The organism is Dyella japonica DSM 16301, from assembly GCF_001010355.1.
GTDB lineage: Bacteria > Pseudomonadota > Gammaproteobacteria > Xanthomonadales > Rhodanobacteraceae > Dyella > Dyella japonica.
This window is the reverse complement of record NZ_JPLA01000036.1, coordinates 1-57,120: the sequence shown is the minus strand read 5'-3', so window position 1 is coordinate 57,120 and position 57,120 is coordinate 1. Positions and strand designations below refer to the sequence as shown.

At 65.6% G+C, this 57,120-nt stretch carries 50 protein-coding genes; 28 read left to right on the top strand and 22 right to left on the bottom strand.

Features of this window, described 5'->3' with window-relative positions:
• The first annotated feature begins 46 nt into the window (after positions 1–46).
• From Y882_RS13295 to Y882_RS13265, 7 genes are all read left to right on the top strand, one after another.
• On the top strand, positions 47–1,291 hold the full coding sequence (locus tag Y882_RS13295; protein ID WP_046972417.1) for an aminotransferase class I/II-fold pyridoxal phosphate-dependent enzyme: 1,245 nt from the start codon (positions 47–49) through the stop codon (positions 1,289–1,291).
• A gap of 6 nt (positions 1,292–1,297) precedes the next feature.
• Positions 1,298–1,894, top strand: coding sequence for an SGNH/GDSL hydrolase family protein (locus Y882_RS13290; RefSeq protein ID WP_046972416.1), 597 nt, complete (start codon positions 1,298–1,300; stop codon positions 1,892–1,894).
• Between the two features lie 249 nt (positions 1,895–2,143).
• A complete protein-coding gene (locus Y882_RS13285) occupies positions 2,144–3,001 on the top strand; it encodes a UDP-2,3-diacylglucosamine diphosphatase (protein ID WP_046972415.1) in 858 nt (285 codons plus the stop codon).
• Between the two features lie 179 nt (positions 3,002–3,180).
• Positions 3,181–4,104: a Grx4 family monothiol glutaredoxin gene (gene grxD, locus Y882_RS13280; RefSeq protein WP_046972414.1), complete on the top strand. Its 924-nt coding sequence runs from the start codon at positions 3,181–3,183 to the stop codon at positions 4,102–4,104.
• 155 nt (positions 4,105–4,259) lie between these two features.
• Positions 4,260–4,925 (top strand): response regulator, encoded by a 666-nt coding sequence (locus Y882_RS13275; RefSeq protein ID WP_046972413.1) that lies wholly within the window; start codon positions 4,260–4,262, stop codon positions 4,923–4,925.
• 103 nt (positions 4,926–5,028) lie between these two features.
• Positions 5,029–6,465: a sensor histidine kinase gene (locus Y882_RS13270; RefSeq protein ID WP_052949993.1), complete on the top strand. Its 1,437-nt coding sequence runs from the start codon at positions 5,029–5,031 to the stop codon at positions 6,463–6,465.
• A 111-nt stretch (positions 6,466–6,576) separates the two neighbouring features.
• The gene (locus tag Y882_RS13265; protein WP_046972412.1) at positions 6,577–7,944 is read left to right on the top strand and encodes a glutamate--cysteine ligase; all 1,368 of its coding nucleotides are present in this window, start codon (positions 6,577–6,579) and stop codon (positions 7,942–7,944) included.
• A gap of 66 nt (positions 7,945–8,010) precedes the next feature.
• Here the strand turns inward: Y882_RS13265 and Y882_RS13260 are convergent, their stop codons facing one another.
• A complete protein-coding gene (locus Y882_RS13260; RefSeq protein ID WP_046972411.1) occupies positions 8,011–8,427 on the bottom strand; it encodes a hypothetical protein in 417 nt (138 codons plus the stop codon).
• A gap of 205 nt (positions 8,428–8,632) precedes the next feature.
• On the opposite strand from Y882_RS13260, the gene Y882_RS13255 reads away from it, so the two are divergent.
• Both Y882_RS13255 and Y882_RS13250 read left to right on the top strand, forming a co-directional pair.
• Positions 8,633–9,748, top strand: coding sequence for a sensor histidine kinase (locus Y882_RS13255; protein ID WP_046972410.1), 1,116 nt, complete (start codon positions 8,633–8,635; stop codon positions 9,746–9,748).
• Positions 9,745–10,533 (top strand): LytR/AlgR family response regulator transcription factor, encoded by a 789-nt coding sequence (locus tag Y882_RS13250; RefSeq protein ID WP_046972409.1) that lies wholly within the window; start codon positions 9,745–9,747, stop codon positions 10,531–10,533. The genes Y882_RS13255 and Y882_RS13250 overlap by 4 nt, the downstream gene beginning before the upstream one ends.
• Here Y882_RS13250 and Y882_RS13245 read toward each other — a convergent pair.
• Both Y882_RS13245 and Y882_RS13240 read right to left on the bottom strand, forming a co-directional pair.
• Complete coding sequence (locus Y882_RS13245) at positions 10,530–11,201, bottom strand: hypothetical protein (RefSeq protein WP_046972408.1); 672 nt, start codon at positions 11,199–11,201, stop codon at positions 10,530–10,532. The genes Y882_RS13250 and Y882_RS13245 overlap by 4 nt on opposite strands.
• 136 nt (positions 11,202–11,337) lie before the next feature.
• The gene (locus Y882_RS13240; RefSeq protein ID WP_046972407.1) at positions 11,338–12,198 is read right to left on the bottom strand and encodes a hypothetical protein; all 861 of its coding nucleotides are present in this window, start codon (positions 12,196–12,198) and stop codon (positions 11,338–11,340) included.
• Positions 12,199–12,394: 196 nt separating this feature from the next.
• On the opposite strand from Y882_RS13240, the gene Y882_RS13235 reads away from it, so the two are divergent.
• Together Y882_RS13235 and Y882_RS13230 are read left to right on the top strand one after the other, a co-directional pair.
• Positions 12,395–13,399 (top strand): TolB-like translocation protein, encoded by a 1,005-nt coding sequence (locus tag Y882_RS13235; RefSeq protein ID WP_046972406.1) that lies wholly within the window; start codon positions 12,395–12,397, stop codon positions 13,397–13,399.
• A 412-nt stretch (positions 13,400–13,811) separates the two neighbouring features.
• Positions 13,812–14,966, top strand: a complete 1,155-nt coding sequence (locus tag Y882_RS13230; protein WP_211259178.1) for a hypothetical protein — start codon at positions 13,812–13,814, stop codon at positions 14,964–14,966.
• Positions 14,967–15,368: 402 nt separating this feature from the next.
• Here the strand turns inward: Y882_RS13230 and dcp are convergent, their stop codons facing one another.
• The 3 genes from dcp to bioD form a co-directional block, all read right to left on the bottom strand.
• Positions 15,369–17,573, bottom strand: a complete 2,205-nt coding sequence (dcp, locus tag Y882_RS13225; RefSeq protein WP_046972404.1) for a peptidyl-dipeptidase Dcp — start codon at positions 17,571–17,573, stop codon at positions 15,369–15,371.
• 135 nt (positions 17,574–17,708) lie between these two features.
• Entirely contained in the window at positions 17,709–18,059 is a 351-nt protein-coding gene (locus tag Y882_RS13220) for a hypothetical protein (protein ID WP_046972403.1), read from the bottom strand.
• Between the two features lie 51 nt (positions 18,060–18,110).
• Positions 18,111–18,782, bottom strand: coding sequence for a dethiobiotin synthase (gene bioD / locus Y882_RS13215; protein WP_046972421.1), 672 nt, complete (start codon positions 18,780–18,782; stop codon positions 18,111–18,113).
• A 122-nt stretch (positions 18,783–18,904) separates the two neighbouring features.
• On the opposite strand from bioD, the gene Y882_RS13210 reads away from it, so the two are divergent.
• Positions 18,905–19,399 (top strand): GAF domain-containing protein, encoded by a 495-nt coding sequence (locus Y882_RS13210; RefSeq protein ID WP_046972402.1) that lies wholly within the window; start codon positions 18,905–18,907, stop codon positions 19,397–19,399.
• Positions 19,400–19,438: 39 nt separating this feature from the next.
• Here the strand turns inward: Y882_RS13210 and yihA are convergent, their stop codons facing one another.
• Positions 19,439–20,074 (bottom strand): ribosome biogenesis GTP-binding protein YihA/YsxC, encoded by a 636-nt coding sequence (gene yihA, locus Y882_RS13205; RefSeq protein ID WP_046972401.1) that lies wholly within the window; start codon positions 20,072–20,074, stop codon positions 19,439–19,441.
• A gap of 110 nt (positions 20,075–20,184) precedes the next feature.
• Between yihA and Y882_RS13200 the strand changes: the two genes are divergently transcribed.
• The 5 genes from Y882_RS13200 to Y882_RS19360 all read left to right on the top strand — a co-directional run bounded on the left by Y882_RS13200 (position 20,185) and on the right by Y882_RS19360 (position 23,989).
• The gene (locus Y882_RS13200) at positions 20,185–20,970 is read left to right on the top strand and encodes a c-type cytochrome (RefSeq protein ID WP_046972400.1); all 786 of its coding nucleotides are present in this window, start codon (positions 20,185–20,187) and stop codon (positions 20,968–20,970) included.
• A gap of 69 nt (positions 20,971–21,039) precedes the next feature.
• Positions 21,040–21,903 carry a thiol:disulfide interchange protein DsbA/DsbL gene (locus tag Y882_RS13195; RefSeq protein ID WP_046972399.1) on the top strand — a complete coding sequence of 288 codons (864 nt, stop codon included), beginning with the start codon at positions 21,040–21,042 and terminating at the stop codon, positions 21,901–21,903.
• Between the two features lie 48 nt (positions 21,904–21,951).
• Positions 21,952–22,608 (top strand): thiol:disulfide interchange protein DsbA/DsbL, encoded by a 657-nt coding sequence (locus Y882_RS13190; RefSeq protein WP_046972398.1) that lies wholly within the window; start codon positions 21,952–21,954, stop codon positions 22,606–22,608.
• Positions 22,609–22,733: 125 nt separating this feature from the next.
• Complete coding sequence (locus tag Y882_RS13185) at positions 22,734–23,543, top strand: endonuclease/exonuclease/phosphatase family protein (RefSeq protein WP_046972397.1); 810 nt, start codon at positions 22,734–22,736, stop codon at positions 23,541–23,543.
• A complete protein-coding gene (locus Y882_RS19360) occupies positions 23,540–23,989 on the top strand; it encodes a hypothetical protein (RefSeq protein ID WP_082121108.1) in 450 nt (149 codons plus the stop codon). The genes Y882_RS13185 and Y882_RS19360 overlap by 4 nt, the downstream gene beginning before the upstream one ends.
• Here the strand turns inward: Y882_RS19360 and Y882_RS13180 are convergent.
• Positions 23,888–25,507: a glycoside hydrolase family 17 protein gene (locus Y882_RS13180; protein ID WP_046972396.1), complete on the bottom strand. Its 1,620-nt coding sequence runs from the start codon at positions 25,505–25,507 to the stop codon at positions 23,888–23,890. The two genes, Y882_RS19360 and Y882_RS13180, sit on opposite strands and share 102 nt — an antisense overlap.
• Before the next feature lie 216 nt (positions 25,508–25,723).
• On the opposite strand from Y882_RS13180, the gene Y882_RS13175 reads away from it, so the two are divergent.
• From Y882_RS13175 to Y882_RS13160, 4 genes are all read left to right on the top strand, one after another.
• Positions 25,724–27,796 carry a transglycosylase SLT domain-containing protein gene (locus tag Y882_RS13175; protein WP_046972395.1) on the top strand — a complete coding sequence of 691 codons (2,073 nt, stop codon included), beginning with the start codon at positions 25,724–25,726 and terminating at the stop codon, positions 27,794–27,796.
• A 20-nt stretch (positions 27,797–27,816) separates the two neighbouring features.
• Positions 27,817–28,755: a complex I NDUFA9 subunit family protein gene (locus Y882_RS13170; RefSeq protein WP_046972394.1), complete on the top strand. Its 939-nt coding sequence runs from the start codon at positions 27,817–27,819 to the stop codon at positions 28,753–28,755.
• Positions 28,756–28,917: 162 nt separating this feature from the next.
• Entirely contained in the window at positions 28,918–30,147 is a 1,230-nt protein-coding gene (locus tag Y882_RS13165; protein WP_046972393.1) for a multifunctional CCA addition/repair protein, read from the top strand.
• 168 nt (positions 30,148–30,315) lie between these two features.
• Positions 30,316–32,307 carry an LTA synthase family protein gene (locus tag Y882_RS13160; RefSeq protein WP_046972392.1) on the top strand — a complete coding sequence of 664 codons (1,992 nt, stop codon included), beginning with the start codon at positions 30,316–30,318 and terminating at the stop codon, positions 32,305–32,307.
• Positions 32,308–32,363: 56 nt separating this feature from the next.
• On the opposite strand, the gene Y882_RS13155 is transcribed toward Y882_RS13160, so the two are convergent.
• Both Y882_RS13155 and Y882_RS13150 read right to left on the bottom strand, forming a co-directional pair.
• Entirely contained in the window at positions 32,364–33,557 is a 1,194-nt protein-coding gene (locus Y882_RS13155) for a class I SAM-dependent methyltransferase (protein WP_046972391.1), read from the bottom strand.
• A gap of 128 nt (positions 33,558–33,685) precedes the next feature.
• Positions 33,686–35,884 carry a TonB-dependent receptor gene (locus Y882_RS13150; RefSeq protein ID WP_046972390.1) on the bottom strand — a complete coding sequence of 733 codons (2,199 nt, stop codon included), beginning with the start codon at positions 35,882–35,884 and terminating at the stop codon, positions 33,686–33,688.
• A 209-nt stretch (positions 35,885–36,093) separates the two neighbouring features.
• Here Y882_RS13150 and Y882_RS13145 point away from each other — a divergent pair, with 209 nt between their 5' ends.
• Together Y882_RS13145 and Y882_RS13140 are read left to right on the top strand one after the other, a co-directional pair.
• A complete protein-coding gene (locus Y882_RS13145; RefSeq protein WP_046972389.1) occupies positions 36,094–36,738 on the top strand; it encodes a hypothetical protein in 645 nt (214 codons plus the stop codon).
• A gap of 58 nt (positions 36,739–36,796) precedes the next feature.
• Entirely contained in the window at positions 36,797–37,543 is a 747-nt protein-coding gene (locus Y882_RS13140) for a pteridine reductase (protein ID WP_046972388.1), read from the top strand.
• 57 nt (positions 37,544–37,600) lie between these two features.
• Here Y882_RS13140 and Y882_RS13135 read toward each other — a convergent pair whose 3' ends face one another.
• The 5 genes from Y882_RS13135 to tsaD form a co-directional block, all read right to left on the bottom strand.
• Positions 37,601–38,458 carry a DUF6159 family protein gene (locus Y882_RS13135; RefSeq protein ID WP_046972387.1) on the bottom strand — a complete coding sequence of 286 codons (858 nt, stop codon included), beginning with the start codon at positions 38,456–38,458 and terminating at the stop codon, positions 37,601–37,603.
• 109 nt (positions 38,459–38,567) lie between these two features.
• Positions 38,568–38,879: a hypothetical protein gene (locus Y882_RS13130; protein ID WP_046972386.1), complete on the bottom strand. Its 312-nt coding sequence runs from the start codon at positions 38,877–38,879 to the stop codon at positions 38,568–38,570.
• 217 nt (positions 38,880–39,096) lie between these two features.
• Complete coding sequence (gene folK / locus Y882_RS13125) at positions 39,097–39,579, bottom strand: 2-amino-4-hydroxy-6-hydroxymethyldihydropteridine diphosphokinase (protein ID WP_046972385.1); 483 nt, start codon at positions 39,577–39,579, stop codon at positions 39,097–39,099.
• Between the two features lie 12 nt (positions 39,580–39,591).
• Positions 39,592–39,951: a dihydroneopterin aldolase gene (gene folB, locus Y882_RS13120; protein WP_046972384.1), complete on the bottom strand. Its 360-nt coding sequence runs from the start codon at positions 39,949–39,951 to the stop codon at positions 39,592–39,594.
• Between the two features lie 117 nt (positions 39,952–40,068).
• Positions 40,069–41,094: a tRNA (adenosine(37)-N6)-threonylcarbamoyltransferase complex transferase subunit TsaD gene (gene tsaD, locus Y882_RS13115; RefSeq protein WP_046972383.1), complete on the bottom strand. Its 1,026-nt coding sequence runs from the start codon at positions 41,092–41,094 to the stop codon at positions 40,069–40,071.
• Between the two features lie 123 nt (positions 41,095–41,217).
• On the opposite strand from tsaD, the gene rpsU reads away from it, so the two are divergent.
• The 3 genes from rpsU (at position 41,218) to Y882_RS19355 (ending at position 42,395) form a co-directional block, all read left to right on the top strand.
• Positions 41,218–41,433, top strand: coding sequence for a 30S ribosomal protein S21 (rpsU, locus tag Y882_RS13110; protein WP_014404075.1), 216 nt, complete (start codon positions 41,218–41,220; stop codon positions 41,431–41,433).
• 170 nt (positions 41,434–41,603) lie between these two features.
• Complete coding sequence (locus Y882_RS13105) at positions 41,604–42,050, top strand: GatB/YqeY domain-containing protein (RefSeq protein ID WP_046972382.1); 447 nt, start codon at positions 41,604–41,606, stop codon at positions 42,048–42,050.
• 174 nt (positions 42,051–42,224) lie between these two features.
• A complete protein-coding gene (locus tag Y882_RS19355; RefSeq protein WP_046972381.1) occupies positions 42,225–42,395 on the top strand; it encodes a DUF1328 family protein in 171 nt (56 codons plus the stop codon).
• 14 nt (positions 42,396–42,409) lie between these two features.
• Here the strand turns inward: Y882_RS19355 and Y882_RS13095 are convergent, their stop codons facing one another.
• Positions 42,410–43,048 carry a GNAT family N-acetyltransferase gene (locus Y882_RS13095; RefSeq protein WP_046972380.1) on the bottom strand — a complete coding sequence of 213 codons (639 nt, stop codon included), beginning with the start codon at positions 43,046–43,048 and terminating at the stop codon, positions 42,410–42,412.
• Positions 43,049–43,196: 148 nt separating this feature from the next.
• Here Y882_RS13095 and dnaG point away from each other — a divergent pair, with 148 nt between their 5' ends.
• On the top strand, positions 43,197–44,927 hold the full coding sequence (dnaG, locus tag Y882_RS13090) for a DNA primase (RefSeq protein WP_046972379.1): 1,731 nt from the start codon (positions 43,197–43,199) through the stop codon (positions 44,925–44,927).
• A 193-nt stretch (positions 44,928–45,120) separates the two neighbouring features.
• On the top strand, positions 45,121–45,747 hold the full coding sequence (locus Y882_RS13085; RefSeq protein WP_046972420.1) for a DedA family protein: 627 nt from the start codon (positions 45,121–45,123) through the stop codon (positions 45,745–45,747).
• Between the two features lie 39 nt (positions 45,748–45,786).
• On the opposite strand, the gene Y882_RS13080 is transcribed toward Y882_RS13085, so the two are convergent.
• The 6 genes from Y882_RS13080 to Y882_RS13055 form a co-directional block, all read right to left on the bottom strand.
• Positions 45,787–47,292, bottom strand: coding sequence for an efflux transporter outer membrane subunit (locus Y882_RS13080; protein ID WP_046972378.1), 1,506 nt, complete (start codon positions 47,290–47,292; stop codon positions 45,787–45,789).
• 2 nt (positions 47,293–47,294) lie between these two features.
• Positions 47,295–50,396 carry an efflux RND transporter permease subunit gene (locus Y882_RS13075; protein WP_046972377.1) on the bottom strand — a complete coding sequence of 1,034 codons (3,102 nt, stop codon included), beginning with the start codon at positions 50,394–50,396 and terminating at the stop codon, positions 47,295–47,297.
• Positions 50,389–51,498, bottom strand: coding sequence for an efflux RND transporter periplasmic adaptor subunit (locus Y882_RS13070; RefSeq protein WP_046972376.1), 1,110 nt, complete (start codon positions 51,496–51,498; stop codon positions 50,389–50,391). The genes Y882_RS13075 and Y882_RS13070 overlap by 8 nt, the downstream gene beginning before the upstream one ends.
• 286 nt (positions 51,499–51,784) lie before the next feature.
• A complete protein-coding gene (locus tag Y882_RS13065; RefSeq protein WP_046972375.1) occupies positions 51,785–53,434 on the bottom strand; it encodes a Na/Pi cotransporter family protein in 1,650 nt (549 codons plus the stop codon).
• Positions 53,435–53,640: 206 nt separating this feature from the next.
• Positions 53,641–56,310 (bottom strand): magnesium-translocating P-type ATPase, encoded by a 2,670-nt coding sequence (mgtA, locus tag Y882_RS13060; protein ID WP_046972374.1) that lies wholly within the window; start codon positions 56,308–56,310, stop codon positions 53,641–53,643.
• Between the two features lie 167 nt (positions 56,311–56,477).
• The gene (locus Y882_RS13055; RefSeq protein WP_046972373.1) at positions 56,478–56,717 is read right to left on the bottom strand and encodes a hypothetical protein; all 240 of its coding nucleotides are present in this window, start codon (positions 56,715–56,717) and stop codon (positions 56,478–56,480) included.
• Positions 56,718–57,120 lie beyond the last annotated feature (403 nt).

Sequence of the window (57,120 nt, the reverse complement as noted above, 5' to 3'; positions counted from 1 at the left end):
GCCAGATTCTTGCGCCGCAACAACACCAAGACGAAGGACGCTTGCGTTGGCCTCGATCAAACCCAGTGCGCACCTGGCGGACGTGCGCTATGAAATCCGTGGCGCACTCACCCGGCGATCGCGTGAGCTGGAAGCGGCTGGCCTGCCGATCATCAAGCTCAATATCGGCAATCCCGGCCGCTACGGCTTCGAAACGCCAGCCCACTTGCGTGAGGCGATCGCCCGACATCTGCACGATAGCGAAGCCTACGGACACGAGCAGGGTCTGGAAGAGGCACGCGAGGCCATCGCCGCCCAGCAGCGCCATCGGGGCGCGCGTGGCGTGGAAGTGGAGCGCATCTTCGTCGGCAACGGCGTAAGCGAACTGATCGACCTGAGCCTGCGCGCCCTGCTGGCGCCCGGCGACGAAGTGCTGCTGCCCAGCCCGGATTACCCGCTGTGGAGCGCCGCCACCATCCTCAACGACGGCAAGCCGCGCTATTACCGCTGCCTGGCGGAGAACGGCCACCTGCCCGATCCGGCGGAAGTCGAAGCGCTGATCACGCCGCGCACCCGCGCCCTGGTGCTGATCAATCCGAACAATCCCACCGGCGCCGTGTATCCGCGCGAGCTGCTCGAACGCATGGTCGAGATCGCCGCCAGGCATCGCCTGCTGCTGCTGTGCGACGAGATCTACGACGAAATCCTGTACGACGGCACGGTCTTCCAGCCGCTGGCCGAAGTGGCCGGCGACGTACCCTGTGTCAGCTTCGGCGGACTCAGCAAAGTCCATCGCGCCTGCGGTTACCGCGTGGGTTGGATGAGCCTGTCGGGCGATCCTGCCCGCACGGCGGACTATCGCGATGCCCTGCAGCTGCTCGCCGCGCTGCGCCTGTGCGCCAACGTGACCGCGCAGTGGGCGGTGCGTCCGGCGCTGGAAACCGCGCCGACCATCAACGCGCTCACCGCGCCGGGTGGCCGCCTGCACGAAGCGCGCCGCGCCGTGCTGGAGGGCGTTGCCGCCAGCCAGTACCTCGACCTGGTGTCGCCCGCCGGCGCGCTGTACGCCTTTCCGCGTGTCCGCGCCGATCGTCTGTTCGATTTCGACGACAACGCGTTCGCGCTGCGCCTGCTGGAAGAAGAATCGGTGCTGGTGGTGCCGGGCAGCAGCTTCAACGTGCCGCACAGCCGCCACCTGCGCCTGACCCTGCTGCCGCAACCGGAACAGTTGCGCGAGGTGTTCGTGCGCATCGAGCGTGTACTGGCCGGCATGGCTGCCACCCAGAAGCCGCGCACCGCCGCGATCGCCTGACGCGGTATGCGTTATCTCGCCCTGGGTGATTCCTACTCGATCGGCGAAGGCGTGCCCGAAGCGGGCCGCTGGCCGGTGCAGCTGGCCGTGCGTCTGCGTCGCGAAGGCGTGGCGCTGGACGATCCCGCCATCATCGCCACCACCGGCTGGACCACGGACGAGCTGTCTGCCGCGATGGACGCGGCGAGCTTCACGCCACCCTACGAGCTGGTCAGTCTGCTGATCGGCGTAAACAACCAGTACCGCGGACGCAGCGCCGACGAGTACCGCGACGAAATCCGCCGACTGCTCGAGCGCGCGGTGGCACTTGCGGGCGATCGCAGCGGGCGCGTGCTGGTGCTGTCGATTCCCGACTGGGGCGTCACGCCGTTCGCGCACGGCAGCGGCCGCGACGTGCTGCGCATCGCGAGCGAATTGGATAGCTACAACGCCATCGCCCGCGAGGAAGCCGAGCGTCGCGGTGCGCAGTTCGTGGATATCACCGGCATCTCGCGCCAGCATCCGGCCTTGCTTGCCGATGATGGATTGCATCCGTCCGCGGCGCAGTATGCGTTGTGGACCGAGGCGGCCGTGCCCGCCGCGGTTGCCATGTTGTCCGCCTAAACGATTGAGCATGACCTGTGGGAGCGCACCCTGTGCGCGACCGGTGACGCGGCTGGGATCGGTGTTGGCGCAGCGCCACATCGCACAATCGGGCACCGAGGCGATCCTTCGCTCCGCGGTCGCGCACAGGGTGCGCTCCCACAGGTTGGGTTGGCTCACGGGCGGAAACCCCACTGCAACCTCACCGCCATCGTGCGGTGACGTAAGCGCGGCACTCTGAGATCCCGGTAACCACCGGGAGAGACTGCCATGGCGACCTTCCACTGCCGCAGCGCCTTCATCTCCGACGTGCACTTGGGCACGCCTGACTGCAAGGCCAGTTATCTGCTCGACTTCCTGCGCAAACTGCGTTGCGAAAAGCTGTACCTGGTCGGCGACATCATCGACATGGAAGCGCTGGCACGCCGCACCTGGTGGCATGTCGACCACGGCGCGGTCATCGCCGAGGTACTCGACCTGGCCCGCCGCGGCGTCGAGGTGGTCTACATCCCCGGCAATCACGACGCACCCATGCGCGGCCTGGCCGGCCAGCAGTTCGGCGGCGTGAAGATCGAGCTGGATGCCGTGCATGAAGGCGCCGACGGCCGCCGCTACCACGTCAGCCATGGCGACGAATTCGATCCGGAGCAAGTCGGGCGCACATGGATGGTGCACCTGGGGGAAGTGATGCATCGCTTCATCTGCTGGACCAATCGCCGGGTCCACGCGATGCGCCGCCGCCTGGAACTGCCCTACCTGCCGCTGTCGATCATCGTGAAATCGCATATCGGCAAGGCGCTGGCCTATATCCGTGCCTATGAGGAGCGCGTGGCCAGCGACGCCCGCGAACGCGGCTTCGACGGCCATATCTGCGGCCACATCCATTTCGGCCATGTGCGCGAGATGGACGGCGTGCTGTATTTGAACGATGGCGACTGGGTGGAGCACTGCACGGTGCTGGTGGAAGATCACACCGGCGCCATGGAGCTGATCCACTGGAGCGAGCAGTACGCCCCGCTGGGCCGCGCCAGCCGCGAACTGGTGCTGCCCTCGCCCGCTGCCGCCCTGGCCCTGGCGCCGCTGACCCGGGCGAAGCTGGATCTGGCGGCGTTGCGGCCGGCGGCTTGAGAGCAGGAGTGAGGGGAGAGGAGTGAGAAGTGAGAGGGGCACCCGCAAGATCTCGACGCCCGCTCTCTCTCACTTCTCACTCCTCTTAACTCACTCCTCGCTCCCCCTTGCATCCCCAAAATCCGCCGGCATATCCACAGGCGCTACAATTCGCCTTCTTTGCCGGAGCCACCGCCCCCATGTCCCTCGACAGCGCCACCCGCGAACGTATTGAATCCCTGCTGCAGAACCACCGCGTGGTGCTGTTCATGAAGGGCACCCGCCAGCAGCCGATGTGCGGCTTCTCGTCGGCGGCCACCAACACGCTCAACGAGCTGTTGCCGGACTACCACACGGTCAACGTGCTGGAAGACCCGGAAATCCGCGAAGGCATCAAGGCTTACGGCGACTGGCCGACGATTCCCCAGCTGTACGTGGGCGGCGAGCTGGTCGGCGGCGCCGACATCATTCGCCAGATGTACGCCAGCGGCGAGCTGCACCAGCTGTTCGGCGCCACCGCGCCGGATCGCACCCCGCCTGAGATCACCATCACCGACAAGGCGGCTGAAGCCATCCGTCAAGGCACCGCCAATGCCCAGGGCCTGGCCCTGCATCTGGAGATCGGTCCGGACCATAGCGCCGGCTTCCAGCTGGCGCCGGGCAGCGAGCACGACATCGTGGTCTCGGCCAACGGCATCGAAGTGCACTTTGACCCGGGCAGCGCCCAGCGCGCCAAGGGCATCGTGATCGACTGGGTGTCCACCGTGCAGGGCGAAGGCCTGAGCCTGAAGTTCCCGGGCGCGCAGGAGATCGGCACGCTCACCGTGCAGCAGCTGAAGGAACGCCTGGCCGCTGGCGACATCACCCTGGTGGACGTGCGTCCGGCCCACGGCCGTGCGGCGGCCGCGCCGCTGCCGCAGGCCCGCATCCTGGAAGAGGAAGGCTACGACGCCCTGGCCAACCTGCCCAAGGACGCCCCGATCGCCTTCATCTGCCACCACGGCGTATCCAGCCGCGGCGTGGCCGAGCGCTTTGCCGCGCACGGCTTCAGCAAGGTCTACAACGTCGAAGGCGGCATGGACGCCTGGGCGCAGCAGATCGATCCCACGGTGCCGCGCTACTGATCGGCTAACCCCGGACGTCGCCGTTCACACCAAAGCGCCTGCCCCCGGCAGGCGCTTTTTTGTTGGTTTGGCCTTCAGCCAGCCGAAGGTCAAGACGACGGCGAACTGAAAGGCGTGCCTGTTAGCATATTGCGACCATCTCACTTTCGTGCCCTATGCGCATTCTGCTCGTCGAAGATGATTCCCTCGTATCCGACGCCATTTCCCGTGGCCTGATCGGGTCTGGTTATGTAGTCGACGCAGTGGGCGACGCCGAATCGGTGACGTCCCGCCTGGCCGATACCCATTACGACCTGGCCATCGTGGACCTGGGCCTGCCGGGCGAAGACGGCCTGTCGCTGGTGCGCCGCCTGCGTCGCAGCGGCAGCTCGCTGCCCTTGCTGATCGTCACCGCCCGCGACGGCCTGGATGACCGCATCAATGCGCTGGACCTGGGCGCGGACGATTACCTGGTCAAGCCGTTTGCCCTGCCGGAACTGGCCGCCCGTTGCCGCGCCCTGATCCGCCGCGCCACCGCCGCTGCCGCCAACGAGATCGTGATCGGCGGCCTGCGCATCGACCTGGCTGGTCGCCGGGCGCTCAACGAGAAGGGTGAAGCGCTGGAACTCACCCGCCGCGAGTGGTCGATCCTGGAATGCCTGGCCCACCACAGCGGTCGCGTGGTGAGCAAGGAGCGCCTGACCCAGGCCATCACCGGCTGGAGCGAAGACATCTCCGGCAACGCCATCGAAGTGCACGTCTCGCGCCTGCGCAGCAAGCTGGGCAGCTCGGCCACGGTGCGCGGCATCCGCGGCCTGGGCTACCGGCTCGAAGACGCCTGAGCCTCGCCGATATTCTGATCCACCCGCTGCGGATGGCATGATGCCGGGCAGGTGTGCGGGGTAAGGAAGTGCATCGCCTGGACACAGGCGCCTTCCACGACTCTTGCGCTTTCTCGATATCTCCCGCGGGGCCGGTTCGGTGACACCCAATTTCAAGCCATCAGAGCAGGCCAGCCGCCCCACCAGCGTGCACCGGCGACTGCTCAGCTATCTGCTCGCGCCGCTGCTGTTGCTGCTGGTGGCGGGCGTGGCGGTCGACCACCATGTGATCGTCAGCCCGATCCACAACGCCTTTGATCATTCGCTGTCGCGCTCGGCGCTGGCGATCGTGGCGCGCATTCATCCGGGCGCCGGCGGCAAGCTCGATGTGGCGCTGCCTTCGCACCCGCCGCCGCCGCTGCGCGCGATGCCCGATGAGCACTTCTTCTATCGCGTGAGCCTGCCCGACGGCACCACCATCGCCGGTTCGCCGGAATTGCCGGTGGCGCCGGACAGCCAGTCCGAAGACGGCTTCAGCTACACCAACATCAACTTCCGCGCCGAAGATTTCCGGCTGGCCAGCTATCGCACCAGCGAAACCGGCGAACCGCTGGTGGTCACCGTGGCCGAAACGCCGGCCCGCCGCGACCGCGCCGTGCATCGCCTGGACGTGGCCTTCCTGATCAACGACACCTTGCAGATGGCGGCGGTGCTGATCATCGCCCTGGTCGGCATCCGCATCGCCCTGCGGCCGTTGCAGCGGCTGAGCCGGCAGATCGCCGGGCGCCCGGCGGTGGCGCTGAACCAGCTGCCGACCGAAGGCGTGCCCACCGAAGTGCTGCCGCTGGTGGTGTCGCTGAACTCCCTGCTCGGACGCGTGCGTGACTCGGTGCTCTCGCAGCAGCACTTCCTGGCCAATGCCGCGCACCAGCTGCGTACGCCCTTGACCGGACTCAAAGCCCAGCTCGAAGTGCTGACCCGCGAAACCGCCGACACGCCGCTGCAGGAACGCATCAAGCTGCTGCAGGGCGGCGTGGATCGCCTGGCCCACACCGCCAACCAGTTGCTGACGCTGGCGCGCGCCGAACCGTCGGCCCATCGCGCCAGTCATTTCACCGCGGTCGACCTGCCGCGCCTGATCGGCGAGGTGATCGACAGCTCGCTGGACCGCGCCCTGGCCCACGGCATCGACCTGGGTGCCGACAGCCAGCCGGTGCAGGTCACCGGCGTGTACTGGCTGCTGCACGAGGTGCTCAACAACCTGATCGACAACGCCATTCGCCACACGCCGGCAGGCGGCAACATCACCATCCGTTGCGGCGTGGAGCATGGCCGTCCATTCCTGGAAGTGGACGACAGCGGCGTCGGCATCGCCCCCGAGGAGCGCCAGAAGGTCCGCGAACGCTTCTACCGCAGCGCCGGCAGCAGCGCCGATGGCTGCGGCCTGGGCCTGGCCATCGTGGACGAAGTGTCACGTGTGCATGGCGCCCAATTGAGTATCCTCGATGGGTCTTCCGGGCGGGGGGCACGGATGCGCATCGACTTCCCTGCCGTTGCCTGAGGACGCGCTGATCCCGGTCGGGGCGCCCTAATTTCAAAAGTTCGGATAATCGGCACTTTGAATTAGGATGCGTCACCCCCAGAGTGGTGGCACCCCTGAAGGAGCTCCCCAGTGTCCATACCCAGTGCCGTCAAGAGCACGCCCATCGGCAGCCGTCAGCAACTCACCGACTACCTGGCTGCGGGTGAAAAACCGCGTGATGCCTGGCGCATCGGTACGGAGCACGAGAAATTCGGCTTCCTTACCGATACCCTGCGCCCGCCCACCTTCGACGGTGACCGCGGCATCCGCGTCCTGCTCGAAACCCTGGCCACGCGCTACGGCTGGGAGGTGGCGCGCGAAGGCGACAACCCGGTGGCGCTGTCGCGCGACAAGGCCTCGATCACGCTGGAGCCGGCCGGCCAGCTGGAGCTTTCCGGTGCGCCACTGGAGACCATCCACGACACCTGCAGCGAGGTCAATTCGCACCTCAAGGAAGTCCGCTCGATCGCCGAGGACCTGGGCATCGGCTTCCTCGGCATGGGCTTCCAGCCCAAGTGGCGCCGCGACGAGATGCCGTGGATGCCCAAGGGCCGCTACAAGATCATGCGCGAGTACATGCCCAAGGTCGGCAACCTCGGCCTGGACATGATGACGCGCACCTGCACCGTGCAGGTGAACCTGGATTTCGCCAGCGAAGCGGACATGGTGCGCAAGTTCCGCACCAGCCTCGCGCTGCAGCCGATTGCCACCGCGCTGTTCGCCGATTCGCCGTTCACGGATGGACGTCCGAACGGCTATCTCTCCTACCGTTCGCACGTGTGGGAAGACACCGACCCCAACCGCACCGGCATGCTCGACTTCGTGTTCCAGGACGGTTTCGGCTACGAGCGCTACGTCGACTACATGCTCGACGTGCCGATGTACTTCAGCTACCAGAACGGCCAGTACATCGACCTTTCCGGCCAGGACTTCAAGCGCTTCATGGCCGGTGAACTGCCTGCGGTGCCGGGCGTGCACGCCACCATGAAGGACTGGGCCGACCACCTCACCACCGCGTTCCCGGAAGTGCGCCTCAAGCAATACCTGGAGATGCGCGGCGCCGATGGTGGCCCATGGAACCGCCTGTGCGCCCTGCCCGCGCTGTGGGTCGGCCTGCTCTATGACGATGAAGCACTCGACGCGGCGTGGGACCTGGTCAAGGACTTCAGCCGCGAGGAACGCCACGCGCTGCGCGACGGCGTGCCGCGCCAGGCCCTGAAGCTGCCGTTCCGTTCGCACAGCGTGCGCGAGCTGGCCGCCGAAACGCTGAAGATCGCCTCGCATGGCCTCAAGCGGCGTGCGCGCCTCAACAAGAGCGGTGCGGACGAAAGCATCTTCCTGGAGCCGATGATAGAAATCGTCGAGGCGAACCAGACGCCGGCCGAGCGCAAGCTCGAGTTGTTCAACGGCGCGTGGAACGGCAGCGTCGATCCGGTCTTCCGCGAATTCGCCTACTGAGCGTAGCTCACAGCAAGACCGCAAGAGCCCCGCCATCGTGCGGGGCTCTTTGCGTTGGTATGAGCGTCAAGGTGATCCGGCCACTTGGATGTCCTCGCCCTTCAGTGGTGTTGAACGACCCGTACGCGTACTTCCCACCGCCAGCCGCAGACCATCATGGCGGCATACATCCAGATTTCGGTAAACCAGGCTGCGGTCGCCACGGAAGGTCACGCGGACATCGCGGTGGCATGCGCCAGGCGGCACATCCACCATGATGGACGCCTGGCCGCCGGGCAGCGGTTGTGCCAGCGCAACGTTCCGAAAATCGGCGCTGCCACTCGGCGCGATGGCCAGCGCCGTGACGCCATCGAAGGTTGCGTTGACGATGCGTAATGGGCGCATCGGCTCGGGTGCGGTTCCCGCAGGCGTGGCACAGGCGGCAAGGGTCACGAGCATGGCGCCGATGATCAGCAGGGATGCAGCAAGACGGGGGGCAGGCATGGCGGCTACTCCGGCGAAATGGGGTGCTCACCACGCAGGTGCATGCGGCGAGCGGCTGCATCGGACGCCTTTGCGGCCGCTTTGCGAAAGCATTTCGTGACGAATCGTCGTAGCGCGATGACCAATCGTAGTGACTGCGTGCCGCGCTTCTCTCCGCGGAAACAGGCGCCTAAGATGGGGTTACGATCCACTCGGACACACCGCGATGAAGGTGCGGCTCGGCAACGCGACCATGGGCCTATGGCGCTATCTCGGCCTGTGGACGGCCGTGGCCGTCGTGTTCGGCACACAGGAACTGCTGCGCGACATCGTCGACGATCATCACATCTGGTCGCTGTGGGATTACATCCGTTGGGGCATGGTGCAGTGGTATACCTGGGCCGCGCTGGCGCCGTGGGTGTTCCGTCTTGCCCAGCGCTATCCCATCCGTGCGCCGCTGCGCCTGCGTGGCCTGGGCAAGCAAGCGCCGTTGAGTCTGGGCGTGACCATGCTGGCCATGGTGATCGGCGCCCTGGTTTCCACCCTGTTCGAACCCAGCGGCTTCATCCAGCAGCTGTGGTACTTCGTTGGCCAGCACTTCGCCACGGGACTGCTCACGTACTGGGCCTTGTTCGCGATCCAGCAGGCGATGGCCTTCCATGCCGAGAAGTCACGCCGCGAACTCGAAGCGAGCCAGCTCACCGCGGAACTTGCCCAGTCGCGCCTGCACGCGCTCAAGTCCCAGCTGCAGCCGCACTTCTTGTTCAACACGCTGCACGCCATCGCCACCTTGCTGGAAGAGGATGCGTTGTCGGCCGAAGACATGCTGCTGCGCCTGAGCGATCTGCTGCGTGCCTTTCTCGAAGACTACGACGGCCAGGAGATCAGCCTGCGGCGCGAACTGGTGCTGCTGGATCTCTACCTCGGCATCCAGCGCACGCGCTTCAAGGACAGGCTGACCACGCAGATCTATGTGAGTCCCGACACGCTGCCATGCGCCGTGCCCAGCCTGATCCTGCAACCCATCGTGGAGAACGCGATCCGCCATGGCATCGGCGAGCGCATCGGGGTGGACTGCGTCGAGATCGAAGCCCGCCGCGATGGCGACAGCCTGTGCATCGATGTGCGCAATCGCAACAGCACGTTGGAGCCAGCCGCCTCATCCAAACAGGGACATGGCATCGGCCTGTCCAATACCGCATTGCGGCTGCGCGAGCTGTATGGCGACGACGCGCACGTGCGCCTGGAAATGATCTGGCCGCAAGGTGTGATCTGCCGCCTGCGCCTGCCGTTCCGCGAGATCGAGGAACCGGATGAGTCGCCTGAAGTGATGACGGCATGAGCATCGCCACCCTCGTGGTGGACGACGAGCCGATTGCGCGGCGCGCGATCGTGCGCCTGTTGAAGGACGATCCCGAGATCGCCTTGCTCGCCGAATGCGGCGATGGCGAGTCGGCCGTGCAGGCCATCCGGCAGCAGGCGCCCGACCTGGTGTTTCTCGACATGCAGATGCCAGCCCTCGCCGGGCTGGATGTGGTCGCGGCCATCGGCGCGGCGCGGATGCCGGCCACGGTGTTCGTGACGGCCTATGAGCAGTACGCCGTGCGGGCGTTCGAAGCCAATGCCGTCGATTACCTGGTGAAGCCCTTCAGCCGCGAACGTTTCGCCCAGACCCTGCTGCGCGTCAAGCAACGGCTTGCTGCCCGCGGTGCGCAGGGCGAACCGTCGCTCGAACGGATCATGCAGGCGCTGGACACGCTCAAGCAGCGCGACAGTTACCTGCAGCGCCTGCCCGTGCGGATCGACGAGCAGATCCGCTTCGTCGACGTGGACGACATCGTGTGGATCAAGGCCAGCGGCAACACCGTCTTGCTGCACCTGGCCGACGGCGTCCACGAAATGCGCGAAACCATGACGGCACTCGCCGCACGGCTCGATCCGCGCCGCTTCGCCCGCGTGCATCGCTCGGCCATCATCAACACGCGTCGCGTGCAGGCGATCCATCCGTGGTTCAACGGTCACCATGTGGTCACCATGGATACCGGCCAGAAGCTGCGCATGAGCCGCTACCAGCACGAGGCGTTCCTGCGGCTGGTGTCGACTCGCGACGTCCGTCAGAACGACTAAGCCCCTCCGTGGTGCGCATGGTCGTCGCTGTCGAAGCTGGCATGGCCACCCATGCCGCCCATCCCGCCGCCCATGCCGCCACCGCCACCTTTGCCGCCGCCCTCGCCTTTGGCGTCGCCCTTGCCGCGCGTGCCGGCTACGCGCGTCGGCCCCTGCCTGGGAATGACCAGGCCCGGCGACACCGGCTCGAGATCCAGCACCTTGCGGATGAAATCGCGCAGGGACACGACCAATTCAGCCGTATGCGTGGGGCGGCCCTGCGACAGCTCCGTGGCGGCACGCGCAGCCAATGCCACCTGTTCCTCGGTGCCCAGCAGGATGATGTCGGACAAGGCCGCCTCCACCGCATCGCGCATGCGGCGCGAGCGATCGGAACGCGGTGCGGCGGTGTCGGGCGACTCGCCTTCCGCCGACACTCCCGCCTGGCGCAGATCGCGCAGATGCGTCGGGTCAACCGCAAGATTGCCGGTAAACGAACCACCCAGCGTCTTGTATGCCGCGATCAAGGTGCGCAAGCGTTCATTGATCTGGCGATTCTCGCGCTCACGCCGCTTCTGCACGGTATGCATGGCCAGCAGCCGCACGCCGACCATGATCAGCGTGATCAGCGCCAAGCCGACCACGGTCGACAACACGGCATGCCAGGAACTGAAATCCAGGTTACGCATGGGTCCGCTCCGCAACGCTGAAGACTCGATCTTACGGTGAGCTTATGACGGTCCCCTGTGACAGCGGCGTCTGCCTTCGGTCACACGGCGCGAGCTATGCCCAACCACGAACGTCCAGTCGCTCCTGGACAGGCAATCAGACACTCGGTGCGCCTGGCATGTCCAGCCGCACATGCTCAGGCAGCGCCATGGTCTTCACCGGATGCGAGAGCGTCATCTCAGGCACGTAGTAGTAGCCATGCCAAGGCTGGCGGTCTCCGTCGGGCAGGAGCACGATCTTTACCCCACCTTTTTCAGGCGACGCATAGAACGGATGCACGGCACATCCGGGGGCACACCACCACGCCTTTCCGCCACCTGCCTGCGCGTTCAATGAGATCACGCTCAGTCCTGCATTCGCCACATGACGTGCAAATGGCTCCGACTCTTGTCCAGGCATCCGCGTCATGCGTGCATGCGCATTGCCGATCAGCACCAGTGCGCGTGAGGCGCCGGACGACTTCATCGAATCGACCAGAAGTGCCGCGCCGTCAACGTCGATGGGCTGTCGGGCCAGGGCCACGATGCGCAGGGAACCACCGGAGCGCGCTGAAAGCGCAATCAGGCGATGAACCAACTGCCACATCGCGGCGCTATGCCGACCATCCCTGAACTCATCCCAGAACGCATCCGAGCCTGCACGCGCCCAGACGGTTTCGACCGGCTGCACGCCTACCTCATCGAAGTACGCATTGAACGACTCGGGCAACTCCAGGCCGATGACGCCACGCTCGCCACCCAGGCGCTGTGCGAACAGACAGGCGGCTTGTGCAAATACGGCTGGCGACTGGACGGTGCCGTGCATATCGCCGAAGACCGTCACCTGTGCCTGACGCGTGACTTCAAAGCCTTGCAGAGGCGCGCAGGCGCGCTGGGCCGGAGAACGCGCATGCAGCGGCAGTCCCGACAGTCCGAACCAGAGGGCGGCAAGCAGCCATGCGTAACGTGGGCGAGACATCCGATGTCCTCATTCCATGGTTGACGTAGCGCTGCATTCCATTGGACCCGATACAGGCGCAGCGCATGACGAACGACATGGCGCCCGGCTTGCATGACTTCAAGCACGTCCTTGGGCCAAATCGTGAGCGCAAGAATGACGCTGCGACGGATGTGCGTCAGCAGCTCGCTCCATTCCTGACAGAAGGATCGGTGAGATGAAACGTGTAGTCGGTGTGCTGTGCGCAGCCTGTTGCATCACGAGTCTGGTTGCCAACGTATCGGCGCAAGCCGCTGCCGACGACGCGCCACAGGTGTTCGCGCCGGGTGTCGTATCCGGTCCCGCCAACGAGGATTCAGCAGCCTTCACGCCCGACGGCAATACCGTGCTCTTCGACCGCATCCACTGGCCAAACGCGGCGATCATGGTGTCGCATCGTGTCAACGGGGTCTGGAGCACGCCCACCGTGGCGTCGTTCTCGGGGCAGTGGCTGGATCACGATCCGGCGATGTCGCCGGATGGTTCGTTCCTGATCTTCTCCTCCAACCGCCCCGATGCCGAAGGCGGCAAGCCGCTCGACGCCGTGATGGCGGACGGCAAGATACAGCCTGGCTCGGGCGGTCATCTGTGGCGCGTCGAGCGCAAGGGCCATGGCTGGGGAACCCCGGTGCGCCTGCCCGATGCGGTGAACAGCAGCTCGCGCACCTATGCGCCCAGCGTGGTGGCGGATGGCAGCGTGTATTTCCAGCGTCCCGCCGAAGATGACGATTTTCGCCTGTTCCGTTCGCAATACCGCAACGGCACGTACCTGCCGCCGGTGCCGGTGATGCTGGGCGCGGCGTCCGCGCACAAGCTCGATCCCGCCGTAGCACCCGATGAATCGTTCATCGTGTTCGATGCCAACTACACCGGCAAGGATGATCCTGACCGCCTCTACATCGCGTTCCGCGAAGGCGATGGCTGGAGCACGCCGATCGACCTGGGCAAGGACATCAACGTGAAGAGCCCCTGGGGCTCACACCTCGGCCCCGACCATCGAACGCTGTACTTCAGCAGCACACGCTCGATCCCCGTGCACTGTCCGCGCACGCCGCAGCAGGCGCAGCAAGACATCGCCCGCATGCAATGGGACAACGGCAACGACAACATCTGGTCGGTGTCGTTGGCGCCATGGCTGGCTGCACATCGCGCCGCGGAGGGCCGAGGCAGGGCCTCTCCCTGAGGACGATGGGCGGCAGCTATTTGCAGGGCGTGGCGCCCGCTGAAAAATGCTGCCGGCAACGGGCGAGCGCCCGGTCTGGCGGGCAAAAACAGACGCTCGACTCCCTCTGCAGCTTTCCTTGTCCGGGGGGGCGGGTGCCGGAGGAACCGCGCTGCCGCATCACAAACCTGCGATGACCCGTCCGGATCGGCGCAAGCCTCTTCGTTTCGGACATCAAAATCCTACAGAAGCGTGGCAAGATTGCAGGTGCAGTTCGCAATTTGCCGATCCATGGCGTCAGCGAGCCTTGAAAGGGGGCGCCCCGACAGTTGTGTCGGGCGCAAGGACAAGCAGTAGCCCGTAGGAAATGTCACTCATCGAATCGCAATGATTTTCGATGGGCGCACGGGCAATTTGAAGATCTGGTCGTGGCATGGAAACGAAAGGGAAGATATTGCGGGATGTGGCCCGGACCTGGGCCCCGCCACTGATGGCGATGCTGCTCGTCCACCTGGTGATGGGGATGGCCGCCCTGCACTCGGGCGCCAGCAATCCCATGGATCCGGCGATGGAGGCGCGCTGGGACTCCGGACACTACCTCGCCATCGCCGACAAGGGCTACGAGTTCTTTTCCTGTGCCAGCGTGCCCGGAATGGACCCCAATGCCTGGTGCGGCAATGCCGGATGGTTTCCGGGCTATCCGCTGATGATCCGTGTAGCGTCCTGGACCGGCATGGGCGCCATGCTTGCCGGCGTCGTGCTATCTGCGCTTTTCCAGCTGGGAACCCTCTGGCTCGTCTGGGAGAAGCTGCTGGGTGGCCTGTGGAGTCATCGCAATTTCCTGTGCCTGCTCCTGGCGGCTTTCTTCCCCGGCCACATCTACTACCACGCCGTATTTCCCATTTCGGTGTTCACGTTCTTCGCGACGCTGTCGCTGTGTTATCTGCTCGAACACCAGCCCTTTTCCTCCGGGGCCGCCGGTGCCCTCGCATCCTTCAGTTACTCCACGGGTTTCCTGGTCGCCCCCGTGGCGTTTGCCTTCGCACTGCTCGCCAAGTTTCAGCGCCACCCGTCGGGCAAGCTGAGGGCAGGCATGATCGCCGCAGCATTGAGCCTGCTTGGCTTCGCGGCGGTGCTGGCACTGCACAAGCTCGAAGTCGGCCAATGGGCCGCCTTCTTCAAAGTCCAGGCAAAGTACGGCCACGGCCTGCACAATCCATGGCATACGCTGCGAGAGAATCTCGCGCCGCTGGCGGCGAAGCCAAGCACGTGGACCAGGTCCGTTGCCCCCGCGCTGCAAAGCGCCCTGGTGGCGATCCTGGTGATGAGCATCGTCATCTCGATGCTCTGGAGGCGGATGGAAATGACGCGCCAGGATCTCCTGCTTACCCTCTTTACCTTGACCTTCTGGCTGTTTCCATTGGTCATGGGTGGCGGCGTAAGCATCTATCGTGCTGAAGCCCTGCTGCTTCCAGCGTGTGTGCTGATGCGCCGTCTGCCGTTGGCACTTCAGACGGGGCTCACGGTCTGCGCGGTCTTTTTGGCCTATCCCATGGCCATGCTGTTCTACTCATCGAAGCTGGTCTGAAGACCGCACGGTTGATGATAAAACCGACCAGGTAGCGCTTGCGCAGCACCCGCCCCGCGGTGGCGCCCCGATGAAACACCTCGGCGCCAGCACCTCGGGTAACTGATCGGGCAGGTCCACGCAGTCACAGTGTCATGGATGCCCGATGTGCGTGCGGGAAAGCTCGCTGCCTTGCGTCCCTGCGATGGCACCCAGCGCGGCGATGGCGATCGACGCACGCCGCAGGACGCGGCGCACAGCGCAGCCATGAAGCAATCTCGCATGCGGCGATGATGAAGCCGGCCGACGAACGCATGTCCGTGGATACTTGCGCGGCGGCTGCGATCGGGCAGCGCGAGCCGTTCAAAAAAAGAAAGAGGGCCGGCAGAACCGGCCCTCTTCGTCACAGCATGCCTTGCGGCCTTACTTCTTCTGCGGCGCTTCCTTCAGACCACGGTTGAGCAGCATCGGCTCGATGCTCGGGTCCTTGCCGCGCCAGTTCTTGTACATGGTGGCCAGGTCCTGCGTGTTGCCCTGCGAGAGGATCATCGCGCGGAAGCGGTCACCGTTCTCGCGGGTCATGCCGCCCTTGTCGACAAAGCCCTGGAAGGCGTCGTCGGCCAGCATTTCGGTCCACAGGTAGGCGTAGTAACCGGCGGCGTAGCCGTTGCCCCAGATGTGCTGGAAGTAGCTGGAGCGGTAGCGCGGCGGCACGTAGCTCAGGTTGATCTTGGCCTTGGTGAGCGCGTCCATCTCGAACTTGTCCGGATCCTGCTTGGGCGCATCGGCGCTAAGGCTGTGCCAGCTCATGTCCAGCAACGCGGCGCCGACCAGTTCGGTCATGTCGTAGCCCTTGTTGAAGGTCTTGGCCTTCTTGATCTTCTCGACCAGCTCCTGCGGCATCGGCTCCTTGGTCTGATAGTTCTTCGCGTAGTTGGCGAAGATCTTCGGATCGGTGGCCCAGTGCTCGTTGAACTGCGACGGGAATTCCACGAAGTCGCGCGCGGTATTGGCGCCCGACAGGCTCGGATACTGCGTGTTGGCGAAGATGCCATGCAGGCCGTGGCCGAACTCGTGGAACATGGTGATCACGTCGTCGAACGACAGCAGGGCCGGCTGGCCCGGCGCGGGTTTGGTGAAGTTGGCGACGTTGAAGATGACCGGCTTGGTGCCCATCAGCTTGGACTGGTCGACCAGGTTGCTCATCCAGGCGCCGCCGTTCTTGTTGTCGCGCTTGTAGTAGTCGCAATAGAACAGCGCCATCGAGGTGCCGTCCTTGTCGAACACTTCGAACACGCGCACGTCAGGCTGCCAGACGGGGATGTCCTTGCGCTCCTTGAAGGTCAGGCCGTAGAGCTGGTTGGCGGCGTAGAACACGCCGTTCTGCAGCACGTTGTCCAGCTCGAAGTACGGCTTGATCTGCGACTCGTCCAGATCGTACTTGGCCTTGCGCACCTGCTCGGAGTAGTGGTTCCAGTCCCACGCCTCGACCTTGAAGCCGCCCTTCTGCTGGTCGATCACGTCCTGGATGTCCTTGGCCTCGCGCTCGGCGCGTGCCGTGGCAGCCGGGGCCAGCTTGTCCATGAAGTTGATCGCCGCTTCCGGCGTCTTGGCCATCTGGTCTTCCAGCTTCCACGCAGCGTAGCTGGAGAAGCCCAGCAGCTTGCCCTGCTCGGCACGGATCTGCGCGATGCGGGCGATCATGTCGCGCGTGTCGTTGGCATCACCCTTCTCGGCGCGGTCCCACGAGTTCTTGAACAGCTGCTCGCGCGTGGCGCGATCGTTGAGGTTCTGCAGCGCCGGCTGCTGCGTGGTGTTCTGCAGCGGCAGCACCCACTTGCCGTCGAGCTTGCGTGCCTTGGCCGCTTCCACCGCGGCCCCGAGGTCGCCCTCGGACAGGCCGTCGAGCTTGCTCTTGTCGTCCACCACCAGCGCACCGGCCTTGGTGGCGGCGAGCAGCTTGTTGGTGAACTGCGTGCTCAGCGTGGACTCTTCCTTGTTGAGGTCCTTGAGCTTGGCCTTGTCGGCATCGGACAGCTTGGCGCCGCCGTGCACGAAGTTGCGATAGGTCACTTCGACCAGGCGCTTGGATTCCGGATCGAGCTTGAGCGAGTCGCGCTGGTCGTAGATCGTCTGGATGCGCTTGAACAGCTTGTCGTTCATGAAGATCGCGTCCTGATGCTCGGCGAGCTTGGGCGCTTCTTCTTCCTGCACTTTCTGCAGGGTCTCGTTGGTGTTGGCGCCGCTGACGGCGTTGAACGCCTGCATCACGCGCTGCATCAGCTGGCCCGACTTCTCCATCGGGATGAAGGTGTTCTCGAAGGTCGGCGCATCGGCGTTGTCGGCGATCTTTTCGATCTCCGCCAGGTGCTGCTTCATGCCTTCTTCGAAAGCCGGCTTGTAGTCGCCGTCCTTGATCTTGTCGAACGGCGGCGCCTGGAACGGCAGCGTGCTGGGTTCGAGGAACGGATTGACTGCACTCACTTCGCCGCCGGGCGCGGCGACCGTGGAAGCCTTGGCCGGCGCGGTGCTGGCGGGCGCGGGCTGCGAGGCCTGCTCGTTCGACTGCTGCGAGCAGGCGGCGAGCGCAATGGACGTGGCTATGACAAGCGTACGAAGACGAAGCATCGGGGTTCCCCATGGAAACATACAAACGGACGCCGAGACTAACCACAGCCCGGCACGGGTGCCAAGGGCTGGAAGTACTGGGTCGTTGGACCATAGGCGGCGGCGATGACGCAACCGCAGCATGGGACGGCCGCTTCAGGCCTTGCGCATGTCGCGCAGCTGCCAGCTGTTGCCGATCAGCAGATTCAGACGCTGCCGCACGATGCTCATCGGCAGTTCGGTGATCAGATCCATGTCCGTGCGCAGATCGCTGACCCGCGCGCTGGCCGTGGCCTGCGGATCGACCGCCCCCAACGACGGGTCGACCTCGTCGGGCTCGTCCTGCATGGCGCGCCAGCGTTCGAACAGATCGGTGCTGCGCATGGCGTTCTGCACCGCAGCAGCCAGATCGTTGGGACCGGCGCCGTCGTAACTCAATGAGGCGACCGGTCCGCGCGCATGGGCGAGGTCGGCGACCGAAAGATAGTAGTGACTGCGTATGGCCATGGCTGCCTCCTGCCGTGTCGACGCGCTATCCAAGCACGCCTCGCGTGAACGTCATTCCAAGACCAGCGTGAGATCCAGATGAGCGGCGGCCGCGGCGGGCGCCACGCCATGCGGAAGTATGCCCAGGCACGGTGCCGGCAGATGGTGGCGCAAGGTGGCGACGTTCTCGTCGACGGCATCCATGTCCGGATCGATGTGATTGCCGATCCAGCCGACCAGGCGGCAACCATCCGTGGCGATCGCACGCGCCGACAGCAAGGCGTGATTGATGCAGCCCAGCCGCAAGCCCACCACCAAGATCACCGGCAGCTGCCACTGACGCGGAATATCCGATGCCAACAGGCTGCGCGACAGCGGCACCAGCCAGCCGCCGACGCCCTCCACCAGCACATCGTCGTGCATGCCGCGCAAGCGCTCGAACGCCTCGTAGAGCGGCGCGAGACGGATCTCGACGCCCTCGTGCGCCGCGGCCAGATGGGGCGACAGCGGCTCGCGCAAGGCCACCGGATTGATCCACTCGTAAGGCATCGGCGAACTGCTGGCCGCCTGCAGGGCGAGCGCATCGTCGTTGCGCAATCCCTGCGGTGTCTCCACACAACCGCTGGCCACCGGCTTCATGCCACAGGCCTGATTGCCGCGGCCGCGCAGCAGATGCAGCAGCGTGCAGGTGGCATGGGTTTTACCGACACCCGTATCGGTGCCTGCAATGAACAGTGTCGACATGGCCATCCCCTGAATGGTGGCGCCCGGCATTCCCGTGCCGCCCGGCAGGCGCATAATACGTGCTTTACGGCGGCCCGCCTGGACAGATCCCCGCGATCCACGGGCTCCACAGGAGTCGATCGATGTACGAAGTGAAGACCCAGGCCTACGCCAGCAAGCGCGAACAATACGAAGATCTGTGCGCCCAGGCCCGTGGGCTGCTGGAAGGCGAGCCCGATGTGATCGCCAATGCAGCGAATTTCGCCGCGCTGATCTATCACAGCCTGCCCGACTTCAACTGGAGCGGTTTTTACCTCTACGACGGCACCGAGCTGGTCGTCGGTCCGTTCCAGGGCAAACCGGCCTGCATCCGCATCGCGCTTGGCCGCGGCGTGTGCGGCACGGCGGCGCAGACGCGCCAGACCCAGGTGGTGCGCGACGTGAATGCGTTCGACGGCCATATCGCCTGCGACGCCGCCTCGCAATCGGAAATCGTGGTGCCGCTGGTGCGCGCCGACGGCAGCCTGTTCGGCGTGTGGGACGTGGACAGCCCGTCCATCGCCCGCTTCGACGAGGAAGACCGCGCCGGCATGGAGGCGCTTTGCGCGGTCTTCATGGCGGCGGTCGACAAGCGCTGAGCTTGTTGAAAAGCTCGCGCCGGGTGTCCGGCGCGTTGCTTATTCCCGCGGCGTATTGAGCAGCGTCATCACCATATCGCGCGCTTCCTCCACGCCAGTGGGCGTCTGCGAGGAAAAAATCTGCGCCGTGGCCTGGGTTTCGCTGGCCGACAACACCTTGCGCAGCGCCATCAGCGCCTGCGCCGCCGCGCTCCGCGACAATTTGTCCGCCTTGGTCAGCAACACGTGGCAAGGCAGGTGGGTGGCGAAGCAGAACTCCAGCATCATCCGGTCGAAGTCCTTGAGCGGATGGCGAATATCGGTGATCAGCACGACCCCGCGCAGGCTGCGACGCTGGTGCAGATAGGCATCGATTTCCTGCTTCCAGTGCTCGCGCAAGGCCTCGGGCACCTTGGCGTAGCCATAGCCGGGTAGGTCAATTAGTCGCGCCGGCAACGCGTCCGGGCCTTCGCCCAGGGTCTGTGGTGGCAGCGAGAACGCCACCATCTGCTGGGTTCGACCTGGTGTTTTCGAGGTGCGCGCCAGACCGCGATGCGCGGTCAAGGTATTGAGCGCGCTCGACTTGCCGGCATTGGAGCGACCCGCAAACGCCACCTCCGCGCCGCTGTCGGTCGGAAGTTGTGAAATTCGGTGGGCAGCCAGTACGAACTGGGCGCCTTGCAATGGATTGGACATGGTTTGACCGGCTATGGTGGCGCAGAGATAATCCGGTAGTTTCTGCCAGTTGCGGACGCGCTGGCCAGCGCGAACCGTGCAGCCATAGCAGTTTTTCGGGAGACAAGTGTATGAGTTTTCGGCCTGCCGGTTTTCGGCCCGCTGTTGTTCGTTATGCCGTAGTCCTCGTCTTTGCGTTGTCTTCCGGAGCAATCCTGGCGCAGGAAGCCAAGAATCCGGCGCCGGCAAGCACCGCCGCCAAGCCTGCCGCAGCCGCTGCGGCGCCTGCTGCCGAGGCCGCTGCCAAGCCGGCTGAGGCGACCGCCTCCGTGAAGCCCGGCGACGCCACCGCTGGCCAGGGCAAGTCCGCCGCGTGCGGCGCCTGCCACGGCATCGACGGCAATTCCGCCGATCCGCAGTACCCCAAGCTGGCCGGCCAGAGCGAGGCGTATATCGTCCACCAGCTCAACAGCTTCAAGTCCGGCAAGCGCCAGAACCCGATCATGATGGGCATGGTGGCACCGCTGTCCGAACAGGACATGCACGACATCGGCGCCTATTTCGCCAGCAAGACCTCGCTGCCGGGCGTAGCTGACCAGGCGCTGGTCGAGCGCGGCGAGCAGCTCTATCGCCAGGGCGACAGCGCCAAGGGCGTGCCGGCCTGCATGGCGTGCCACAGCATCGATGGCCGCGGCAATCCGGGCGCGATGTATCCGCAGCTCACCAGCCAGCACGCGCAGTACATCGAAGCCACGCTCAAGGCCTGGCACGACGGCACCGTGTGGGGCGACGACGCCCACTCGCAGATCATGCCGGGCATCGCCGCCAAGCTGGACGCCAAGGACATCGCCGCGGTCGCCAGCTACGTCGAAGGCCTGCATGCCGCCGAAGGTGCGGGCACTTCCGCCGCCAAGTAAATGTCTATGACACGCCGGCCACTGGCCGGCGTGTCCGTTCCGAGCCAAGACTCTGTATTGAGGATCACCATGCTGAAGCGTCTGTCGTTCCTGTGTACCGCCCTGCTCGCGCTCGCCGCCTGCAGCAACAACAACGACAACGCCAGCCAGGCACCGCAGCCGACCCCGGCGCCGGCAGCCACCGCGCCCGCCGCCCAGCCGGCTGCTGCCGCCACCGCCGCGGCTCCGGCCGCCGCCAGCACCGCCGCACCGGCCGCTGCCAGCACCGTTGCGCAGGCACCGGCAGCGCCCGCCGCACCGGCCACGCCGTTCGTCGACGATGGCAAGTGGGTCGAGGGCAAGCACTATTTCCGCATCGAACCGGTGCAGGCCAAGGTCAGCAACACCGACAAGATCGAAGTGGCCGAGGTGTTCTCCTATGGTTGCCCGGCGTGCAACCAGTTCCATCCCACCATGAACAAGCTGGTGCAGGAGCTGCCGGCCGACGCTGCCGTGGCTTACCTGCCGGCCTCCTTCATGCCGCAGGAAAACTGGCCGATGCTGCAGCGCGCCTTCCTCACCGCGCAGGCGCTGGGCGTGGCCGACAAGGCCAATGACGCGATGTACGACGCCGTGTGGAAGTCGCAGGAGCTGAGCGCCATGCAGGGCGCCGGTCTCAAGCCCGCGTCGGCGCTGCCCACCATCGACGACGCCGCCAAGGTCTACGCGAAGTTCGGCGCCGATCCGAAAGAATTTGCCGCCGTCGCCAACTCCTTTGCGATCAACACCAAGGTCAAGCGCGCCGACGAAATGCTCAAGGCCTACGGCGTGGAAGAAACGCCGACCATCGTGGTCAACGGCAAGTACCGTTTCACCGCGCGTTCGGCCGGCGGCTACGAGCAGGCCGTGGAACTCGCCAAGTGGCTGGTGTCCAAGGAAGCCGCCGGCAAGTAAGCCGCGCGCATCGACATCCATCCGACGCCACCGAAAGAGATCCGCCCCATGTTCAAGCGTTTTGCTTCCCTGCGCGCCTTCAGCCTGATCGCCGGCCTGCTGCTGGCCACGGCGTGCACCGCCACCGGCTCCAACGAAGCCGCGCCCTATACCGACGGCACCGAATACGTCACGCTGCCGGCACCGGCGCACCGCCTCAGCAATGAAGGCAAGGTCGAGGTGGTCGAGGTGTTCTCCTATGGCTGCATCCACTGCGCGCATTTCGCGCCGATCGCCGAGCAGATGCGCAAGCAGCTGCCGACCGGCGTGACGTTCAAGCTGATGCCGGCGGTGTTCAGCGACGAATGGCTGCCGTTTGCCCGTGCCTACTACGCCGCCAAGAAGCTCGGTGTGCTCGATCAGACGCACCTGGAGCTGTTCAAGGCCAAGTTCGACGAGCACTACCCGATCTCCAACCTCGATGAGCTGGCCGATTTCTATGCGATGCACGGCGTGAAGCGTGACGAGTTCATGCGCATCGCCAGCTCCGACGAGGTGACCCAGCAGATCCGCAAGGACGCCGAGCTGGTCAAGCAGTGGCAGGTGGACGGCACGCCGACCATCGTGGTCGATGGCAAGTACCGCACCGCCAACGTGAAGACCCTGGCCGAGCTGTCCGCCGTCGCCCAGTGGCTGGCCAAGCGCGAGCTCAGCGGCGCCAAGTAAGCCCCGCCGGCGGCGCGGGACTTTCCCCGCGTTCACAACCGACCGGGCATCCTCAGGGTCTGTCTCCAGTCTGATCGCCGCCACGATGGCGGCGATCACCCTTTTGCGACTACCCTTTCCGCCCCATGAAGCGCGCCGAACCCACTCCCGCCCCGGCCACCGAACGCCGTTTGCGCCTGCTGAGCTGCAATATCCTGGCGGGCGCCAGCGTGCAGCGTTACAGCGAGTACGTCACGCGCAGCCTCAATGCCGTGCTGCCTGGCCGCAGCAAGCTGGACAATCTTGATCGCCTTGCCGAGGTGCTGCCGCAGTTCGACGTGATCGGCCTGCAGGAAGCCGACGCCGGCAGCCTGCGCTCGGGCTTCCTCAATCAGACGCGTTACCTGGCCGAAGCGGCCGGCATGCCGTTCTGGAGTCACCAGCCCAATCGCCCGATGGCGCGGCTGGCCCATTCGGCCAATGGTCTCATCAGTCGGCTGGAGCCCAGCAGCGTGCTCGACTATCCGCTGCCCAGCCGCATTCCCGGCCGCGGTGCCCTGCTCGCGCGTTTTGGCGACGGCGCCGATGCACTGGCCGTGATGATCGCGCATCTCTCGCTCAGCGCGCCGGCGCGTGCAAAGCAGCTGGGCTTCATTGCCGAGGTGCTGCAGGATTTTCCGCATGCGGTGCTGATGGGCGATCTCAATACCGAAGTGCGCAGTGCGGAGATGAAGCACCTGTTCGCCACATCCAGCCTGGTGCCGCCAGACCAATCGACGCCGACGTTTCCCAGCTGGAAGCCGCGGCGCGCGCTCGATCACATCCTCACCTCCGAAAAGATCCAGCTCGACAAGGTGTGGGCGTTGCCGCAGGCGTTCTCCGATCATCTGCCGATCGCGGCCGAGATCCGCCTTCCCAGCCATATCGCTCCACGCCCGCACCGGACCCGTCGATGAAACGCGCTGTATCGCTTGCCCTACCCTGGTTGACCCTGATCCTGCTTGGCGCGATCGCATATGCGCTGCGCTATGGACTGGTCGAATCGGTCGACGTCGCGCACCTGTGCGACACCGCGCGCTCGCTCACTTGCGATGCGCGCCATGCCGCGGTGATGGGCTTTGTGCTGGCACCGCTGCGCATGTCCGCCAGCTACAGCTATCAGATGGGCATCTACGGTTGGGTCGCGCTGGCGGCCGCCGTGCTCGCGCTGAGCTGGAAGCACCCGTTCGCAGCATGGCTTGCCGCGGCGACCGGCGTGGTCGCCGTGGTGCTGTACTGCTTTGCGCCGGGTGCGTTCGCGCTATTGGTGGGTTGCCTGCGACTGGTACGCCTGCAGTCGGACGGCGCGACGCCACTCGATCATCACGGCGCCGGCGGTCGCGAAGTTCACAGCCAGCCATAGCCAGGTCGACGGGTTGAGTCCGATCTCCTGCGCCACCACCACCGCAGCGAGCAGCGGCAGCAGGCAGGCCATGAAGCGCTCCTCGATGATCGGCACCACGCAGTTGCCGGCCGATTCCATCAACGCCGCGATCATGAAGCCCACCGCCGGCGGCCAGAACAGGCCCAGCGGGAAATCGCGATAGCGGCCGTCAAAGACCAGCAGCAAGTCGTAGAACGCCAGGCCGAACATCCACAGGAAACGCACACGGCGATCCGGCAACTGGATCGCGGCACCTGCCAGTCGCGCGGCGATGCGGCGCGCCAGGTAGATGGCCGACAGCAAGGCCAGCGCGCAAAGCAGGCCGGAAAACAGCCATTCCAGCTGGTTGCGGCAATCGAACAGCATGCGCCGACCCTGCCACGCGATCGACGTTGCGGTGGCGAAGCCAGCAAGCATCAGCGCCACGCGGCTGCGCGTGTTGGCCAGGCCGCGACGCCAGATGCCGGCCAGCAGGAACAACACGGCGCCCGCTGCACCGGCGATCCAGCCGGCGATCCAGTTCGGCTCCTCGACCACCGGGCCCTGCATGCTGAACTTGGGCTTCGCGTTGACATCGAAGATGCCCCAATAACCGCCGACCGTGCCTTCCTGCTCGCGCTTCCACGGCTGGTCGAACGCTTCGATCACGTTGTACGGCATGTCCACGCTGCCGGCATACAGCAGGAACTCGCGCAGATAACGTGCCTCGTTCACCAGGCTCGCACTCGCCTCGCGGCGCGGACGGCCCTGGCTGGGCCAACCGGTCTCGCCAATCATCACGGCGCGGCCGGAGAAGCGGGCCTTCATCTGCGCATAGACGTCCGCCACATGCTTGAGCGCATCCTGTGGCGGCACCGGTTCGTCCTCCCAGTACGGGAGAATGTGGATGGTGATGTAGTCGACCACGTTGGCCATCTGCGGATAGCGCAGCCAGAACTCCCACACATCGGCATAGGTGACCGGCACGTGCACCTCTTGCAGCGCGCTGCGCACGCGCGTGATGTAGGCGGCGATCGCTTCGGGCGACTGCTCGCCGCGCAGCAGCACTTCGTTGCCGACGATCACGCCGCGGATCACCTGTGGATATGCCTTGGCGGTGGCGATGCCCATGGTCACTTCGCGGTCGTTGAGCGCCAGGTCGCGGCCGAGCCAGATGCCCATCAGCACTTTCATGCCGTATTTCTGCGCGATCGCGGGCACCGCATTCAAGCCAAAGCCCTGTGAATAGGTGCGCACGCAATCGAAGCGCTCGGACAAGGCCTTCAGATCCGCATCGATGCGTTCGGGGCTGACAAAGGCATGCGGATCAAGCGGTGTCTCGCCCGGCTTGCGGAACGGCGCATAGGACACGCAGGCGATGCGTGCAGTCGGTGCATCGGGCAGCGCCACCGGGCGTCCGATCTGCCACCACCACGCTGCACCGGACAGCATGGCCACGACGAGGATCAACCATGCCAGCAGGGCAACACGGGATGACGGCGAGGGCGATGGCGACATGCGCTTCCTAAGAGCGTGGCTCAAGCGCCGGATGCGGCGCCTCGTGGGTGGCGAATTCTAACAGGCGCTGCGCCCTCGCCATGTGCGTGGGCCGGGTCGCGCCCTGGGTTTCACGTCACGCTCAGCGGGCATTGGCCATTCTGCGCAGTCCCGCGCAGCGCGCCGCCCCTGCGGAACCGCGACCATCACTGCGTCGGTCTTGGCAAAGGAGTCGTCATGTCCCTGCACGCAGCACCGCGGCAAGTCGCCCGCCGCCTGCTCATCCTGGTGGCCGGCCTGTGGCTGGTCGGCGCGGTCTCGGCCGCCGAGCCCACGGAAACGCAGCGCACGGCATTCAAGCAGGCCTACGCCGCAGCCCAGCAAGGCGGCGATGGCTGGCGCACGGCGGCCAGCACACTGCAGGACTACCCGCTCTATCCCTATCTGGAAGCGACCGCGCTCACGCACGATATCCGCCAGATCCAGCGTCCCCAGGTCGAGGATTACCTCAAGCGCTATCCGGGCCTGCTGCCTGCCGCCGACTTGCGCCGTGACTTCCTCACCGAACTGGCGCGCCGGCAGGACTGGGACACGTTTCTTGCGATGTACCAGCCGGGGCTGGGCGATGCACTCACCTGCAATGCCTTGCAGGCGCAGCTGAGCAAGGGCGCGCAGCTGGATTTCGATCGCGACCTCGCCGCGCTATGGAGCAAGCCCAAACTGCCGAGCGCCTGCGATCCTGTATTGAGCGCAGCGCACGACCAAGGCCTGCTCACCGAACCACGCCTGTGGGATCGCATCGACCGCGCCGCCGATGCCGTGCAGCCCGGCACCATCAACGCCATCGCCGGCTGGCTGCCGGCAGACCAGGCCGACTCCGCACGACGCATCGCCTCCGCGCTGAGCGATCCCGGTGCTGCCGTGGTGGCGGCGAACCAGTGGCCCGACACATCGCGCAACCGGCAAGCCGCCACGCTCGCGCTGGAACGGCTGGCGCGGCGCCAATCGGTCACTGCCGACATCGCGTGGCAGAAACTGCAGAGCCATTTCGCCTTCACGCCCGAGCAGCGCAATCGCGTGATGTATGCGCTGGCCTTGTTCCACGCCACCGATTACGACGCCGATGCACTGTCGCGCCTGATCGCGCTGCCGGCCTCGGTGCAGACCGACACCAGCCGCGAATGGCGCGTGCGCGCCGCCCTGGCGCAACAAGACTGGACCGCAGCGCTCGCCGCCATCGACGCGATGCCGGCCACGCAACAGCAGGACGGCGAATGGCGCTGGTTCCGCGCACGTGCGCTCGCCGCCACCAATCGCAGCGCCGAGTCGCAGCAGGTGCTGACCAGCCTGGCGCAGGAGCCGACGTTCTTCGGTTTTCTCGCGGCCGATCGCATCAAGGTGCCCTACGGCATCTGCCAGATCGAACTCAAGGGAAACGCGCAGCGCGAGCGTGCCCTGCTCGCCAACCAGGGCTTGCTGCGCGCGTTCGAACTCTATGCGGTGGGTCTGCCGAAACAGGCGCGCCGTGAATGGACACAGGCGCTTGATGGCGCCGATGCGGACACGCTCAAACAGGCGGTCGACCTCGCCTATCGTCGTGGCTGGTACGACCGCGCGGTGTTCACTTTCAACACGGGCGATGCGCTGCGCTACTACGAGCAGCGCTTCCCGCTGGCCAGCCAGGACGGGTTGGTGCCGCAGGCCGAACAAGCAGGTATCGACCCGTCGTGGGCCTACGCCATTCTTCGCGCGGAAAGCGCCTGGATGGCCGATGCACGCTCCGGCGCCGATGCGCGCGGCCTGATGCAGTTGCTGCCGTCGACGGCGGCGCTGGTCGCCAAGCGCAACGGCGTCACCTGGACCGGCGGGGACTCGCTGTACGACCCCATCACCAACATCATCCTGGGCACGCGCTATCTCGCGCAGATGGCGGCGCGCTTCAACGGCGCGCCATGGCTCGCCAGCGCGGCGTACAACGCCGGCCCGGGCAAGGTGGACCAATGGCTGGAGGCGCGCAGCTCGCTGCCGCCGGACCTGTTCATCGCCACCATTCCGTTCAAGGAAACACGCGAGTACGTGGCGCGCGTGATGTCCTTCGCGGTGATCTACGACTGGCGCCAGCATGGCAATGCCGTCACGCTGTCGCAGCGGCTCACGCCGATTGGCCAGACGTATACGCTGCCGGACAGCCGCAGTGAGCGTAAGCTGGTGACCTGTCCGGTGGTGGCACCACCGACGCCTGCGGAGGCAGGTTCAGCTGCCCCCGCCAGCAGCATGGCAGCACCGGCTGCAGCCAGCAGTACGCATTGAGGCGGAGACACCGAGTGACATTGACATCCAAACAACTGGTCGTGCTTGGCGGCAGCGGCTTCGTCGGTTCGCATCTGCTGCCGCGGCTGGTCAGGGATGGCCATCGCATCGTGCTGCTCTCGCGCAATCGCGAACAGCGGCGTGCGATGGGCGTGCTGCCTGGCGTGAGCATCCGCAGTGTCGACGTGTATGACGCCAATGCGCTGCGCCGGCAGTTCGAAGGCGCCGACGCGGTGATCAACCTGGTCGGCATCCTCAATGCGTTCGGCGATCAGACCTTCCAGCACGCGCATGTGGATCTGACCCAGCGCGTGCTCGGCGCCTGCCAGGCGGCCGGTGTGTCGCGCCTGCACCACATGAGCGCGCTCAAGGCGGGCCAGGGCCTGTCGCAATACCTCAAGAGCAAGGGCGAGGCGGAAGCGCAGGTGCGCAATTCCTCCGTGGACTGGACCATCTACCAGCCGAGTGTGATGTTCGGCGCCGATGGCGGCCTGGTATCGCGTTTCGCCAGCCTGCTGCGCCAGATGCCTGCGCTGCCGCTGGCACGCGCACCGTCGAAGATGGCGCCGACCTGGGTCGGCGACGTGGCCGAAGCGATGGCCCGCTGCATCGGCGACGACAAGCTCGGCGTCGACCGCAGCTTCGAGCTGTACGGGCCGGACGTGCTGACGCTGGGCGAGATCGTGCACATGATCCGCGACACCATGGGCCTGCGCACCCCGATCATCGCGCTGCCGGACAGCCTGGGCCGACTGCAGGCGCAGGTGGCCCAGCTGATGCCGGGCAAGCCGTTCTCGCTCGACAACTTCCGCTCGCTGCGCACCGATTCGGTGGGCAAGGTGGATGGCTATGCGGCGCTGGGGATCACCCCTCAGCCGCTGGCGGCATGGTTGCCAGTGCTGTTGAACATACCGGCGCGCCAGCGGAGGCTGGATCTGGCGAGATCCGCCGGGCGCTAGCCAATCTGTCGATGCCCTGTGGGACCTTCCTTGTGGGAGCGCACCCTGTGCGCGACTGACCTTGCCTCATCGCTGGGCCGTCGCGCACAGGGTGCGCTCCCACAGGTCAGCCCTCCCACACGATTCGCCGGCCGTTTCGCCCCAACGTGGCAGAATCCCCGCATGCGCATCTACCTCGTCGGCGGCGCCGTCCGCGACCAACTGCTCAACCGACCGGTGACCGACCACGACCACGTGGTGGTCGGCGCACGTCCCGAGGACATGCTCGAGCAGGGCTATCGTCCGGTCGGCAAGGACTTCCCGGTCTTCCTGCACCCCAGGACCAACGAGGAATACGCGCTTGCCCGCACCGAGCGCAAGACCGGGCACGGCTATCACGGCTTCGCCTTCCAGGCCGATCCCACGGTGACTCTAGAGGAGGATCTGGCGCGGCGCGACCTCACCATCAATGCCATCGCCCAGGCCGAGGACGGCCAGCTGGTCGATCCCTTCAACGGCTCGCGCGACCTGGAACAACGCCTGCTGCGACATGTATCGCCGGCCTTCGTGGAAGATCCCGTACGCCTGCTGCGCGTGGCGCGTTTCGCCGCGCGCTTTGCGCCGCTGGGTTTCACGGTGGCGCCGGAAACCATGGCGCTGATGCAGCAGATGGTGCGCGATGGCGAGGTCGATCACCTGGTGCCCGAGCGCGTCTGGCAGGAAACCCGCAAGGCCTTGGGCGAAGCCCAGCCGTCGGCGTTCCTGCGCGTGCTGCGTGAATCGGGTGCGCTTGCCGTGCTGTTTCCCGAAGTGGATGCGTTGTACGGCGTGCCGCAGCGTGCGGAGTTCCATCCGGAGATCGATACCGGCGTGCACGTGGAAATGGTGCTCGACATGGCGGCGAAGCTGGCGCCTGGCAATGACGTGGTGGGCTTCTGCGCGCTCACCCACGACCTGGGCAAGGCGCTGACGCCCGCCGATGTGTTGCCACGCCATCTCGGCCATGAGCATGCCGGCGTGGCGCCCCTGCGGCGGCTGGTGGCGCGCCTGAAGGTGCCCACCGAACACGCCACGCTCGCCGAGCTGGTGTGCCGCGAACACCTCAACGTGCACCGCGCCTTCGAACTGAAGCCATCGACGGTGCTGCGCCTGCTGACCTCGCTGGATGCGCTGCGGCGGCCCGATCGCCTCTCGCTGTTCCTCGCCGCCTGCGCGGCGGACAAGCGCGGGCGCCTGGGGCACCAGGATGACGCCTATCCGCAGGCGGGCTATCTCCAGCGTGCGCGCGACGCGGCGGCGGCGGTGCGCTCCGATGCCATCGTGGCGCAAGGCCTGCAGGGGCCGGCGATCGGCGAGGCGATGACGGCGGCCCGGGTCGCTGCGATTGCCGCCCTCAATCGCAGCGCGGACTGAGTCCGGCCACCAGCAAAGCCAGATGAAAGCCAGTTCCAAGTAAGGTTATCAGTCACAAGTCTGTCCGCTTGTCGCTAGTCGGCTGCTTCCGTGTATAAACGCGGTCGCCGATCCCGCCAGGCCACTTCGCAGCCAGGCCCTCGTATCCCAGCTTTTCCGGAGTCTTCCGTGCCGACTGCCAATCCATCGACCTCGCCGCTGCGACAGCGGTTTCGCCCGCTATGGTGGCTGGCCATCAGCTATGTGCTGATCGGTGCGCTGACCCGCATCGTGCTGCTCTACATGTCCGGCAACGGCGTGCCGCATAACCCGCTGTACTGGGGCTATGCGTTCGGCGTCGGACTGGGCTACGACCTGATCGTGTTCGTCTTCCTCGCCTGGCTGCTGCTGTTGTACCTGTGGCTGGTGCCGCAACGGCTCTACGTGTCGCGCGCGGGCCAATGGGCGATGTACGTGGGCGGCGCGGTGATGTTGTTCGGGCTGCTGTTCGTCGCTGCCTCGGAACTGGTGTTCTGGGCTGAATTCGGCACCCGCTTCAATTTCATCGCGGTCGACTACCTGGTCTACACCACCGAGGTGATCGGCAATATCCGCGAGTCCTACCCGCTGGGCACCTGGATCAGCCTGCTGGCCATCGCCACCCTGGTGGTGGTGTGGCTCAGCCGCAGCGGCCTGCAGGCGCGCGACAGCGGTACCCGCTTCGCCCAGCGCAGCAAGGTGGTGCTGGTGTGGCTGGTGGTCACCGTGGTGCTGGCTGTCGGCGTCAAGGGCACCTTCAAGGACCGCACCGACAACACCTATGTGAACGAACTCTCCGGCAATGGCGTGTTCGAGTTCTTCGCCGCGTTCCGCTCCAGCCACCTGGACTATTCGCGCTTTTATCGCACCCTGCCCGACGATGAGGCATTCAAGCGCGTGCGCGAGTTGGTGAAGACGCCCGAAGCCACCTACGTCAGCAGCGATCCGCACGACCTCACGCGCGAGATTCGCCATGCCGGTCCCGAAAAGCACCTCAACGTGGTGCTGATCAGCGTGGAGAGCCTGTCGGCCGACTTCCTCTCCGAATTCAGCAACAAGCGCGGCAACATCACGCCCAACCTCGATGCGCTGATCGACCAGAGCATGTTCTTCGACAACCTCTACGCCAACGGCACGCGCACGGTGCGCGGCCTGGAAGCGTTGTCGCTGTCGGTGCCGCCCACGCCGGGCGATTCGATCGTCAAGGCGCACAACAACGAGAACCTGTTCTCGGCCGCCAACGTGTTCAATGACCGCGGCTACCAGTCCGACTTTGTCTACGGTGGCTACGGCTACTTCGACAACATGAACTACTTCTTCGCGCACAACGGCTATCGCGCGGTGGACCGCAACGACATCGGCAAGGGCGAGACGATCCACCACGAAAACGTGTGGGGCGTGGCGGACGAAGATCTCTACACGCTGGCGCTCAAGCAGATGGACGAGGCGCAGGCGCAGGGCAAGCCGTTCTTCCTGCACATCATGACCACCTCCAACCATCGTCCGTTCACCGTGCCGGCCAATCGCGTGCCGCAGAAGAACGGCACGCGCGAGGCGGCCGTGGCGTATACGGACTGGTCCATCGCCGACTTCATCAAGCGCGCCCGGGCGAAGCCGTACTTCGACGACACGGTGTTCGTGATCACCGCCGACCACTGCGCCTCCAGCGCGGGCCGCAGCAGCGTGCCGATCAACCGCTATCACATCCCGCTGTGGATCTATTCGCCCAAGCACATCCAGCCGCAACGCGTGTCGCGGCAGATGGCCCAGGTGGACATCATCCCCACGGTGATGGGCCTGCTCAATTTCAGCTACCGCAGCCGCTTCTTCGGCGCCGATATTTTCCAGCTTGAGCCGGGCCGCGAGCGTGCCTTCCCGGCCACCTACGAGAAGCTCGGCTACCTGCATGGCGACGTGCTCACCGTGCTCGAACCGCAGCGCAAGCTGGAGCAGGTCAAGCCGAACTTCGACAACGGCGACGCCGTGCCGAACACGCCGGTCGACCAGGGCCAGGTGGACGATGCCACCGCCTACTACCAAGTCGCCGCATCGCTCTTCAAACACGGGCAGTTGGTCAAGCGACCGGACGACAACACGCCGGTGCAGCCTGCGGCGCCAGCGCCAGCTTCCAGCACCCACTAAGCAAAACGCCCGCATGATGCGGGCGTTTTCTTTTGGCGATACAGGAAATCAGTACGTCAGAGCCGGTCGCCCTGGTCCGCCTCCAGCACGTCAGCCGGCAACGGCAGCACGTCCATGCCACGCGCGAACAACATGGCCTGGAAGCGCTCGCCCATCTGCTCGGGCAGGGTGAGTTTCTTGACCTGTTGCGCCAGGTCGTAGCGCGCGGCTTCGTCGGCAGCTTCTTCGTATGCCACGCCGAAGACGTCCTGCAGCCCGCTGCCGATCAGGAACTGGGCCTGCGGCATATAGCCGGCCACGCCGAAACCGGCGCTGTTGCCGGCCTCGGCCAGCGCGGTGAAATCGACGGATGCGGTGAGGTCGTTGAGGCCCGGCAAATACAGCGGATCGTTGTGCGAGCGATGACGGTAGTACGCGCGCAAGGTGCCGTCGTTGCGCTCGGGCAAGTAGTACTCGCGGCGTACGTAGCCGTAGTCGATCAACAGCATCACGCCAGCGGTAAGCGCGCCGGCGATGGCCTGGATCCAGTACGGCAGCTGCGGCAGGATCTCCGAGCGATAGCCTTCCGGAAATTCCGCCCCGAGATCGCGCTCGACATGACGCACGGCGCCCGACACCAGGGCATCGGCAGGCCGATCCACGCGCATCAGACGGCCTTCGCCATCGAGCGCGACGTATTCTTCGTAGACTTCGCCGGCGCGCATGGTGAAGCGCGTGGTCGGCAGCGCGTCGATCACCTCGTTGGCGAACAGCACGCCTTGCCAGTCCTGCTCCGGCGGTCGATCCAGCCACAGCACGTGCGCAAACAGCTCCGAGGGCAGCGCGGCCGCGAGTCGCTCGCGCTGGCGTTCGCGCAGGTCGGCGCTGGGTTCGAGGATGTAATAGCGGCGCGGCACGGCGCCGCTCGCCGCAAACGCCTTCAACGCTGCCTCGGCGAATGCACCGCTGCCGCCGCCCAGCTCCAGAAAGTCGGCCGATTCGCCCAGCATCTCGATCACCGGATACGTGGCATTCACCACGCAGCGTGCAAACAACTCGCCCAGCTCGGGCGCGGTGATGAAGTCGCCCGCTTCGCCGAACTTGGTCTTGCCGGCGCTGTAGTACCCAAGGCCCGGTGCGTACAGGCAACGCTCCATGTACTGCGAAAACGGCATCGGTCCGTGCGCGGCGATTTCCTCGCGCAGGCGCGTCAGCAGTCGGTCGGAGTGGGCGCGCTCGTCGGCGCCGGGTTCGGGGAGTCGGGAGGACATGCGTGTTGCCTGCGGGGAAACAGGCGAAGTTTAACCCATGCCCCGCCATAGCCTCGTGAGGGGGGGGAGACCGGCTATGGCGGGGACATCGGCCCAGCTGACTGGGCGCCGCGGACAACGGCGATCCGTTAGAAGCTGAAGTCCTTCTGCAGGCTCAGGTACACGCCGCGACGCGGACCGAACTGCGGTGCGCCCACGCCGATGCCGGTACCGTCGCGCAACTCGTAGGTGCGATCGAGCGCATTGATCAGCGCCAGCTGCGTCTTCACCGTGCCGATGCTGTCGAAGGTGAAGTCGTGGCCCACGTTGAGGTTGAGCTGGAAGTAGTACGGCAGCGATTCGCCGTTCGGCGTCAGGCCGTCCTTGCGCAGGCCGCTGCCGAAGATGAAATCGGCGCCGGCATGCGTGGTCTTGGTGAACGAATAGGTGATGCCACCCGACGAGGTCAGCTTCTGGTCGTGATCGAGATGGATGTAGTTGTCGTAGATATAGGCCAGGTCTTCGGGACTGAAGTTGTACTGGCCGGTGATCACACGCTTGCCCATCGCACGGTTGTACGACGCATTGAAATACGCGGTGATCGGACCGTTGTCGTAATTGGCGGTGAACTCCAGGCCGCGGATGCGGCCGAACTCGTAGTTGAAGTTGGAATAGATCAGCGCCGCGCCAAACTGCCCCTCATCCTGCAGACGACTCACCTGGCGGTAATACGCATCCAGGCCCAGCGTGAGGGTGGAACCGACTTGCTGCTGGATGCCGAGGTCGTAGTAGTTCGAACGCTCCGACAGCGGCAGATTGTTGCCGCCGCTGGGCAGCTGGTTGGTGGTGCCGTTGAAGCGCGCGATATTGCTGTCGTCGATCACTTCGGTTGCCGGCGGCGTGAAGTAACGCGAATAGCCGGCGTGGATGGTGGTGCTGTCGGTAGCCTGATACACCACGCCAAGGCGCGGGCTCAGCTGGCTTTCGGTGCGGAACAATTCATAGCGATCGCCACGCAGGCCGTAGTTCACCGTCCACTTGTCGCCGATGCTCCACTCATCCTGCAGATAGGCGGACCAGGTGCGCGCCAGCAGGTTGGTGGCGTCGTAGATCGCGATCGGCGTGGTGCTGGCCTGCGTACCATCCGGGTTGGCCGGGAAGGTCAACGAGTTGTTGCTGATGTTGCCGCGCTCGAATTCGCCGTAGATGCCGTAACGCAAGGTGTGGCTCTCGCCCAGCGGCGTGGAGAAATCCGCCTGCAGCGTATCGGCGCGGTTGGTGCGATTGATGGTGGAGGCGACGCCGTTGAACATCAGGTCGCCGATCTCGTCCGGATCGAAACCCACATGGCTGTAGCGCTGGCCCAGCGACACCTGGTAATCGGTCTTGCCCCACTTGCCCTGCAGCGAGAGCACGCCGAACCGCGTCTGCTCCTTCTGCCGCTCGTTGAGATCGGCCGAGTTGAAATCGACCGTGTCCAGATAGCCGAACTGCGGCGTCTGGTTCGGATTGTTGGGGATGTCGAAGCGATTGTTGGTCGCGCCGAACATGAAGCTGATGCGCGTGTTGTCGTCGATCAGGTAGGAGACGTCGCCAAAACCCTTGACCTGGTTGGTGTGGTCGTGGATCGGCGTTTTGCTCGCCGTCGGGTTTTCAATGCCGACGTCGTTCTCCATGTAATTGGCGGTGACGAACCAGCTCCAGCGATCGTTGCTGCCCCACAGCGACGCATTGGGATTGAGCGTGCCGTAGGAGCCGCCGGTGATGCCGACGCTGCCGCCGTTGCCCAGGTCATGCCCGCTCTTGGTGTCGATGTCCACCACCGCCGCCGTGCGCAGGCCGTACTGCGCGGGCAGCGCGCCGTCCAGCAGCTTCACGCTCTGGATGGTGCGTGCGTCCAGGGTCTGGCCGAAGCCGGAAATCGACTCGGGGATGATCACGCCATTGATGCGGTACTGCAGGTTCGCGTGGTCGCCGCGCACATGCACGCCGCCGTAGGAGTCCTGCACCACGCCCGGCGCCTGCAGGATCACTTGGTTGAGCGGGGTCGAGTCGCCCAGCGGGAGCTGCTGGATCGCCTTCTGGTCGATCACGTACTGGCTGCTGCCGGTGTCCGGCGACAGCGAATTGCGGGACTGGTCGAGCGCAGCGCTCACGTCGATGGTGCCCAGCTGCTTCACCTTGGCCGGCTGGTTGCGGGTCGCGCCGGTGGCGTTCGCGTCGCTGCCATCGGTGGCCGTGGGTGCGTTGACGGTGCTGGTGTCAGGGGTCGAGCTGGTCTGGGCGTAGGCGGCGGGGACGGCGCCAAAGGCAACGGCAAGACTCACGGCAAGCAGGCTACGTTTCATTGGGTATCCGGGAAGGGGGCGGTCGTTGTTATTTTCGATACGTTATAACATTGCCATTCTAGACCAGACCCCGCCTGCCCCAGAAGTCATGCCCTGCCAGGCAAGTTCCTGCGTTCAGGTCCGGCCCCGCCCCGGGGCTCAGCGAGATTTCACCCGGGCGGCCTAGACTGGGGCGTCGCGCGGCAGCCGCCGCCCACCGAGCCCGGTCCATGTCCAAGTCTCCCGATCAGCTACCGGCCGTCATCGCCGACCATGGCCGCGTGACCCAGGCCATCCTGGATTTCGTCAGCCAGATTCCCGACAGCCACGTGCCCGGCGCCCGCGATCCGGAGAAGGAGGCCCGCCGCCTCGCCGTCCGCGCGCAGCAACGCGCCGGCCTCACGGCCGGCTCGCTGGCGCTGCCGCCGGGCCCGCTGGGCTGGCTCACCGTGCTGCCGGAGGTGGTGGCGATCTGGAAGATCCAGGCGCAGATGGTCAGCGACATCGCGGCCGCCTATGGCCAGCACTCGGAACTGGGGCGTGAGCAGATGCTGTGGTGTCTGTTCCGGCACACGGCCGCGCAGGCCTTCCGCGATCTGGTGGTGCGCGTGGGCGATCGACTGCTGTTTCGCCGCGTCACCACGTCCGTGATCGAGCGCGTGGCCAAGACTGTCGGCATCAAGGTCACCCAGCGCGCCGTGGGCAGCGGCATCTCACGCTGGATACCGGTGGTCGGTGCCGTCGGCGTGGGCAGTTACGCGTATTACGACACGGGACAGGTGGCGCGCACCGCCATCGCCATGTTCAGTACGCCATTCGAGACCCAGGCCACCGCTGACGCCGCTCCCGCGGACACCACGGCGCCGGCGGGATGACGCCGCCAGTGCTTTGCGGCAAGCTCGCGGTCTGGTTGCGTCACGCAGGAGCCCACGCATGAATACTCAGCACGAGCGCCCGGTGGCCCTGATCACCGGCGCGGGGAAACGCGTCGGTGCCGTGATCGCGCGGACGCTGCATGCGGCAGGCTACGACCTGGCGCTGCACTATCGCCACTCGGCGGCCGATGCGGAACTGCTGGCTGCCTCGCTGGAGCGCCAGCGCAGCGGCAGTACCTGCATCGTGCAGGCGGAGCTGGCCGATCTCGATGCCCTGCCCGGGGTGGTGCAGCGCGTACTCGATCGTTTTGGACGTCTGGACGCCCTGGTCAACAACGCTTCGGCGTTCTATCCCACGCCCGTGGGCACGGCGACACCGGCGCAGTGGAACGAACTGTTCGCCTCCAACGCGCAGGCGCCGTTCTTCCTCGCCCAGGCGGCCACGCCTGCCTTGCGCGCTGCCCGCGGCGCCATCGTCAACCTGGTGGATATCTACGCGGAACGCCCGCTGGCCAACCATCCGATCTACTGCATGGCGAAAGCGGCGCTGGAAGCGATGACGCGTTCGCTTGCCCTGGACCTGGGCCCGGACGTGCGCGTCAACGGCGTGGCGCCCGGCGCGGTGATGTGGCCGAGCGACGGCAAACCGTATGACGATCAGCAAGCCATGCTTGCGCGCACGCCGCTGCAGCGCGCCGGCTCGCCCGATGACGTCGCCGGTGCCGTGTTGTGGCTGCTGCGAGACTCGCCGTTCGTGACGGGACAGATCATCCGCGTGGATGGCGGGCGCACGCTTTCCGTGTGAGCAAGAGAAAGGGCGCCGCAGCGCCCTTTCCTTTTGTGATGCATCAGCTGAGGCGAATTACTTCTTCTTGGGCCGGAACGCCTGCTCCAGCATCGCCTGATCGAAGCCATGACCCACTTCGCCATCTTCGGCGTAGCGATACAGCGCAGCGGCGTAGATGCCTTGCAGCGAGGCCTGGATCAGGCCAAGCATGGTCAGGCCCACTACCACGACCACGATCGCCGCGATGATCGCGGTGATCGACTGCGTGGCGAAGGCGCCGCCGACGAGCAGTGCGCCCACCACGATGGCGAGGAACATCAACAGGCCGAACACCACGCCGATGCCGGCGTTGCCGATGATGTTTTCGCCCCAGGTGCGCTTGAGCAGGTCCACGCTGCGCGAGATCGCTTCGGTCGGGCCCACGTCCTGGCTGGCCAGCACCGGCACGACCAGGAAGGTCGCCACCGTCCAGGCCAGACCAAGGAAGCCGGCAACCAGGCGACCGATCAAACCCAGTCGCTCCTGCAAGGCACGCAGCACCAGGCCCACGGTGGCCGCGATAAGCGCATAGCCGAAGATATTGACGATGCGCGAACGTGCAATCGCCATGCCTTCGCCAAAACTGGTGGGCTCACCGCGCAAGCGGGCCAGCGCAGCGCCAGCCAGTGCCGTGTTGAAGAAGATGATCACGAAGTACTGCACGAGGTAGAACAGAAACAACAGCACATAGCCGCCGACGGTCATGCGATGACCCTGCTCCACAGCCGCACCGGATGCCACCAATGCAACGATGATCGGCACCAGGAAGCTTGCCGCCACCAGCAGGCAGCAGATGCTGGAAGCCAGCGGAAACATCAACAGCGACTTGTCCGAACGCAACACGTCCGCACTGGCCTTCATCAGGCCCCAGCTGCGTGAAAAACGACCTGCCATATCCCTACCCCCATTCCATGTTAGGTGGGGAGGTTTCTAGCATTAGTTGTGTTGCGGGGACAGTGCTGACACCGCTGGTGTCAGGCCGATGTCAGGCCGGGATGGCCAGTTACCAGGAGCGGCGCCTGCGACGGAACACCACGCGCTCATCGAACGCCTCGCAAAGCAGGGTCAGCACGCCGCCGGCCGCAATCACGGCGAGCAACAGCACCAGCAGCCAGGAATCGTAGAAGAACCGGTGCGCCTTGAAGCCCAGCCAGGCCGCCGCCGCGCAGGTCATGACGACCAGCACCAGCGGCGTGCCGTAACTCACGGCGGCATCGCAGCCGGAACAGATCCGGATGCCATGCGCGGCTGCACTCTGGCAATGCGGACAGACCACATAGCGGATCGATGCGACATCTTTGCGCGGGTTGGACATGCTTCCCTGCTGACTCTGCGTGCGTTCACTGCATGCCGGTGTGGCGGATGCACAGCTGCGCAGCGCACATCAAGCGCGCAGCGCCGATGGGCCGGCTCGAAGGCCAAAGCGTAATTCGCAGGAAATTCGCGGGATATCGGACGAGTCCGAAATGCCTTCGCTAGCAGAGCAACCAAGCCCGCGTTGAATGATCAGCGCACGCCGGGTGCACGAACGCTTACAACGGCTCGACCACCAGCGGTTCGCTATCGGCGGGAAACGACGACCACAACGCGGCCATGGTCTGGCCGCTCAGCGGATGCCTGAGCTCCGGCGCAATATCCGCGATGGGCTTGAGCACAAAGGCATGGCGCAGCTCCTTGCGCGGAATATCCAGGTGACCCTCGCCCTGGCGCACCAGGTCGTCGTACAACACGATATCCACGTCGAGCGTGCGATCGGAATAGCGCGGCACATCGCGGCGGCGGCCATGACGGTCTTCCAGCGCGTGCAACCAGTCGTTGAGTGCTTCGGGGGAAAGCTCCGTGTCCAGCCCCACGGCCAGGTTCACGAAGTCCGCGCCATCGAAGCCCACCGACTTGCTGCGATAGGCCGGCGACACCGACAGCGCACCGAAGCGCGTGCGCAGCTCATCGATGGCGGCACGCAGATAACGCGCGGGCTCGAGGTTGGAACCCAGGCTCAGATAGACGCGTGCCATCGGTTCAGCGCTTCACTGCGGCCGCGTACCGCGCTCGATGCGCACGCCCACCGACTTGGCGCCGCGCACGGCGCCGGGCTTGGAGAGTTTCAGCCGCACCCACGACACACCGAACTCTTCGCGAATGATGGCGGCGCACTTTTCCGCCAGCGTCTCCACCAGTCCGAAGCTGGAGGCGCCGACATAGTCGATCAGCCGCTTGGACACGTCCTTGTAGTTGAGCGTGAGCGCGATGTCGTCGCTGGCGGCGGGCACGGTGTTGTCGAACGCCATTTCGATGTCGAACGACAGCGTCTGCCGCACGCGGCGCTCCCAGTCGTAGATGCCGATGACGGCATCGATGCGCAGGTCTTCGATGAAAACGATATCCATGCGGGTAGGGTAGCGATCTCTCTGTGGGAGCGCACCCTGTGCGCGACTGCGGCGCGTCGTCGTCACCGCTCCGTTGGCTTGTCGCGCACAGGGTGCGCTCCCACAAGGTGGGTGTCGTTACATGGCCGGCGGCAGCGTTTCCAGATCCCAGCGCGGATACACCTGCACGGTTTCATCCTGGTGCTGGCCATGCGCCAGACGGATGGCGCCAGCCAGGGCGATCATCGCGCCGTTGTCGGTGCAGAAGGCCAGGCGCGGGAAATACACCTGGAAACCATCCTTCGCCCCCGCTGCCGCCAGTTCGGCGCGCAGATGCTGGTTGGCGCCCACGCCGCCGGCGATGACCAGCCGCTTGGCGCCGCTGGCCTGCAGGGCGCGACGGCACTTGATGATCATGGTGTCGACGATGGCTTCTTCGAATCCGCGTGCCACGTCCGCACGGGTCTGCTCGCTCTGGTCGGACTGCTGCCAGGCCAGCAGCACCTGGGTCTTGAGGCCTGAGAAGCTGAAATCCAGGCCGGGACGGTCGGTCATCGGACGGGAGAAGCGGAACACGCCGGGACGGCCCTGCTGGGCCAGCTTGGCCAGCGCGGGGCCACCCGGATACGGCAGGCCCATCAGCTTGGCGGTCTTGTCGAAGGCCTCGCCGGCGGCGTCATCCAGGGTGTCGCCGAGGATCTTGTATTCGCCGATGGCTTTGACTTCCACCAGCATCGAATGCCCGCCGGACACCAGCAGCGCCACGAAGGGCGGCTCGGGCGGGTTGTCCTCCAGCAGCGGGGCCAGCAGGTGGCCTTCCATGTGGTGCACGCCGATGGCCGGCACCCCCAGCGCCCAGGCCATCGCCCGGGCCGCGGAGGCGCCCACCAGCAGGGCGCCAACCAGACCGGGACCGGCGGTGTAAGCTACCCCTCCCAGGTCGGCCGGCGTCAAGCCAGCCTGGGCCATCGCTTCGCGCACCAAGGGCAGCAGTTTGCGCACGTGGTCGCGACTGGCCAGCTCCGGCACGACCCCGCCGTATTCGGCGTGGAGCTTGATCTGGCTGTAAAGCGTATGTGAAAGCAGGCCATGGCCAGGCGCGCCCGGTTCCCAGCGCAGCAGGGCTACGCCGGTCTCGTCGCACGAGGTCTCGATGCCCAGCACCGGCTTGTTTGCCGGCGGGTTGGATTGGGGCTTTGAAATTGCTGTCGTTTCCACGTTATACTTCGCGGCTCACCGTATTCAAACGGCTCGTTCAGGCGAGCCAGTCTAACACTTGGAGTCTCCATGCCCAGCGTAAAAGTCCGCGAGAACGAGCCGTTCGAGCTTGCCCTCCGTCGCTTCAAGCGCACCTGCGAAAAGGCCGGCGTCCTGGCTGAAACCCGCAAGCGCGAGTTCTATGAGAAGCCGACCCAGGAGCGTAAGCGCAAGCGCGCTGCCGCGGTGAAGCGTCACCTGCGTCGCCTCTCGCGCGACACGTCGCGTCGTACGCGTCTGTACTGAGCCTACTCGTCCGCCTTGCGGACGATCCAAGGTTCTCGTGGCGCCCAGGCGCCATGACAGGTAGCCAGGCAGCTGGCGCGTCCATCCGCTGCCGCTGTGTCTTCGCAGACCTACACTAGCCGGCGTTGCCCAGTGCAACGCCGGCTTTTGTGTTTCCCAAGGAAATCCTCATGACCCTGAAGCAGCAGCTTACCGACGACATGAAGACCGCCATGCGTGGCGGCGACAAGGATCGCCTGGGCGTGATCCGCCTGATCCTGGCCGCGATCAAGCAGCGCGAAGTGGACGAGCGCATCGAGCTCGACGACGTGCAGACGCTGGCCGTGCTGGAGAAGATGGTCAAGCAGCGCAAGGATTCGATCACCCAGTTCGAGGCGGCCAGCCGCCAAGACCTGGCCGACATCGAGAAGGCCGAGATGAAGGTGATCGAGGTCTATCTGCCGGCCAAGCTGAGCGACGAGGAAATCGACGCGCTGATCACCGCCGCCATCGCCGAAACGGGCGCCAGCTCGGCGCGCGACATGGGCAAGGTGGTGGCCGCCGTGAAGGAAAAGGCCGCCGGCCGCGCCGACATGGGCGTGGTGTCGGGCCGCATCAAGGCTCGCCTGGCCGGCTGATCGCCTGACCTTCCGCGCCAGCCCTGCACGCGGGGCTGGCGCGACATCGCCTGGTCCGGCGCGCCCGCATCCTTGCATCGCCTCCACAACGAAGCGGCACGGTCTTCACAGTCCGGCCCCTACAACGGCACGGCCACCGGCTGCGCCGGTGCCCTTCGTCAACGGGAGTGACACATGCTCAAGTGGGCCATCATCCTCGCCATCGTCTCGCTGGTGACCGGCTGGCTGGGTTTCGGCACCTTGTCCGGCGCGACCGGCGCCATCGCCAAGGTGCTGTTCGCGATCTTCATCATCCTGTTCCTGCTGGCCCTGCTGGCCGTGATCGGCGTGATCCACATGGTCTAGGGCCATCTCGCGCCCTAGTCGATGATGCGTTCCATGCGCCGGTGGTCGGGCACGCGGCCGCGCTCGTTGGCGAGCTGCGATTTGCGCTCGCCCACGACCTTGAAGCCGGCACGGCGATAAAGCGCCTCGGCCCGCGGGTTGCTGGCAGCGACATCGAGCGTGACGCGGCTGCGCCCGGCGTCGCGCGCGGTGCCGATCAGCTGGTCGATCAGCGCGCGCCCGATGCCGTGGCCGCGCAGCTCAGGCAGCACGGCAAGGTGCGCCAGGTAGTGCATGTCGTCGACAGGAGGCTGGATCACCGATTCCACGCGCAAGCCGCGTGCGATCACGCCCAACCCGCGGCGCAAGCCGTAGTGGCGGATGATCTGCCGGGCGGCAGCCAGGGTGAAGGGCCATTTCGCCTCGGCGCCAAAACCCGCGCCCACCGCCACCACCTTGCCCTCGGCGACGCCCACCCAATGGTTGCGCCAGCCGAACTCGCCGGCGCCATCGACGAAGCAATGCTGCAGGAAGGCCTGCGCGTCACCGCCGTCGCGGGTGGTGAACACGTAGTCGAACGCCACCGGACCGGAGCTGTAGATCAGCGGCACGGCCACCGCAGCGTCTTCCGGCGCGGCCGGTCGAAACCGTACCTGCAGGCCCGGCCTGGCCATTCCCAGCACATTTCCCATGGCACCCCCGGCCATCGCAACGCGTCGTCCGAGCATAAGGCAGCCCGATGACAGGCGCAGTGGGCGGCGAGGCCTGGACTGGGGGTGAAAGCGGCCAGAGACGGTACGCAACCGATAGACTATGAGTCCTATGCGCGGACGTATCCCTGACAGCTTCATCGACGAATTGCTGGCTCGTGTCGACATCGTCGACGTGATCGAGCGGCGCGTGCCGTTGAAGAAGGCGGGACGCGAGTGGACGGCCTGTTGCCCGTTCCACAACGAGCGCACGCCGTCGTTCTACGTGAGTCCCGCCAAGCAGTTTTTCCACTGCTTTGGCTGCGGCGCGCACGGCAGTGCGGTGAAGTTCCTGATGGACTATGAGCGCCTGGAATTCCCCGATGCGGTGGAAGAACTGGCGCAGTCGGTGGGGCTCACCGTGCCGCGCGAAGGCGGCGACGACCGCGTCCAGCGCGAAGACAAGACCGACCTCTACGCCCTGCTCGATGCAGCGGCGGGCTGGTACGAAAAAGAGCTGCCCAAGAACGCCGACGCGCAGGCCTACTGCAAGAAGCGCGGACTCGATGCGCAGACCATCCAGCGCTTTCGCATCGGCTGGGCGCCGGCGGGTTTCGACGGCGTGATCAAGGCGCTGGGCGGCAGCGACCGACGCATGCAGCTGCTCAACGAAGCGGGCATGGTGGCGAGCAGCGAGCGCGGCAGCCGCTACGACCGCTTCCGCGAACGGCTGATGTTCCCCATCCTCGATCGCCGTGGTCGCGTGATCGCGTTCGGCGGCCGGGTGTTGCAGTCGGACCAAGGTCCGAAATACCTCAATTCCCCCGAAACACCGCTGTTCCACAAAGGCCGCGAGCTGTTCGCGCTGTGGCAGGTGAAGCAGGCCAATGCCAGCCTTACGCGCATCGTGGTGGTCGAGGGCTATATGGACGTGATCGCCATGCATCAGGCGGGGCTACCGATCGCGGTGGCCACGCTGGGCACGGCCACCACGCCCGAGCACACCGAGGTGTTGTTCCGCGCCGCGCCTGACGTGGTGTTCTGTTTCGACGGCGACCGCGCCGGTCGCGCCGCCGCGTGGAAGGCGCTGGAAGCGGCGCTGCCGCGATTGCGCGATGGACGCCAGGCCTACTTCCTGTTCCTGCCCGATGGCGAAGATCCGGACACGCTGATCCGCAAGGAAGGCAAGGACGGTTTCGAGAAACGTCTGAAAGCCGCCACGCCGTTGTCCGAATATTTCTTCGGCGAACTGGCGCACGACGTGGACACCGCCAGCCTCGATGGCCGCGCACGCCTCGCCGAACGCGCACGTCCGCTGATCGCGCGCCTGCCCGATGGCGCGTTCCGCGACCTGATGGCGCAGGAGCTGGAGAAGCGCACCGGTGCACGCGCCACGCTGGACACCCTGCCCGCGCCACGCTCCGCGCTGCAGCGACCCACCGTGGCGCAGCGCTCGCTGGTGCGCAGCGCGATCGCTTCGCTGCTGGCACAGCCGGGCATGGCCGATCAGGTGGAACGACCCTATGGCTTTCTGCGCCTGGACAAACCCGGCGTGGAACTGCTGGCCGAACTGATCGACACGGCCCGCTCGCGTCCGGGCATCAACCCCGCCGTGCTGGTGGAACACTTCGCCGAACGGCCCGAATACCCTGCCCTGCAGAAACTGATGGCGGCCCTGGTGGTGGGCGAGCCCGAAGCCCAGCGCGCGGAGTTTTTTGGCGCGCTGCAACGCATGGAAGAACAAGCGGTCATCCAGCGCCGGGACTGGCTCACCGCCAAGAGCCGCGATGGCACGCTCGACAGCGCGGAAAAAGCTGAACTGCGCGAGTTGCTGGCCCGGCGCGTGACCACGCCCCCGGCGTAACCTGCCTGACACAGTGGCCACTGCATGCCGCCTCGGCATGAAAAGAACAGGGTTCTAACTATTGGCCCTGCAAGATTGCGCTTCAGCCCACAGGGAGCGTAGCGAGGTGCGCCAGCGCAAGCGTACGGACGTCTTCCTATGGGATCATCGACCCTTAGTGAGGCATGGGTAGTCCGCCCGGGCATGGATGGTGATGGAACTACTTGAACGACTGGTCACGGTGTTCGCCGAAAACGGCTACCTCGCGGTGTTCATCGCGTTGTTGCTGTGCGGCGCCGGTGTGCCCTTGCCTGAAGACATCACCCTGGTCGCCGGCGGCGTGATCGCCGGACTGGGCTACGCCAATGTGCACACCATGTTCGGCGTCGGCATGGCCGGCGTGCTGATCGGCGATGCCGGCATGTTCCTGCTCGGCCATCATTTCGGCGCGCGCATTCTCAAGATCCGTTTCGTCGCGCGCGTGCTCACGCCGGAGCGCTACGCCAAGGTGCAGGAGAAGTTCGAGCGCTACGGCAATCGCCTGATGTTCATCGCACGCTTCCTGCCGGGCATGCGTACCGCCGTGTTCATCACGGCCGGCTCCACCCATCGCGTGTCGTTCCTGCGCTTCTTCCTGCTCGATGGACTGGCCGCACTCATCAGCGTGCCGATCTGGGTTTATCTGGGCTATCTGGGCGCCGACAACCACGAGTGGCTGGCCATGTGGATCCACCGCGGCCAGAACGGCCTGTGGCTGGTCGGCGGCGCTGCGCTGATCGTGGCGCTCGTGCTGTGGTGGCGGCACAAGCGCCGCGTGGCCTGCGAATCGGGTTCGCGCTGAAGCATCCAATGCCGGTCTGACGCCGGCAGCCGTCTGCGCTCAGGGCGACTTCACCTCCGCCACGCTGCCTGCATCCTGCCGGTGCCACCAGCCGCCGCCCAGCGACTGGAACAGCGCCACCGTATCGGCATAGCGCGCCGCCCTCGCCTGCACCAGGTTCAGCGCGGCCTGCTGCCAGGTCAGCTGAGCATTGAGCATGGCGCTTTCGCTGATGTCGCCCAGCGCCAATTGACGCCTGGCGATATCGAGGCTGTGCGCGGCGGCCTGTTCGGCGCGCTCGGCGGCGGCGAGTGAGCGGGCGTCCGCATCGATCGCGTGCAAGGTGTCGGCCACGTTCTGCACGGCGCCGAGCACGGTGCTGCGGTATTGCGCCGCCGCCTGTCGATAGGCCGCTTCCGCGCCGCGCTGCTTGTGCTTGAGCGTGCCGCCGTCGAACAGCGGTTGCGTCACCGACGCGCCCACTGCCCAGAAGCCGCTGGCCGCGGTGAACAGTTGGCTGGTCTTCTCCGAGGCCGTGCCCAGCGACGCATTGATCTGCACATTGGGCAGGCGATTGGCGATCGCCACGCCGACCTGCGCGCTGGCCGAATGCAGCTGCTCTTCGGAAGCACGCACGTCGGGGCGCTGTTCGACCAGTTGGGCCGGCAGGCTCAGCGGCAACTGCGTGGGCAGTTGCAATCCGTCGAGGTCAAACTGCGCATCGATACGCTGGTCCGGCGTGCGTCCTGTCAGCGTGGCCAGCAGATCGCGCTGCTGCGCGAGTTGCTTGTCCAGCGGCGGCAGGCTGGCGCGGCTCTGCTCCAGCGTGGCGACCTGCGCGGCCACGGCGGCATCGGACACGTCGCCCAAGGCCTGCTGGCGCTGCAAGGTGGCAAGAATCTTCTCCTGCTCGTCGATGATCTTGTGGGTCAGCTCGATCTGCGCACGCAGCGAGGCCTCCTGGATGGCGGTATTCACCACATTGCTGGTCAGGCTCAGATAAGTCGCCTCCAGCTGGAAGCGCTGCGCGTTGGCCTGTGCCGTGAGCGATTCCACCTGCCGGCGGTTGGCGCCCCAGATATCGAGCATGTAGGACACGCTTACCTGCGCCGTGGTCAGCGTGTACAGGTCGGCATTCGACGCCACGCCGCTGGCTACGTCGTTGGCGTCGTCCTGGCGTGTGGGATTTACGCTCGCGTTGACCGTCGGGAAATACGCCCCGCGCTGCGCATACACCGATTCCCACGCCGCCTGCAGCGACGCGTGGGCGGCCTCGATATCGGCATTGTGCTTGAGCGCGTCGTCGATCAGGCCATTGAGCGACGCGGAGTGAAACAGTGTCCACCACTGCCCGGGGATATCCATCGAGGCGAGCACATGCTGCGCCTCGCCGCCTGGTCCAGCGGCCGATGCCGTGTCGCTGGCCATCGGCGTGGGCGAGTACGACTGTGCCTGCGGCGTCTGCGGCCGCTGGTAGTCGGGACCCACCGCGCAGCCGGTCAAGGTGATGGCCACGGCCATAGCGAGTGTGTGGTGCAGCGAACGACGAAGCTTGGTCTTGATCATGATCACAGCTCCCGTGAGGGATGCGGACGGTGCTTGCGACGATGGCGCTCGATATAGCGCTCAACGGCGAAGTAAAACCCGGGAAGGATGAAAAGCGTCAGCAGCGTGGCAATGGGCAAGCCACCGACCACGACAGTGGCGAGACCGCGTTGTACGTCGGTGCCCACACCGGTGGCAAGCGCGGCGGGCAACATGCCCACGCTGGCCACGGTGGCCGTCATCAGCACGGGGCGAAAGCGTTCGGTCGCGCCTTCCAGTACCGCATCGCGCAGCCCATGGCCGTGCTTACGCACGCGATTGATGTTGGCGATCATGATGATGCCGTTCTGCACCGCCACGCCAAACAGCGCGATGAAGCCGACCGCTGTGGCGATATTCAAGGTCTCGCCGCGCAGGTGCAGCGAGATGAGCCCGCCCACGGTGGCGAGCGGCACCACCGCCAATACCAGCACCGCCTGGTGCAGCTTGCCGAACTCGGCAAACAGGAACACCAGCATGATGCCCATCACCAACGCCATCACCACCACAAGACGCGCCTGGGCGCGCTTCTGGTTCTCGAACGTGCCGGCCCATTGCAGCTGATAGTTCTGCTTGTCGAAATGCACCTTGGCGTCGATCTGCTGCTGCGCGTCGGCCAGGTATTCGGATAGCGCGCGATCGCGGTTGTCCACGCGGATGGTCAGCTGGCGCCTGCCCTGTTCGTGCGCGATGGTGCTCTCGCCGGTCTTGAAGCGGATATCCGCGACCTGCTTCAAGGGCACCTGCGCGCCGCTGGCGGAACTCAATGGCAACTGGCCGATCGCTTCGAGGTTGTTGGCCGTCTCGTTCGAAACACGCGTGGTCACGTTGTAGATGCGGTCGCCCACATAGACCTGGGTCACCGGCGTACCGCCGATGGCCGTCTGGATCAGGTTGCTGATGTCGCCGATATTGATGCCGTAGCGCGCCGCCGCATCGCGATCGGCCGTGATCGCCAGCTGCGGGATCGGCGGCTCCTGGAAGATCGACGCCTCCGCCGTGCCGCGCACGCCATGCAGCACATCGACAATCTGGTTGCCAACGCGGCGCAGCTCGCTGAAATCGTCGCCGTAGATGCGCAGCACCAGCGGGCTGTGCGCGCCGCCGATCATGTCGTTCTCGCCATCGACGATGGGCTGGCTGATGCCTACCGACACACCGGGGATCTGCTGCATGCGGGCGTTGAAGCGGCGCAGGAAGGCCGCCTTGTCCTCGCCATGCGGCCAGGTGTCGTAGGGCTTGAGCCCGACGCCCGCCTCCACATGCGACGGCGTCCACGGATCGGTGCCGCTGTCGTTGCGGCCAAGCTGGGTCACCACGTACGACACTTCGGGAAACTCGCGGATCACCCGGCGCAGGTCGGCGGTCATCTCGCTGGCCTTGTCCAGCGACAGGCCCGAGGGCATCTGCACCTGCAGCCACAGCGATCCTTCATCCAGGTCAGGCAGGAACTCGCGGCCGATGGTGGCGCCCAGCAGCAGCACGCCGACGAAGGCGATGCCCGCCACCGCGTAGACCACGGGCAACTTGCCCAGCAGCTTGGCCAGCCAGGCTGTATAGCCCGCCTGCAGCCGCTCCAGCGGCTTGTTGCGGAACAGCTTGCGCGGCTTGCGCAGCGCGAAGTACGCCAGGCCGGGCGTCAGAGTGACCGTGCACAGCAGCGCCGCCAGCAGCGCATAGCCCACGGTGAATGCCATCGGCCGGAACAGCTTGCCCTCGGCGTGTTCGAACGCAAACAGCGGCAGATACGCCGTGATGATGATCAGCGTGGCGAAGAAGATCGAGCGACCCACATGCTTGGTCACCGTCATCACGTCATCTTCGGTAAGCACCGAATTCGGCCGCTCCTCGCGGCGCCGCAGGATCGCTTCGGTCACCACGATGGTGCCATCCACGATCACGCCGAAGTCGATCGCACCCAGCGAGAACAGGTTCGCCGGCATATGGGTGAACTGCATCAGGATGAACACGGTCACCAGCGACATGGGAATGGCCACCGCGGCCACCATGGCCGAGCGCGGGCTGCCCAGGAACAGGATCAGCACGATGCACACCAGGCCCACGCCTTCCATCACGGTGTGCAGCACCTTGTCCTTGGTCGCGTTCACCAGGTCGTCGCGGTCGATGTACGGCACGATGCGCACATCCTGTGCCGCCAGCTGCTTGTTGAGGTCGGCCACGGTGGCGTGGATGCTCTCCAGCACGCGCGACGGGTTCTCGTACTTCAGCAGGTCGACGATGCCCTCGATGGTGTCCGGATTGCTGTCCTTGCCGAGGATGCCCTGGCGCACCTGATGGCCGTATTGCAGCTTGCCGAGGTCACCCACCAGCACGGGCACGCCGTTGCTCTGCGTGACCACGATGTCGCCCAGCTCCTTCAGCGTGTGCACCATGCCGATGCCGCGCACGATATACGACTGATCGCCGCGCGTGATGCGTCCACCACCGGCATTGGCCGTGTTGGAGGAGATCGCGCTGGTCACCTGGTTCACGCTGACGCCGTAGTGCAGCAGCTGCGAGGGATCGAGCTCCAGCTGGAACTCCTTGGTGAAGCCGCCAAAGATATCCACGTTGGCGACGCCAGGGATCTTCTGCAGCGCCGGTATCACCACCCAGCTCTGCAGCTCCGACAGCTGCATCAGGTTCTTGCTGTTGGACTCCAGCGTGTAGCGGTAGATCTCACCCGCCGGTCCGGACACAGGATCGAGGCTGGGCGTGATGCCCGGCGGCAGCGTGGCCTGCGCGATGCGCTCCGTCACGCGCTGGCGTTCCCAGTAGTCCTCGGCGCCGTCCTTGAACACCAGCGTGATCAGCGACAGGCCGAACGTGCTGCTCGAGCGCATGGCGACCAGGCCCGGCGTGCCAGCCAGCGCACGTTCCAGCGGCGTGGTGATCTGCTGCTCGATCTCTTCGGCGGCCAGCCCCGGCACCTGGGTGGTGACCTGCGCGGTGACGTCGCTCAGTTCCGGGTAGGCCTCGATGGCGAGCTGCGTCCACGAGTAGTAGCCGAAGCACAGCACCAGCACCGACACCACGATGAAGATCACGCGCTTCTGGAAGCAGAAGTGGAAGATCGCGTTAATCATTGAGCAGGACTCCGCCCTTCACCACCACGCGATCGCCAGCCTTCAATCCCTTGACCACGCGCGCACCGGCTGTTTCGTCGTAGCTCAGCACCACCGTGCGCCGCTCGAACGCCCACGGCGACACCTCCACGAACACGGTGGTGTTGTCGTTGTTCATCAGCAGCGCGGACTCGGGCACGAACACCTGCGCCGGCTGCGGTACGGCGATGCTGGCCTTGGCGAACATATTGGGCTTTAGACGTCCGTCTGCATTGCCGAACACCGCGCGCACCATGTCGCGGCGCGTGTCGGCCTGCAGCACCTGGCTGACGAAGCCCACCTGGCCGTGGAATACCTGATCGGGATAAGCCGAGAGCGTCGCATCGACGTTCTGACCCTTGCTGATGCCACCCACATCGGCCTCCGGCACGTTCGCCGTGATCCATACCGAATCCAGATCGGCGATCGTCATCACAGGCGTGGTGGTGTCATTCGCATACGTGCCGGGTGCGGCCGACAACACCGTTACATAGCCGCTCACCGGCGCGGTGATGCGGATGCTGCGCGAAGGGCCGGTCTGCCCGGCGGCATTGATCGATTGCAGACGCGTCTGCGCACGCTCGAGTTCAGCCTGGGCCTGGGCGTAGGTGCTCTGCGCGGATTCCAGATCTTTCACCGCATTGCCGCCGGCCTGTTGTACGCCGCGCGCCCGATCGAGTCCCTTCTTCGCCAGCGCCAGTGCATCGTTGGCTTTGGCGACATCGGCATAGGCCTGGGCCATATCACCGGAATCGATCACCGCCAGCAACTGATTGCGCACGACGTGATCGCCCAACCCCACCTTGAGCTCGGCAATGCGGCCGGTGAGCGGTACTACGACGTTCGCCGTGCGCGCCGGGTCTGATTCCACCGTGGCAGGAAACACCATCGCATGGGGGGCGGCGCGCATCTCGACAGGTGCGATGCCGAGCGCCCTGCGCAACGGCGAGTCGGCAGGAACACGCAGTACGCCATGGTCTTCCACGAAGGGCGGCGACGGCGCCTGATCGTCGGCGCGGTGTGAACACGCTGCCAGGGACAAGCCGGCGAGAGCAATGAAGATGGAGGTAAGGCGATGCGTCATGGGTCTTCCCCTTGCAGTACTTGGCATGCCTGCCCGTCACGGTCATCGACCATGAGGCAGCGTTTGCGAAGGGGGATGGCGCGCGTCTCCTGAAGGAGACCGAGCGCATGACCCGCTCGCGGACTGACCGTTGCCGGCCGCCGCGTGCGGGTGTCACTCCAGAGGGAGTGAACGCAGTAGCGGGGTCGACACGATCAGCAAGAATTTTCGATGTCAGTCGATGGGTCCGGGTCCAATGTGCCGCTGCTCCGTTACAAGTTGAGTACGTTATCCAATGAGGCTTACGTCAGGTCGTCGCGGGCTCGCGAACAAGGCGATCCTGCAGCAATCCGGCGCGCTCCAAGGGCAGATAGGCGAGTGCTGCCAGATGCGAGTGAATGCGCTTGAGGTCGCGCAGGATGCGCAGATAGACGTCTCCGCCGCCACCGCCATCGCGACGTTCGCGCAGCGCGCGGATATGGCGCTCCGACGCTTCGTTCTCCAGCTTCCACAGCACTTCCTTGCGCGCCATCAGCTGCTGCGCTGCACGCACATCGCCGCGCAGGAACACGGTGAGGCCCAGGCGCAGGCTTTCCATCACCTGCGTGTGCATCAAGGCCAGGTCCTGGATGTCTTCGGCTGAAAAATCCTGGCCGCGTTCGGCCTTCTTGGCGGCGAACTCCATCAGGTTGTTGGCGGTGATGTCGCCGATGTGTTCGATGTTGATCACGAACGCGAGGATCTCCTGGCTGCGTTCGCCGTCCTCTTCGTTCAAGGCCTCGCCATTGAGGTCGGCGAGATATTCGCGGATGGCCATGCCGAGTCGATCCAGCGAGGTGTCCATGCGGCTGATCGCCGTGGCCCGCACGCGATCGTCCTTGCCGAACACTTCTACCAGCCCCGTGAGCATGCCTTCGACCATGTCGGCCATGCGCATCGATTCGCGCGCGGCGTTCGCCAGCGCAACGTTCGCCGATTCCAGCGCGCCCTCGTCGAGGTATTGCGGCACGCCGGGATCGTTCGGCTTGGGCGGTTCGGGCAGCAGGCGCACCAGCAGGCGCGCCAAACTATCCACCGGCCCGATGAAGATCAGCGCGAGCGCCAGGTTGAAGGCCGTATGGAAGTTCACCACGATGCGCGCCGGCGACGCACCCAGCGGCGCGAGCCAGTGCGCCAGCAGCGGCAACATCGGCAGGCAGACGATGCAGCCGAACGCGCGCACCATCAGGTTGCCCATCGGCAGACGACGCGCGACCGGCGTGTGCGCCTCCATCAAGGCGGGAATGGTGCCGCCGAGGTTGGCGCCGAGCACGAGCGCCAATGCACCCGGCGCATCGACCACGCCTGCCGTGGCCAGCGAGACGATCAACAGCACCACCGCGACGCTCGAATGACAGGCCCAGGTGAGCAGCGCTGCCACCAGCATCGCCAGTACCGGCTCGCTGGCCAGGCTCTGCAGGATGGCGCGCAGCACCTGCGCGTTCTCCACTGGCGCCATTGCACCCACCAGGAGATGCAGCGCCAGCAGCATCAGCCCCAGGCCGATCGAGACGCGGCCGATGTTCTCGTAACTCACATCGTCGGTGCGGCGATGGATGGTGAAGCCGATCAGGATCAGCACCGGCGCCACCACGGCGATATCGAACGACATCACCTGCACGATCAGCGTCGTACCCACATTGGCGCCCAACATCACGGCCAGCCCCGGCGCGAGACCGAGAAAGCCGCTTGCAGCAAACGAGGTGGCCATCAAGCCGGTGGCCGTACTGCTTTGGAGGATGGCCGTGACGCACACGCCAAAACCCAGCGCGGCCGGACGATGGCCGAGGTAACGACCCATCCAGCGACGCAAGGCGCTGCCGTAGCCACGCAGCACGCCGCTGGTGACCATGTGCGTGCCCCACAGCAGCAGGGCGACGTAGCCGGCGATATCGAGCAGAGCGAAGGTGCCTTTCATGGCGTGACCTCCTTGGATAAGCGGAATGCAGGAAGCATCCACGGACTTCCTTGCGGGAGTCTTTGGTGGAATGGATGGCGATGATGAGAGCGTCGTCCATGGACGCTCTTCGATAACGCAGCGGACGACTATTTTGCCGTCACTCCGGTGCAGGCCGGAATGACGAATCAGGCAGGCGCGGCCGGCATGACCGCCGCGCCCTCACCTCACAACCAGCGCCCGTACCGCTTGATGTAGACCAGCTTCACCAGCTGCGTCAGCACGCAGTACGTGAGCACGGTCAGCGCGAGCCAGCCGAAATAGATACCCGGCAGCGGCACCATGCCCAGCTTGCCGCCGATCGCCGTGAACGGTATCAGCATGCCGATGATGATGATCGCCGTGGTCAGCGCCAGCACCGGCGCCGAAGCGATGCTCTGCAGGAACGGAATGCGGCGCGTGCGGATCATGTGCACGATCAGCGTCTGCGTGAGCAGGCTCTCGATGAACCAGCCCGACTGGAAGAACGACTGGTGCGCGTTCGAATTGGCGCCGAACAGATACCACAGCAGCAGGAAGGTGGTGATGTCGAAGATCGAGCTGACCGGTCCGATCCACACCATGAAGCGGCCGATATCGCTGGCGTCCCACTTGCGCGGCTTGCGCAGGTATTCGTCGTCCATGCGGTCGAACGGGATCGACAGCTGCGAGATGTCGTACAGCAGGTTGAGCACCAGGATCTGCAGCGGCAACATCGGCAGGAACGGCAGGAACGCACTCGCCACCAGCACCGAGAACATGTTGCCGAAGTTGGAGCTGGCGGTCATCTTGATGTACTTGATGATGTTGCCGAAGGTCACGCGACCTTCCAGCACGCCCTCTTCCAGCACCATCAGGTTCTTCTCGAGCAGGATGATGTCCGCCGATTCCTTGGCGATATCGGTGGCGGTATCCACCGAGATGCCCACGTCCGCTTCGCGCAGCGCCGGTGCATCGTTGATGCCGTCGCCGAGGAAGCCCACGGTGTGGCCCTGGCGCTGCAGCGACTTCACCACGCGCGCCTTCTGCAGCGGCGACATCTTGGCGAACACGGTGGTGCGCTTGACCAGCGCATCGAGCTCGTCGTCGTTCAAGGGCTCGATATGCTTGCCTTGCGCGGAGTGCTCCACGTTCAGGCCCACTTCGCGGCAGATCTTGCGCGTCACCGCTTCGTTGTCGCCGGTGATCACCTTCACTTCGACGCCATGGTGATGCAGGGCTGCGATGGCGGTGGCCGCGCTGTCCTTCGGCGGATCGAGGAAGGCGAGGCAGCCGACGGCGGTGAGTCCACTTTCGTCAGCCACGCCATAGGCGCGACCCGCCGGCGGCTGGCGCTTGATCGCCACCACCAGCACGCGCAAGCCGTCCTCGTTGAGACCGCGCGTCATCGCCTTGATCTCGGCGCGCATCTCGTCCGTCATCGGCACGATCGCGTCTTCCGTCTTGGCGGAGGAGCAGATCGAGAGCATTTCCTCGACCGCGCCCTTGCACACCAGCAGCTCGTTGCCGTCGCCATTGCCCAGCACCACCGACATGCGGCGGCGCTGGAAGTCGAACGGGATCTCATCGACGATGCGGTAGTGCTGCGCGACTACTTCGAGGTCGCGATGGGTCAGCACCGCCTTGTCCATCAGGTTCTTCAGGCCGGTCTGGAAGCGGCTGTTGAGGTAGCCGTATTCCAGCGCCTCGTCCGATTCTTCGCCGTAGAGATCCAGGTGACGCTCGAGCACGATCTTGTCGAGCGTCAGCGTGCCGGTCTTGTCGGTGCACAGCACGTCCATCGCACCGAAGTTCTGGATCGCGTTGAGGCGCTTGACCACGACCTTGCGCTTGGACATCGCCAGCGCGCCCTTGGCGAGGTTCGCCGTCACGATCAGCGGCAGCATCTCGGGCGTCAGGCCCACCGCCACCGACAGCGCGAACAGGAAGGCTTCCCAGAAGCTGCCCTTGTCGTACCAGTTGATCGCCAGGACGATCGGCACCATCACCAGCATGAAGCGGATCAGCAGCCAGCTGACGCTGTTCACGCCGCGGTCGAAGCTGGTCTGCACTCGCTCGCCCACGATGGTGCGCGCCAGCGAGCCGAGGTAGGTACGCGAACCGGTGGCGACCACCACGGCGGTCGCGCTGCCGCTCACCACGTTGGTGCCCATGTAGCAGACGGTGGGCAGGTCCAGCGGATTGTCAGCGTGCTGGCTGCCTTCCATTTCGTCGGTGCCGTGCAGATGCGCGGGCGCGGACTTCTCCACCGGCAGCGATTCGCCGGTGAGGATGGCCTGGCTGATGAACAGATCCTTCGCCGACACCAGGCGCAAATCCGCGGGCACCATGTCGCCGGCGGCGAGATGCACGATGTCGCCGGCAACCAGTTCGCCCACCGGCACTTCGATGCGCTCGCTATGGCCGTCCGATGCCCGGCGCGTCACCGTGGCGGTGTTGCGCACCATCGCCTTGAGTTTTTCGGCGGCCTTCGAGGAACGGTATTCCTGGGTGAAGCTCAGCACCACGCTGATGCCCACCATCACCGCGATGATGATCGGCCCGGTCAGGTCGGAGCTGTCCGTCGCCAGCTGCACGATGGCCAGCACCAGCAGCACGATGATGAACGGGTTCTTGAACGCCGTGAGCAGCTGCACCGACCAGTGCGGCGGCTTCTCGTGCGACACCTCGTTGAGGCCATCGCGGTCCAGCCGCTCGGAGATCTGCTCTTCGTTCAGACCGGCGGCGCTGGTATCGAGCGCCGCGTACAGCGCCTCGTTGTGGCGGAACGCTTCCTGCGCGACGGCCACGCGCACCGGCGCGGCGGCGCTCGTGCCGGCCGCCTTGCCTGCGACGGTCTGGGTGGAGTGCTTCAACATGACTCGCTTCCGTGAAATCGGTGACATCTGAGCCGGACCAGCGAGCCGGCGGGGTCTATCCCGCGCGTGACGCCAATGCCTGCGCTACGAACTTCGTCGCCATCGACGCCCGCGGACTGGTGGGGGCCAGCCCTTGCGCGGCAGCTCGAGGCGCGGCGAGGTTTTCATCAGTGACTGGATACCAGCTGCAGATGACGATGCGCTTGCGAAATGGCATGTTCCTGCCAACGCGCGGCCTGGCGGCCGTGCGGGGCATCGGAAGGACGAAGGTCGGACGACGGGGCAGCCGGCGCCTCGCCCAGCGGGGCGGGCACGGTGATCGTCCAGGAACGGCGGGTATCCGCACGACGGCTCGCCAGCGCGCGGGGTGCAACGCGCAGACGGAAGAATTCGCGAAGGAGCTTCATGGCCCTTTCTCCTCGTTAACGGCGCCAACAGCGCCGTCAGAGGTGGGCCGGTCTTCCCTAGTCCAGGAAAGCGCCAGCCGACCGCAGGCGGTCGCCGCAGCAGATCAGCTTGTTATGCAATGCCGGCACCCGATGCTCGCGGATGTCGACGTTGCGACTAGGGTAAACGTCCATATGCCTTGGGTTGATAGGACAGAGGCTACGTGGGGCGTAACGCCCGGTAGCGGGCGAATTGTCTTGCTGCGGTGCGCAAGTGTCAACCCTGTGACGGGGATTTGGGGGGCGAAAGTTGTTGCGGTTGGGGGTGGGTGTGGTTTGGGTGTGAGGCTGAGGTTGGGCAGCTTTCGCTCGTCTTCCCGGCGCGGGCCGGAGGCGCTTTTCGACAGTCGAATGGCTGGTCCTC

What these genes read in the sequence shown, in the direction of transcription:
- Y882_RS13190 (WP_046972398.1), top strand. Translation starts at nt 21,952, where the DNA reads ATGTTCAAGCGTTTTGCTTCCCTGCGCGCCTTCAGCCTGATCGCCGGC.
- Y882_RS13180 (WP_046972396.1), bottom strand. Translation starts at nt 25,507, where the DNA reads ATGTCGCCATCGCCCTCGCCGTCATCCCGTGTTGCCCTGCTGGCATGG.
- grxD (WP_046972414.1), top strand. Translation starts at nt 3,181, where the DNA reads ATGTCCCTCGACAGCGCCACCCGCGAACGTATTGAATCCCTGCTGCAG.
- Y882_RS13055 (WP_046972373.1), bottom strand. Translation starts at nt 56,717, where the DNA reads ATGAAGCTCCTTCGCGAATTCTTCCGTCTGCGCGTTGCACCCCGCGCG.
- Y882_RS13105 (WP_046972382.1), top strand. Translation starts at nt 41,604, where the DNA reads ATGACCCTGAAGCAGCAGCTTACCGACGACATGAAGACCGCCATGCGT.
- yihA (WP_046972401.1), bottom strand. Translation starts at nt 20,074, where the DNA reads ATGTCCAATCCATTGCAAGGCGCCCAGTTCGTACTGGCTGCCCACCGA.
- dnaG (WP_046972379.1), top strand. Translation starts at nt 43,197, where the DNA reads ATGCGCGGACGTATCCCTGACAGCTTCATCGACGAATTGCTGGCTCGT.
- bioD (WP_046972421.1), bottom strand. Translation starts at nt 18,782, where the DNA reads ATGTCGACACTGTTCATTGCAGGCACCGATACGGGTGTCGGTAAAACC.
- Y882_RS19355 (WP_046972381.1), top strand. Translation starts at nt 42,225, where the DNA reads ATGCTCAAGTGGGCCATCATCCTCGCCATCGTCTCGCTGGTGACCGGC.
- Y882_RS13185 (WP_046972397.1), top strand. Translation starts at nt 22,734, where the DNA reads ATGAAGCGCGCCGAACCCACTCCCGCCCCGGCCACCGAACGCCGTTTG.
- Y882_RS13075 (WP_046972377.1), bottom strand. Translation starts at nt 50,396, where the DNA reads ATGATTAACGCGATCTTCCACTTCTGCTTCCAGAAGCGCGTGATCTTC.
- Y882_RS13230 (WP_211259178.1), top strand. Translation starts at nt 13,812, where the DNA reads ATGGAAACGAAAGGGAAGATATTGCGGGATGTGGCCCGGACCTGGGCC.
- Y882_RS13130 (WP_046972386.1), bottom strand. Translation starts at nt 38,879, where the DNA reads ATGTCCAACCCGCGCAAAGATGTCGCATCGATCCGCTATGTGGTCTGT.
- folB (WP_046972384.1), bottom strand. Translation starts at nt 39,951, where the DNA reads ATGGATATCGTTTTCATCGAAGACCTGCGCATCGATGCCGTCATCGGC.
- Y882_RS13155 (WP_046972391.1), bottom strand. Translation starts at nt 33,557, where the DNA reads ATGTCCTCCCGACTCCCCGAACCCGGCGCCGACGAGCGCGCCCACTCC.
- dcp (WP_046972404.1), bottom strand. Translation starts at nt 17,573, where the DNA reads ATGCTTCGTCTTCGTACGCTTGTCATAGCCACGTCCATTGCGCTCGCC.
- Y882_RS13070 (WP_046972376.1), bottom strand. Translation starts at nt 51,498, where the DNA reads ATGACGCATCGCCTTACCTCCATCTTCATTGCTCTCGCCGGCTTGTCC.
- Y882_RS13140 (WP_046972388.1), top strand. Translation starts at nt 36,797, where the DNA reads ATGAATACTCAGCACGAGCGCCCGGTGGCCCTGATCACCGGCGCGGGG.
- rpsU (WP_014404075.1), top strand. Translation starts at nt 41,218, where the DNA reads ATGCCCAGCGTAAAAGTCCGCGAGAACGAGCCGTTCGAGCTTGCCCTC.
- Y882_RS13275 (WP_046972413.1), top strand. Translation starts at nt 4,260, where the DNA reads ATGCGCATTCTGCTCGTCGAAGATGATTCCCTCGTATCCGACGCCATT.
- Y882_RS13065 (WP_046972375.1), bottom strand. Translation starts at nt 53,434, where the DNA reads ATGAAAGGCACCTTCGCTCTGCTCGATATCGCCGGCTACGTCGCCCTG.
- Y882_RS13080 (WP_046972378.1), bottom strand. Translation starts at nt 47,292, where the DNA reads ATGATCAAGACCAAGCTTCGTCGTTCGCTGCACCACACACTCGCTATG.
- Y882_RS13210 (WP_046972402.1), top strand. Translation starts at nt 18,905, where the DNA reads ATGTACGAAGTGAAGACCCAGGCCTACGCCAGCAAGCGCGAACAATAC.
- Y882_RS13290 (WP_046972416.1), top strand. Translation starts at nt 1,298, where the DNA reads ATGCGTTATCTCGCCCTGGGTGATTCCTACTCGATCGGCGAAGGCGTG.
- Y882_RS13085 (WP_046972420.1), top strand. Translation starts at nt 45,121, where the DNA reads ATGGAACTACTTGAACGACTGGTCACGGTGTTCGCCGAAAACGGCTAC.
- Y882_RS13285 (WP_046972415.1), top strand. Translation starts at nt 2,144, where the DNA reads ATGGCGACCTTCCACTGCCGCAGCGCCTTCATCTCCGACGTGCACTTG.
- Y882_RS19360 (WP_082121108.1), top strand. Translation starts at nt 23,540, where the DNA reads ATGAAACGCGCTGTATCGCTTGCCCTACCCTGGTTGACCCTGATCCTG.
- Y882_RS13165 (WP_046972393.1), top strand. Translation starts at nt 28,918, where the DNA reads ATGCGCATCTACCTCGTCGGCGGCGCCGTCCGCGACCAACTGCTCAAC.
- Y882_RS13195 (WP_046972399.1), top strand. Translation starts at nt 21,040, where the DNA reads ATGCTGAAGCGTCTGTCGTTCCTGTGTACCGCCCTGCTCGCGCTCGCC.
- Y882_RS13135 (WP_046972387.1), bottom strand. Translation starts at nt 38,458, where the DNA reads ATGGCAGGTCGTTTTTCACGCAGCTGGGGCCTGATGAAGGCCAGTGCG.
- Y882_RS13220 (WP_046972403.1), bottom strand. Translation starts at nt 18,059, where the DNA reads ATGGCCATACGCAGTCACTACTATCTTTCGGTCGCCGACCTCGCCCAT.
- mgtA (WP_046972374.1), bottom strand. Translation starts at nt 56,310, where the DNA reads ATGTTGAAGCACTCCACCCAGACCGTCGCAGGCAAGGCGGCCGGCACG.
- Y882_RS13235 (WP_046972406.1), top strand. Translation starts at nt 12,395, where the DNA reads ATGAAACGTGTAGTCGGTGTGCTGTGCGCAGCCTGTTGCATCACGAGT.
- Y882_RS13260 (WP_046972411.1), bottom strand. Translation starts at nt 8,427, where the DNA reads ATGCCTGCCCCCCGTCTTGCTGCATCCCTGCTGATCATCGGCGCCATG.
- folK (WP_046972385.1), bottom strand. Translation starts at nt 39,579, where the DNA reads ATGGCACGCGTCTATCTGAGCCTGGGTTCCAACCTCGAGCCCGCGCGT.
- Y882_RS13095 (WP_046972380.1), bottom strand. Translation starts at nt 43,048, where the DNA reads ATGGCCAGGCCGGGCCTGCAGGTACGGTTTCGACCGGCCGCGCCGGAA.
- Y882_RS13255 (WP_046972410.1), top strand. Translation starts at nt 8,633, where the DNA reads ATGAAGGTGCGGCTCGGCAACGCGACCATGGGCCTATGGCGCTATCTC.
- Y882_RS13200 (WP_046972400.1), top strand. Translation starts at nt 20,185, where the DNA reads ATGAGTTTTCGGCCTGCCGGTTTTCGGCCCGCTGTTGTTCGTTATGCC.
- Y882_RS13150 (WP_046972390.1), bottom strand. Translation starts at nt 35,884, where the DNA reads ATGAAACGTAGCCTGCTTGCCGTGAGTCTTGCCGTTGCCTTTGGCGCC.
- Y882_RS13145 (WP_046972389.1), top strand. Translation starts at nt 36,094, where the DNA reads ATGTCCAAGTCTCCCGATCAGCTACCGGCCGTCATCGCCGACCATGGC.
- Y882_RS13245 (WP_046972408.1), bottom strand. Translation starts at nt 11,201, where the DNA reads ATGCGTAACCTGGATTTCAGTTCCTGGCATGCCGTGTTGTCGACCGTG.
- Y882_RS13175 (WP_046972395.1), top strand. Translation starts at nt 25,724, where the DNA reads ATGTCCCTGCACGCAGCACCGCGGCAAGTCGCCCGCCGCCTGCTCATC.
- Y882_RS13250 (WP_046972409.1), top strand. Translation starts at nt 9,745, where the DNA reads ATGAGCATCGCCACCCTCGTGGTGGACGACGAGCCGATTGCGCGGCGC.
- Y882_RS13240 (WP_046972407.1), bottom strand. Translation starts at nt 12,198, where the DNA reads ATGTCTCGCCCACGTTACGCATGGCTGCTTGCCGCCCTCTGGTTCGGA.